Below are 57,671 nucleotides of genomic sequence, written 5' to 3'. Positions count from 1 at the left end.
CAGGCGCGCGAGCGGCAGATCGTCGGGCCGGTAGTGAACCTGCAGCGAGCGAATGCCCGGCGTGAGGTCGATGACGCCGGCAAGTGCCTGCGCTTCAAGCGCCTGCATCAGCGCATGACCGCGAAAGCGGGAGACGAGATCGAGTTCCGCCGGACCGATTTCGAGCAGCAGATGCGTGTCGCCGGAAACGCGCGCAACGAGCCTTTCATGGCCCGAGCCCGTGTCCAGAACGATAGGCGAGGTCAGCGGCGCGCTCCGCTCAGGCAGTGCGTTCGGCTCGACGGTCAGCGTGTCGATCTCGCGGCGGCGCTGGCGCGCGGCCTCGCGTGCTGCGTCGATATCGACCGGCACGAAGCGCACCTTGTCGCCCGCCTTCAACTGACCGATGTGCCACAGGTCCGCTTCGATGATCGTCACCGGACACACAAAACCGCCGAGGCTCGGGCCATCGGGGCCGAGAATCACCGGCATGTCGCCGGTGAAGTCGATCGCGCCGACCGCATACGGGTTGTCGTGAATGTTCGATGGATGCAGCCCCGCTTCGCCGCCGTCCTCGCGCGCCCATTCCGGTTTCGGCCCGATCAGGCGCACGCCGGTCCGGCTGGAGTTGAAATGAATCTCCCACTCGGTGTCGAAGAACCGCTCGATATACGGCGCGGTGAAGTACTCGGGCGCGCCGTGCGGTCCGTAGATCACGCGAATGGTGCGCACGCTGTCGAGCGCCGGCACGTTGGGAAGCACCGCGCCCGCGTGCTTATCCGCGAGCGGATAAAGATGCAGCACGTCGCCTGCGCGCAGCGCGCGGCCGCCGTGTCCGCCGAACTGGCCGAGCGTGAACGTGCTGCGGCTGCCGAGATACGACGCGACATCGAGCCCGCCGCGCACGCACAGGTAAGCGCGCGCGCCCGCGCCGCGTATCGTGCCGAGCGCGAGCGTGGCGCCTGCGGGGACGTGGATGCTCGTGTTCAGCGGCTGTTCGACATCGTTCAGATGCACGGGAATCTGCGCGCCCGTGATGGCGACGACCGCGTCCGTATTGAAGCGCAGCGTCGGGCCGCTCATCGTGATTTCGAGCGCGGCGGCATCCGCCGCATTGCCGATGAGGCGATTGCCGAGCCGCATCGCGCGGTCGTCCATCGGTCCCGACGGCGGAATGCCGACCGCCCAATAGCCGAGCCGTCCCGGATGATCCTGCACGGTCGTCTGCGTGCCGCCGCTCACGACTTCAACGGTCGTCGCGCGATAAGCGAGCGCCTCCAGGCAGCGCGTCCACGGTTCGCCCGATGCGAAAGGCGTGTCCTGCACGATCTGGCGCAGATAGTCGCGGTTCGTTTCGACGCCGTAGATGCGCGTCTCGTCGAGCGCCGCATCCAAAGCGTGGCGGGCTTCGTCGCGCGTTGGCGACCACGCGATGATTTTCGCAAGCATTGGGTCGAAGTAGGGCGGCACCTCGCATCCCGCTTCGATCCACGTATCGATGCGCAGCGCGCGGCCATCGGCGGGCGGGAGCGCCACATCGGTGAGCAGGCCCGGACTCGGCTTGAAATCGCGCCCCGGGTCTTCCGCGTAGAGCCGCGCCTGTATCGCGTGGCCGCGCGGCGTGAGACCGGCCACGAGTTCTTTCAAAGGCGCGAGCGTTCCGGCCGCAAGCTCGATCATCCAGCGCACGAGATCGACGCCCCAGACCTGCTCGGTCACGCCATGTTCCACCTGAAGGCGCGTATTCACTTCGAGAAAATAGAACTGGCGGGCCGCGCTGTCGTACACGAATTCGACCGTGCCTGCGGAGCGGTAACCGACGGCCTTCGCGAGCTTCACGGCGGCGTCGCACAGTGCGTCGGATATGCCTTCGGGCAGACACGGCGCGGGCGTTTCTTCGAGCACCTTCTGATTGCGACGCTGCACCGAACAGTCGCGCACGCCGAGCGCGATGGCGTCGCCGTGGCCGTCGCCGAACACCTGCACTTCGAGATGCCGCGCCCGCTCGATGTACTTCTCCAGAAACACGCCCGCATCGCTGAAGTTGTTTTCGCCGAGACGCTTGACCGCATCGAAATGCGTGGCGAGTTCGTCGGCGTTCCAGCACACGCGCATGCCGATGCCGCCGCCGCCCGCCGTGCTCTTCAGCATCACCGGATAGCCGATGGCCTGCGCCGCTTCCAGCGCCGCCGCCACGCCTTCGAGCAGTCCCGTGCCTTCGAGCATCGGCACGCCCTGACTCGCGGCGATTTCGCGCGCCGTGTGCTTGAGGCCGAAGGCGCGCAACTGCGCGGGCGTCGGTCCGATAAACGCGATGCCAGCCGCTTCGCATGCTTCGCCGAACGCCGCGTTCTCCGACAGAAAGCCATAGCCCGGATGAATCGCCTGCACGCCTTCGCGACGCGCGACCTCCAGAATCTTCGCCGTGTCGAGATACGTCACGGCGGCGGGGCCGTCGCCGAGCGCATGAGCAATGGGCGCTTCGCTGACGTGACGGCTCGCGCGGTCGGCTTCGGCATAAACGGCGACGCCGGTGACATTCAGTTCGCGCAACGTTCGAAGAATGCGGCACGCAATGGCGCCACGGTTGGCAATGAGTATCTTCTCGAACATGGAGGCAGTCTTGATTCGAAGGCGGGCCGTCCCGCCGTGAGAATGGCGAGCCGTGGTCGTCCACGGCCGACACGACACGCGTTCAGCGATGCGCTTGTGCTAATTCCTCGGGCGTGCGCGCGAAGCATCGTCCCGAGCGAACGAGCATGATGTGATAGATCAAGCTACGGATGCGCTTCAGTTCCATATCAAGAGCTCCGCAGGCGTCGGGTTATAGGCGTTGCACGGGTTGTTCAGTTGGGGGCAGTTAGAGATCAGCACGATCACGTCCATTTCCGCGCGCAATTCCACGTACTTGCCCGGTGCTGAAATGCCGTCTTCAAACGTCAGGCCGCCTTGCGCAGTCACCGGCACGTTCATGAAGAAGTTGACGTTCGCGCCGATGTCGCGCTTCGAAAGCCGCCCGTCGTGCGCGCAGGCACGCAGGAAGTTGTCGCGGCAGCTATGCATGTAGCGCTTTTCGAGCGCGTAGCGCACCGTATTGCTTTCCTGCGCGCACGCGCCGCCGAGCGTGTCGTGACGGCCGCACGTATCGGCGACGATGGTGAGCATCGGATTGCCGAGGTTCGAATAGAGCACGGAGCCGGACGTCAGATAAAGGCTCTGTTGGCGGCGCAGCGTGCGTTGCGGATCGAACCGTTCGCGCGGATCGGCGAGACTGTAGAAGAGCGTATCGACGGCCTGATTGCCTTCCAGATCGACGATGCGCAGCGTCTGCCCGGCCTTCACCTCGTGCAGCCAGGGCTCGCCCGCGGCGAGCGTTTCGCGATACACCGCGCTTTCGGGATGTTTGTCGCTGACGGTAAGCGTGCTGGTCATGAGTAGGTCCGTGCTCACAGGAAGAAGCGTTCGGTGTTGATGAAGCCGCGTACGTTCTCGTCGCACGCGGTGCGGCAGAGTTCCGCGACATCCGCTTGCGCCGTGCTCAGTTCGAGCTTGACGGGCTTCGGCGAGTACTCGGGGTTCGGGTCGAGCGGATGCTGAATGGCCGTGAGCACGACGAGCGTGTTCATCGGCGCGTAAAGCTCCACGTAGTCGCCCGCCTTCGAGTTGCCGGGCACGAAGCGCAGCGCGCCTTCGTCGGTGACATCGACACGGCTGAACAGATTGAGCGTCATCATCAGATCGGAGATGCCGAGGCCCCACTTGCCCATCTCCACGAGCAGGTTGTCCGTGCCGTTGCGATAGAAGGCGTTACGCAATTCCTGATAGCGGCCCACGCCGTATCGCTCGGTCACTTCCTCTGCGTTCGATACGCCGCCGATGCTGTCGTGCCAGCCGCACGTATCCGCGACGATCGCGGCCAGCACGCGTCCCATGTCGGAGTAGAGGCAATGGCCCGCCGTGAGCTTCGCGGTGTGCTGGCACTTCAGCGAATCGGGCAGGTTGAGCCGTTCGCTCTTCTCAGTCGCGTTCACCATCATCACGCTGACGTTCGCGCCGCCGCGCAGGTCCGTCACGCGCAACGACTGTCCGCGTTTCACGATGAGCGACGTATGCCCGCCACCGGGGACGGTTTCTTCGAGCAGCAATGTCATGAACGGATTCCCTCAAGTGAAACAAGTTCGGTGTCCGAAGCACCCTGCACTGCCGCCTGCGCGATATGAACGGCCGAGGCGGAGTCGCGGGTGCGATCGAGCGGAATGTTGTAGGTGATGCGCGCGCCGTACGCGCCGGGCGCTTGCGGGTCCACGCGAACCTTGTCGAACACGAGCACGCGGCTGCCGAGCGTGAAGCCTTCTTTCAGGTCGTGCGTGACCATGAAGATGGTGAGCTTCGATTCGCGCCATAGCTCGGACAAGAGCGCGTGCATGTCCTTGCGTATGCCCGGATCGAGCGCGCCGAACGGCTCGTCGAGCAACAGCACGCGCGGCTTCATCATCAGCGCCTGCGCGATGGCGAGCCGTTGCTGCATGCCGCCCGAAAGCTGCTGCGGATATTTGGTGAGCGCAGCGCCCAGACCCACGCGTTCGAGCATCGCGGCTGCTTCGTCGCGCGCGGCGCGTCGCTGCGTGCCGAACAGCCGGCCCGTGAACTTCGCGCGCGGCAGTTCGAGACCGAGCATCACGTTATGCAGCGCGTCGAGGTGATCGAACACGGAATAGCGTTGAAACACGACGCCGCGATGCGCGTCCGGTTCACCCGGCAGCGGCGCGCCATCCAGCAGAATCTCGCCGCGCGTCGGGCGTTCCTGGCCGAGCAAGAGCCGCAGAAACGTCGACTTGCCGCAGCCCGAGGCGCCGACCATCGAGCAGAATTCGCCTTCCTTGATGGTGAGGTTCAGGCGTTCCAGCACGACCTGATCGCCGTATTCCTTCCATACGTTGCGGACTTCGATCATCGCGCGCTCCCGCCGTACCACGGAAAGCACCATTGCGTGATGCGTCGGAGCAGCTCGTCAGTGAGCCATGCGAGCAGCGTGATCCACGCGACGTACGGCAGAATCAGATCCATCGACAGATAGCGGCGCACGAGAAAGATGCGGTAGCCGAGGCCGTCGGTGGACGCGATCGCTTCCGCCGCGATCAGAAAGAGCCACGCGGCGCCGAGCGACAGACGCAGCGCCACCAGCAAGCGCGGCAGGAGTTGAGGCAGCACGAGCCGCAGAATCAGCGTCCAGCTGCTTGCGCCGAGCGTCTGCGCCTTGACCCACAACTCGGCGGGAATGTCGCCCGCGCGCGCATGCAGGTCGCGAATGATCATCGGCGTGATGCCGACGACGATCAGCACGACCTTCGACAACTCGTCGAGCCCGAACACGATGAAGAGAATCGGCAGCACGGCAAGCGGCGGCACCATCGAAATGACGGTGATGAACGGGGAGAGCGTCGCGCTGACGAGCGGCAACGAGCCTGTCGCAATGGCGACCACCAGCGCGATCGCCGCGCTCACCACGAGGCCGATGCAAAGCCGCCGCAAGCTCGACAGCGTGTCGGCCCACAACAGATACTCGCCCGTGCGCTTGTCCTCGGTGAAGGCGACCGACTTCACGGCATCGCTCATTTGCGCCGCGCTCGGCAGCAGCTTGTCGTCGGGATTGACCGAAAGCCGCATCGACGATCCGGTGAAATAGACCGCAAACAGCACGACGAACGGCAACAGCAGCAGCATCAGGCCGCCGGTCCTGCTCGGATGTCGATTGATGAGTCGCATGGTGACCGCCTCGTTGAAGACTCGACGATGATCAGAGCTTGCCCGCTGCCGCCATCTCGACATAGGTCGGATCGAAGCGCAGCTTGACGTTGCTCTTGTTGCCGATCACGACGCCCTTGTCGAACGCCATGCCCACTGCGTCCGCGCTCTTCGCGTCCTGACCGAGCAGGCCGTGATCGAACGAGAACTTCGCGACGCGCGTCATGATCTTCGGCATGTCCGGGCTCGTGACGAAATCGAGCGCCGCTTTCGGCGTGTAGAAGAGGGCAGTGGTGGACAACTGGCCTTTGAAGTTGGCGAGATCGGTGCCGGAAGACTTCGCCATCGCGGTGAGCGCGTTCGTGGTCTCGGCGGAGTTGCCGTGCATGAGCGCCACCATCTCGAACCATGCGCCGGTCAGCGCCTTGCCGAGGGCGGGATTCTCCTGCAGCGTCTTCGTGTTGACGACCATCATGTCCATGATCTCGCCGGGAATCTTGCTCGAATCGAAGACTTCGGTGACGTTCGGCTGGGCCTTGAGATCCGCGAGCATCGGGTTCCATGTCACCGCGTTGTGAACGGCCGGCGTCGCGAATGCGCCTGCGATATCGGCATCGGATGTATTGACGACCTTGAGATCGCGCTCGCTCATGTGGGCGCTGTCGAGCGCGCGTGCGAGCAGATAGTGCGACACGGAGAACTGCACGAGGTTGACTTGCTGGCCCTTCAGATCGGCGATCTGCTTGCCCTTGCCCTTCATGAGCACGCCGTCGTTGCCGTTGGAGTAGTCGCTCACGATGAGCGCGGTCGAATCGACGCCGCCCGCAGCCGGGATGGTGAGCGCATCCATGTTGGTCATGGCGCAGCCATCGAACTTGCCGGCCGTGTACTGATTGATGGACTCGACATAGTCGTTCAGCTGCACGACATCGACGTTGATGCCGTACTTCTTCGCCCACTTCGACACGATGCCCTGAGTCTTCGCCTGACCCCAGGGCATCCAGCCCGCATAGATGGTCCAGCACACCTTGAAGTCGTTGCGGGGCGCGGCGAACGCGGCGCTCGAAGCGAGCGTGACGAGGGAAACGGCGGCGATGCCGAGACAGCGGGCGAGCTTGCGCATGAGGTTGACCTCGGAGGAGACGGTTGGCGACGGCAGGGAGCAGCGCAAACATCGCGTTCTCTCCCGGGCTTTTGTCCCGCCGTGTAACCTCGTTCGAGGTCGACAGCTCTCGGACCAGCGTCTGCGAGCAGACCGGAACCCTAGCCGTCCATTTCAGATTGTCTGTGAACCGGATGACGCGCCGGCTCCTTGCACACCGTTTAAAGCGGGAAGCGTGCCAAGCGCGGAGAATCGAGCCTGTGGGGCATATATCGAGCGAAGGATGCTCGGTCCGGGTGACGGCCTGCACTGCAACGCGTCACGATGCACGAAATTCGGGCGAAGTGCGTTCCTTCGCGCTACAAGAAGGGGCAAGGTGAATCGTCGGTACTGCGCTAATGCCGATGGCGATGATGGACGTCCGGGAAGTGGGCATGAGAATGCGTGATCGGCAAGTGGACGTGCGGATGGGAATGCGGCTCGGTCCCATCGTAGGGGAAATCATGCTCGTGTTGATGATGCTCGTCGTGGCGATGGCGGTGTGCATGTTCCATTCGCTCATGCGTATGCTCGTGCTCATGTCGTTCGCGGACGTGCAGCCAGATGCCTGAAGCCATGAGTGCCGCTGCTACCCAGAAAAGGGTGCTCGGAACTTGAGGCCATATGACGAGAGAAAGAGCCACCCCGAAAAGCGGGGCAACCGAAAAGTAGGCTCCTGTCCGAGCAGTGCCGAGATTACGAAGGGCGACGACGAACAACACGAGACTGATGCCGTAGCCTGCGAATCCCGTCGCCATCGCTGCACCGGCCATCAGGAAGCCAGGTAGCGATGAACCTGTCGCGTATGCGATCGCGAGGTTGACCGGCCCGGCTATCAATCCTTTAAGGCAAGCGATGACCATCGCGTCGTTGGCTGACACCTTGCGCGTGAGGTTGTTGTCGATCGCCCATGACAGGCATGCCCCCGCAATCATGACAGCGCCGAGCGAGACGCCGCCTTCGCCTGATTGCCATGACAGCAAAACGCCGCCAGCGACGATTGCCACCATGCCGAGGAACACTTGAAGGTCGACGTTCTCGCGAAACACGACCCAGGCGATCACTGCGGTAAGGACGCCCTCCAGGTTCAGCAGCAAGGAACTGGTCGCGGCGGGTGTGGTCGACAGGCCGATCATCAGTAGAGCGGGGCCTGCAACGCCGCCGGCGGCGATGGCGCCGAGCAGCCATGGCAACTCGGCCCTCGTCATGCCTTGATGCAACTTCGGGCCGGTCCCCCTGATGCTTCGGGCGAGAATGGCTATTCCAAGCCCGAGCCCGCTGCCGAGATAGAACAGTCCCGCCACGACGAACGGGGAGTTCGAGCCCAGCAAAGCCTTTGCGACCGGTGTGGCCGCGCCGAATAGCACAGCAGCCGCTAAGGCCGTGGCAATCGGGCCGAAACGAGAGTTGGAAGAGAACATTTGGCTTGCCTGGAACGCAACACTGGACACTCCAAGTCTACAGACGCCACGTTCGAATTCGCCGGACGGTCGCGCTAATCGGCTACATGCACCGCGACCTCATGGTGCGGCGGGACTGGATTAACGACGCGGCTAAAGCCAACAAGGCCGTGTTTGGATGTCGCCTGTCGGCCAAGACTCTTGTCAGAGTACTTGGCGCGGAGACGCGGCGCAGGCAAGCCGGTATCGGTTCAGATGTTCGGCCCGTTCGAAGCAACAGACCGGCGCGGTGACCACCACGAAAGCGGACACCGCGCTTAAGAGACGGAACGTTAGTGTTCTACCCGCTCTGCGTTGAGCATGTTTTTGGGAATCGCCAGAATCAGAACGCAACTGACCAGTAAGCACGCCCCGAGTGCATACGTTCCGTTATTGATATTCCCGGTCAAATCCTTGGCGACACTCGTAATCATCGAGCCGGTAAAGCCCGAGAGGTTGCCGACGGAGTTGATGAGCGCGATGCCTGCTGCCGCAGCCGTTCCAGACAGGATCTGTCCGGGAAAGGTCCAGTAGATCGGCATCAGGCCGAGAATCGCGCAAGTCGCAACCGTCAACAGAAAGATGGACAGCGGCACATTGCTCGCGAAATGCGCGCTGAGAATCAGGCCGATTCCACCGATGCACGCCGGAATGGCGGCGTGCAAACGCCGTTCACCAGTCTTGCGTGAATGGGCGCCGTTCCAGATCATTGCGACGACAGCGCACATATAAGGAATGGCCGTCAGTAGTCCGATGTTGAGTGTGCTCTTCACGCCTGAGGCTTTGATGATCGACGGCAGCCAGAATGCCAAACCATAAAAGCCCGTGTTGAACGTCAAGAGAATGAATGTCAGCAGCCAGACGCGCGGACTCTTCAACGCCGCAGCGACGCTATGCGTCTTCTTGGCGCTTTCCTTTTCGAGGTTTTGTTGCAGTACAGTTTTTTCCGCGGCCGTGAGCCATTTAGCGGACTGAATGCCATCGCCCATGCGGAACAGCACGACGAAAGCAACCAGTATCGACGGGATGCCTTCCAGCAACAGCATCCATTGCCAGCCGCCCATGCCGAAGAGGCCATGCGTGTTCTGCATCAGCCAGCCCGACACGACTCCGCCGAGCGTGAGGCTTACCGGAATGGCAATCAGAAATCCCGACATGGCGACGCTTTGACGCCGAGCCGGAAACCAGTAGTTCATGTACAGGATGATGCCCGGGAAGAATCCCGCTTCGCAGACGCCCAGCAGGAAACGGAGGATGTAGAACATCGTCCCTGTCCCGACATGAAAGAAACTGGCCAGCGGCGAAATGAATGCCAGCGACGAAGACACGATTCCCCACGTCACCATGATGCGGGCAATCCAGAAGCGCGCTCCGTACTTGTGAAGCAGAAGGTTGCTCGGCATCTCGAAGAGGAAATAGCCCCAGAAGAAGATGCTCGCGCCCACTGCGTAGACGCTGTCGCTGAGTCCGAGTGCATCCAGCATCTGCAACTTCGCGAAGCCGACGTTGACCCGGTCCAGATAGGCGACCACGTAGCAAAGCAGCAGCAAGGGCAAGATTCGCTTCAGGACTTTCCGGTACAACTGGTCTTCGGCCTCGTCCCCGACGACCGCCGTGTTTGCGGCAGCCTGAGTGATGGTTGGCATCGTGTTTGTCTCCGTACTGTGTGTAGTCAGCTTGAGTCGTGGCTTGCGCCCGGGCGACGGTGTGGACGACAGCAGTCTCTGTCCGCCGTGCTCCGGTGCATGCACTTTCCCATCGTCGAACCCGAGCGCCGTTCGTTACCGGTAACATTGAAGGCAATGCAGGGTCGGATCGATAGGATGTTATCGGTAACAAAGGTAACACGATCGCGTCTCGCGCCGCAAGCTGCGGGAAGCCCGGTGTTCACGCAAACGTGTTGCGTATCAGGACGATAAAGGTGGCAACGAAGGTACGCGGCCTGTACGCAAGCGTGCCGATCGTCGGCTATGTCTTCCGCAGCACCGAGTCCGATCGCAAGCTGTCTTCGATGAATTGAATCAGTGCGCGCAAGGCGCGGCCGTTGTCGGCGGCCTCGCCATAAACGGCTATTTCGCACGCGGGCAGCGGCGGCAAGTGCTGGCTCAGGTCTCGCAAACCGGGGTTACGGGCGAGCGAAGACTGGCCGAGTATGGCCAGGCCCGACCCTGCGGCGATGGCCGCCTCGACTCCGAGAAGGCTGGTGCACGCGTACACCACGTCGCCGGGACGTCCGACGGACGCGAGAGCATCGATGGCCATGCGCCGATATGCGCACTGATCGGGCAGTGCCACCAGCGGCACGGGCCCGCTGTCGCCCAACTCGAAGTCATTGGCTGCGACCCACCTCAGTGGCTCGGTCCATACCACGCGCCCCCCGCGTTCGTCTCCTTCGCGGTTGGCGACGACAACCTCCAAGCCGCCCGATCGCATCTGCTCGATCAGATCGGCCGATAGTCCCACCTGCACCTGGAGTCGCACCTTGGCATGCGCCTGCCTGAAACGCGTGAGCACTCGCGGCAGATGATCGGGCACGAACAGTTCACCGATGCCGAGCCGTATCGTCCCCGTCGCCTCCGCGCTGCGCAGGTGCGCGATCGCAGCGTCGCTGTCACGTACGAGACGCCGGGCGTAGCCCAGCAGCAATTCCCCGGCGGGCGTCAGTGTCGTGCGGTGTGCGTTGCGCACGAGTAGCTGCTTGTCCAGCGTTTCCTCGAGCTTCCGAATCTTCAGGCTGATCGCCGATTGCGTCCGTCCGACACTCGCTGCTGCTGCCGTGAAACTCCCGCCGTCTGCAATAGCCAGGAAGGTGCGAAGACTGTCGAGTTCGAGCCGAGGCGTCGTCATGGCGCTGCACCAAGAAATAAGAGCGCGGATCTTAGCATTAGCGGCGCTCATGCACGCGATTTGAATTTGTCGTTTTGCAAATGGTGGGGCGGGCGCTATCGTTCTGCCTCCAATCGGAAGGTCCATCTATGAAAGCATTTGTATTGAACGAATTCGGCGTCGAAGGGCAATTGCTCGATACGCTCGCGATTCCCGAACCCAAGGCGGGCGAACTGCTCGTTGCCGTGCACGCCTCCGGTGTCAACCCAGCGGATCTCAAGATCAAGGCGGGGGAACTCGGCCCGGCCGCGCCCGCGCTTCCCGCCGTTCTGGGCATGGACTTCGCCGGCATCGTCAGCAAGGTCGGTGCAGGCGTCGAAGGTTTCGACGTGGGTGACGCCGTTTACGGCTGTGCGGGCGGCGTCAAAGGCAGAGCCGGATCGCTTGCCGAATACATGGTGGTCGACGCTCGCCTCGTCGCTCCGAAACCGGCCCGCCTTTCGATGCGAGAAGCCGCCGCACTCCCGCTCGTTGCGATCACCGCCTGGGAAGGTCTGGTGGACAGAGCGAAGGTGAGCCTCGATGAGAAGGTCCTGGTCCATGCGGCGGCGGGCGGTGTCGGCCATATCGCCATTCAGCTTGCGAAGGTCTTCGGCGCCAAAGTGTTCGCGACGGCATCGACGCCTGAGAAACTCGCGCTCGCAGAACGCCTCGGCGCCGTAGCGATCCCCTATCGCGACATGTCAACCGAGGACTATGTCGCTCGATACACGGATGGCATCGGCTTCGACATCGTTTATGACACAGTGGGCGGTGCGCTTCTCGAACAGTCCGCCATGGCGACTCGCTTGTACGGGAGGCTCGTTACTTGCGCAGCGTGGGAGCAGCACGACCTCGCCCCGGTGCTCGGGCGGAGTCTGAGCCTTATCGGCATCTTCATGCTGTTGCCGATGCTGACCGGGCAGGGGCTCGAGCGCCACGGCGTCATCTTGCGCAAGATTGCGGCGCTGGTGGATGAAGGTAAGCTCTCGCCGGTCGTCGATCCGGTCCGCTTCCAGCTTGCGGACACCGCAGCGGCTCACGGGCGCTTGGCCGGCGGGGACGCGGTAGGCAAAGTCGTTATCGATATCGTCAATTGAAGAGGAGTCGTCTCATGTCCGAAGAAGTCACCGTCGTTGCAACGGTTCAGGCCCGAGCCGGGATGGAAGCAGAAGTAGAAAGCGTCATCAGAACCTGTGTTTCCGCCACGCGCAAGGAGTCCGGCTGTCGACTGTACACCGCGCATTCCGATCCGCAGCATGCTGGTCGCTTCGTGTTCATCGAAAGATGGGAGACGCGCGAAGCGCTCGCTAGGCACGAGCAGGAACCGCATTTTCTTGCTATGGCCGAGGCGTTCAAGACGCGCCTGGAAGGGCCGATTGAAGTTCAACTGCTCCGCGAGTTGGCATGATCGACTGTGCAGCGATGTAGCGCGTTGTCACAACGCTGCCATGCGCTTCGGGAGCCCGCCGACGGGTTCCCGAAGCGCGAGCAGACATTTGCGCATTGCGCCAGTCCGCTTCAGTCGCGGTGACTGCGCTCGCTACTTTCTAATGATTCTTCGTTGCGCACGCGGCCTGCGGCTTGCAAAGCAGGCTCGCGCGCAATCGAACGACCTATCGGCACGACGCCGTATCCCGCGCCATTTGCGCGGCGGGCCGCCTATTTAGACCAGCACGTGCCCGCCATCTACGACGACTACCTGGCCCGTGCTAAAGCCCTGCTGCATCAGGTAAAGATAGGTACGCGCGACATCGCTCGCTTCACCGACGCGCCGTACCGGCATCTTCTCGGCGATGTAGTCGTAGAGGCCTTGGCGATCCGCGTCGCTCATGCTGTTCCACATCTCAGTGCGCAGCACGCCAGGCGCCACCGCGTTGACGCGCAGTGGTGCGAGTTCGACGGCCAGCGTGCGGGTCAGCGACTCGATCGCCCCGAGGATGCTCGACGGGATCGTCCATGCGGGCAGGGGACGCGACGACGCGACGCCGCTCGTCAACGTGATCGAGCCATTCTCGCGAATCAAAGGCGCGCCATACTTGACGGCTTTCAACACGCCCCAGTAGCGCACTTCGAAAGCGCGCTGCGCGGCAGCAATCGACAGGTCCGCGAGGTTCTCCAGCAGGAGCGCCTCGCCAGCGGTGTAGACAAAATGATCGAACGCTCCGATGCGCGCGAAGAAGGCGCTGACCTGCGCCTCGTCGGTGACGTCGAGCGGCTCGCCGCGCACGCCTTGCGGCAGCCGCTTCAATGCAGCTTCGACACGCTGCTGATTGCTCGATGCAATGATGACTTCCGCACCCGCCTGCGCCGCGGCTTGTGCGACGGCGAAGCCGATGCCCGAAGTGCCGCCCGCGATGACGACATTGATGTTTTGAAGCGTAATGTTTGCCATGCGTGAGGGACTGATAGAAGAAAGAGAAATTTATGCTGACGCCGAGCGTCGCGCGATAGAGGCCGTCTTAAGTGGCCGCCGCAGAGTGTACGTGGTTTCAGCCAGGCAGGCGCAAGCGGTCCACGCGAGCTCTGCCAAACGGTAAGACAGGTGTATTGCGTGAGGCAATAACGCTATTGAAGCCATTGCATTGCCAGCATGGCGGTGTAGCCCGTATCTTCGTCTCCATATCAAGGAGACGCCAATGAAGATCGCTTTTCTTGGGGCTGGCGCACTCGGTTGTGCCATCGGCTCCGCGCTCACCGAAGGAGGCCACGAGACCTGGCTCGTCGATCGCTCCGAGCAACACGTGAAAGCCATGTCGAGCGACGGCCTGCAAGTCGACGACGAGCGGGGCACTCGCCGCGTCAAGGTTCGCGCGACGATGGACCCGGCCGAAGTCGGCACGGTCGATGTCGTCATCGTGCTGGTGAAATCCTTCCATACCGATTCGGCGATGCGCGGCGCGCTCGATCTCGTCGGACTTGAAACGGTCGTGCTATCGCTGCAAAACGGTCTGGGCCACGAAGACGTGCTGAGCGAGATCGTCGGACGCGAACGCGTTCTCGCCGGCAAGACGTATGTCGGCGGCGTGCTGCGTGCGCCCGGCCATATCCAGTCCGGCGTCACCGGGAAGCGGACGATCATCGGGGAACTCGACGGCCGGATGACGAGCCGCGTGACGGCGATTGCAGACGCTTTCAATAGCGCCGGTCTGACGACCACCGTCAGCGACAACATTATCGGCACCATGTGGGACAAGCTGCTGATCAACGTCGCGACCGGCGCGATCACCGGCATCACGGGACTCACCTACGGACAACTCTACGACGAGCCCGTTCTCAAGGCGACATCGCTCGCGGCCATCGAAGAAGCAATGGCTACGGCCAGGGCCGCAGGCGTCGCGCTCTCCATTCCGACTGCCGAGGACGCCTGGAAGATGGCGGCGGATGGGCTGTCGCCCGCATTCAAGACCTCCATGCTGCAAAGCATCGAGAAGTCATCGGTCACGGAGATCGACTTCATCAATGGAGCAGTGGTGCGCTGGGGCCAACGCCTCGGCGTGCCGACGCCCGTCAATTCGACGCTGGTCGCCTGCATCAAAGGGATCGAGCGCGCGATGACGGACCGCCAGAAGCAAGGAGCCGCAGCATGAGCGTGCCGAAAGCGTACCTCGAACATGTGGCGATCTGGGTCAAGGACATTCACTGGCATATCCGGTTCTTCGAGCAGGTGCTCGGCATGACGATGCGCGAAGTGGACGGGAGCGTCGATGAGCCGCGTCAATACTGGACGCTCGGCGGCCTGCAGTTCATCAGCGAGCCTCGCTATGAAGGCCCGGAGGGCCGGCTCGCGCATCTCGGCGTGATGTGCGAAGACCTCGATGCCGCACTGCAAGCGGCGCAAGGGTTCGGTGTCAGCGAAATGGCGCAGGGACGCAACTGGCTGCGTCTTCCGGACGGACTCGCTGTCGAACTCATTCAGGCCAGGCCGGCAGCGTGCGTCGCGCAGGCGTTGTCGATCGATCCACGCGCGGAGGCGTGAGCATGAGCATGAGCACCACTATCACCGAAAAGTACTGGGACGACGCGCGCGAAGGCGACGAATGCGTGAGCCCGACGTACACCGTCACGAAAGAGCGCATTCTCGCTTACGCGGATCTCACGGGCGATTACACGCCGGTGCATGTCGATGAGGAATATGCGAACGCGAGCCACTTCGGGTCGATCGTGGCGCACGGGCTCTTCGGCTTGTCGATAGCGGATGGCCTGAAGACGCAGAGTGACTATCGATTCCTGCCGGGCATGTCGCTCGGCTGGACGTGGGACTTTCTGCTGCCGATCAAGGTCAATGACGTCCTGCATGTGAAATTCCGCGTCGGCTCGATGCGTGCGAGCAAGAGCAAGCCGCAATGGGGCATCGTCGTACTGCCTTCGGAGTTGATCAATCAGGATGGGCAGGTCGTTCAGCGCGGGGAACATCGCCTGATGATTCCACGCCGTCCGGGAGCAAACTGATGCAAGCGCGTCCGCTGGAAGGTATCCGCGTGGTCGATTACAGCCACTTCCTCGCTGGTCCGTATGTCGGCCGATGCCTCGCCGCGCTGGGCGCCGAGGTGATCAAGGTCGAGCGCCCCGGTAGCGGCGACGCAGGACGTCAGCACGCCACGATTCTGGACGATCAGCAAAGTGCCTATTTCCTGCAGCTCAACATGGGCAAGCGCGGCGTGAGCGTCAATATGAAGGACCCACGCGGCAAGGCGTTCATGGAGCGTCTTTGCGATTCGGCCGACGTGTTCATCGAAAACTATCGGCCGGGTGCGCTCGACAAACTCGGTCTCGGCTATCCCGCGCTGTCAGCGCGCAATCCAGGGCTCGTCTATTGCTCGATCTCCGCATACGGACACACTGGGCCGGACGCGCATCGTGCGGGCTTTGGTCTCATCGCGGAAGCCAAGAGCGGCATCATGCAGATGATCGGCAATCCGGGCGAGCCGCCGCCGCTCATGCGCATCTCGCTCGGCGACATGTACACAGGCATCCACGCGGTTGCTGCCATCAACGCGGCGCTGCTCGGTCGAGTCAAGAGCGGACGTGGTCAGCATATCGACATGGCGTTGTACGACACGCTCTTTTCGATGCACGAGTACGCAGTGCAGTGTTACACCATGCAGGGCGTGGTTCCCGAGCAGACCGGCCACGATATGCCGACCTCGACGTTGTACGGCGTGTTCCGCGCAGCCGATGGCGACCTCGTGATTGCCGCCCAGGTCGATGATTCGTGGAAGCGGTTCGCCGCGCTCGTCGAACGTCATGGCGGGCCCGAGGGATTCGGCACGGATACGCGCTTTCATAGCCTCAACGGGCGCAACGCGAATCGCGAAGCGATTCTTGCAGTGGTGAAGCCTTGGGTCGCATCCCGGCCGGTTGCAGATGTGCTGGGATTACTCGACAGCGTCGACGTTCCGTGCGCGAAGGTTCAGCGCATCGATGAAGTGGTGGCCGATCCGCAGATCGTTGCGCGCGGCATGGTGGTGGAACAGGAGCACCCGCGTCTTGGCAAATTGCGTCTGCCGAATCTGCCGTTCCGTTTCTCCGACTGCGACACGTCGATTGCCGAAGTGGGACCGGACCTCGGGCAACACAACGAGGAAGTGGCGCAGTCGCTCGGTTTCAGCGCGGCCGAGATCGACGCGATGCAAACCGACGGCGTGTTGTTCTCGAAACGGAGCGCGCGATGAGCGATCAGTACGCGGTAATCGGCAACCCGATCGGGCACACCAAGTCTCCGCTTATTCATGGTCTGTTCGCACAAGAGACCGGGCAGGACATGACGTATGTCGCTATCGAAGGTCCTCTCGAACCCGAGAACGCCTTTGTCGATACGGTCAGAGAGTTCATCGCTGCGGGCGGCAAGGGCATGAACGTGACCGCACCTTTCAAGCTACAGGCGTTCGCCATGGCAGACGAACGCAGCCAGCGCGCAACGCTTGCGGGCGCAGTCAACGCGATGAAGTTCGAGAACGGGCGCATCATCGCGGAGAACTTCGATGGCGTGGGATTGGTGAGGGATATCGAAGAGAACCTGCATCAGCCGATGGCGGGCAAGCGGGTACTGATTCTCGGTGCCGGCGGCGCGGTGCGGGGCGCATTGCTGCCGTTCATTGCCGCACAGCCGAGCGAACTCGTCGTTGCGAACAGGGACGTGGAAAAGGCAAAGCGTCTTGTCGACCAGGTGACAGCGGGCGACTTCCTGAGCGCGTGCGGGTATCCCGAGCTGGCATCGATGGGCCGGTTCGATCTCGTCGTCAATGCGACGTCGGCGAGTCTCACCGCACAACTGCCGCCGGTCCCGTCGAGTGTCTTCAGTCCGACGGGAAGCGCCTATGAGCTGGCCTACGGTAAGGGACTCACGCCCTTCTTGCGCCTCGCCCGCGATGCCGGCATTCGCAGCCTCGCCGATGGCGTCGGCATGCTGGTCGAGCAAGCGGCCGAAGCCTTCGCGTGGTGGCGCGGCGTTCGCCCGCAAACGCGCGCTGTCATCGATCGTTTGACTGTCCCGCTGGCTTGACGCGGCTGAGGCGCGTTGACGTGTCCGACGCCGCACTGCTGGCGTTCACCCCGCTTGTCTGGCCGACGCGTTCCCGACACAATTCCGCTATCGAGGCTCGGCATCCTGCGCAATCTGATCTCGAAGAGCGCGATCCCCGCCGGCCCCGAAAGCTACGGAGAGTGACATGGAGAAGACACGCATCGCTGTTGCCGGCGCCGGTTACATCGGCCTCGAACATATTCGCGTCATTCGGGAAAGCACTCACTGCGTGCTGTCGGCGGTCGTCGATCCGTCGGACGCCGCAGGCGATGTCGCCGCGGCCGCGGGCGTTTCCCACTACCGGTCCCTCGAAGAACTGATCTCGAAGGACCGCCCCGATGGCGTCGTACTAGCCACGCCGAATCAGTTGCACCTCCCGCACGCGCTCGTATGCATGCAAGCAGGCTTGCCGATGCTGCTGGAGAAGCCCATCGCTGCGACCGTCGACGAGGCCGAAACACTCGTTGCCGCCGCGGATCGATACAACGCGTCAGTGCTCATCGGGCATCACCGCGCGCATAGCCCGATCATGATGCGGGCGAAGCAAATCATCGAAGATGGAACGCTTGGTCCGCTCGTCGCCGTGATGGGCAGCGCGTTATTCTTCAAGCCCGATCACTATTTCACGGCCGCGCCTTGGCGCAAGGAACCAGGAGGCGGCCCGATACTGCTTAACCTGATTCACGAGATCCACAATCTGCGCATGCTATGCGGCGACATCGTTGCCGTGCAGGCGTTTTCATCGAACGCGACGCGCGGGTTCCCGGTGGAAGATACCGCTGCGATCATTCTGCGTTTCGCGAGCGGCGCACTGGGCACCTTTCTGTTATCCGATACCGCAGCGAGCGCGCGAAGCTGGGAACAGACCTCGCAGGAAAACAAAGCGTATTCGTCATACTCGGATGAAGACTGCTATGCCATTGCCGGCACCTTCGGATCGTTGTCGATTCCGACCATGCGGCTCAAGACCTACGGGAAAGCCGAGGATCGTTCGTGGTGGAAGCCCTTCGATGTGAGTGTCGCCGAGTTGACGCGCGACGATCCTCTGCGGCATCAAATGGAGCACTTTCGGCGCGTCATACGCGGCGAAGCAAGTCCTCTCGTCACAGCGCGCGATGGTTTGGAGAACCTCCGAATCACCAACGCAATCGTGACCGCCGCGAAGACGGGAGCCGTTGTCGAGACGAACGTCGCGCCTGCGGCCCAGCGCGAAGTCGAACACTAGGATCAGACGATGAAAACGTTTCTCATGCTGCACGGTATCAATCACAACATGTTCGGCAAGCGCGATCCTGTTCAATACGGAACGGCCACGCTCGCCGACATCGATGCGCAGCTTCACGCGCTGGCCAAAGAATTAGGCGTCACGGTCGAGTCTTATCAGACGAACAGCGAAGGCGACATGTGCGAGCGCATCCACAAGGCGTTCGCCGATCGGGTCGACGGCGTGATGATCAATGCCGGTGCCTGGACGCACAACAGCTACGGCATACGAGACGCGCTCGCGATACTGACTGTGCCTGTCGTCGAGATTCATATGTCGAATATCCATGCGCGGGAAGCGTTTCGCCATCACTCGGTGTTCGCGGAAATCGTGAAAGGGCAGATCTGCGGTTTCGGCATCGACAGTTATTCGCTCGGGCTCCGCGCGGTGGTGTCGGCGGCTGGGTGATCTTCGCGGGCCTGACGCGCCGCATTCACGGCGATGTGTCCGCAAGGCGCAATGCAATGGCTACAATGCGACCATTGCGCTGGACAATACGCCGTGAACCCATCCGAACTTCCCGATCTCAAACTGCTTCAGCTTTTCGACCTTCTGTACGACGTGCGCAGCGTCACGCGGGCGGCGGAGCAACTCGGCCAAAGTCAGCCGACAATCAGTATCTGGCTAGGGCGTCTGCGTGAACATTTGCAGGACCCGCTGTTCGTTCGTACGCCGGGCGGCATGACGCCGACGCCGCAAGCAGACGCGCTGATCGGCCCGTGCAGAGAAATCCTGGAATCACTTCGGCGGTTTGCCGCATGGGAGATCTCGTTCGACCCGAGTACGGCCAAGCGCCGCTTTCGCATCTGCATGACAGACGCGAGCCACATCACGCTTTTGCCGCGGATGCTGGCCCATGTGCGCGCCGAGGCGCCGGGTATTCGGCTCGAAGCCGCGCGGATCGACGGGAACACCGAACGGGCGCTGGAGTCAGGTGAAGCGGATCTTGCGATCGGACACGTTCCTTGGCTGGGCGGCGGGATGTATCAGCAGCAGCTGTACATGCAAGACTGGGTGTGCCTGGCGAATCGAAACCATCCGCGCGTGCGTAGCAGGCTTAGTTTGAAACAGTACTGTCGCGAGGGCCATGTAATCATCGCTGGCGGCACGGGAGCCCAGTTGCTCGAACAAGCGTTATTGCGCGAGAACGTCGAGCGCGACGTAGTGCTGGAGCTGCCGGGTATGCTCGGGCTCGGATCGATCATCGCATCCACGGACCTGATCGCCACGTTGCCGAGAAACATTGGCGAGACGTTGGCCCGAGTCAATGGCATCGCGGTTCATTCCTGCCCTCTCGCGGTAGACACATTTGCAGTACGACAGCACTGGCATGCGAAGTATCACCACGAGGCAGGGAACCGGTGGCTTCGCTCCGTTGTGGCTGATCTCTTTCTGGACAGAAGCTAGCCGCTGGGCGGGATCAACGGCCCGGCTTGCTTCCGTCTTGCAGCATCGAGCCGGTCTTCGCGAAGCATTCATGCAGCGCGAAAGCCTTTTCCAGGCAATGCGGAGTGTGCCCGCCGCGTGCTTCCGCGTCGCGGTAATAGTCGCGCAGGAAATCTCGATACAGCGGGTGCGAGCACTTGTCGATCACGGTCAGCGCCCGTTCACGAGGCGCAAGGCCGGACAGATTGGCGAGTCCGCGTTCCGTCACGATCACGTCCACGTCGTGCTCGTTGTGATCGCAATGCGGGACCATCGGAACGATGCTTGAAATGCAGCCGTCCTTCGCGATGGACTTCGTCGCGAAGACCGCATACGATGCATTGCGCGCGAAGTCGCCCGACCCGCCGATGCCGTTCATCATGTGAGTGCCGCCCACATGCGTTGAATTCACGTTGCCGTAGATGTCGGCCTCGAGCGCGGTGTTGATTGCGATGAGTCCGAGGCGGCGAATGACCTCGGGATGATTGCTCACTTCCTGCGGGCGCAGCACGAGCCGGTCGCGATAGCGGTCAAGATCGCTCAGGACCTGTTCCTGGCGTTTGGCCGATAGCGTCATGGACGCGCCGGACGCGAACGCGAGCTTGCCTGCATCGAAGAGATCGAAAGCCGAGTCTTGCAACACCTCGGAATAGAGCGTGAGCGCTTCGAAGGGCGAGGCGGCGAAGCCTGACAGCACCGCGTTCGCAATGGTGCCGATGCCGGCCTGCAAAGGCGGCAATGCCTTCGGCAGACGGCCGCGCGACACTTCATGCTGGAAGAATTCGATGAGATGGCCCGCGATCATCGCTGTATCGTCATCGGCGGGCAGCACGGTCGAGGGGCTGTCAGGCTGGTTCGTCATGACGATGGCCGCAATCTTTTCGAGCGGAATGTCGATAGACGGCGTGCCCACGCGATCGCTCGGATTAACGACTGGCAGCGGCGTGCGCGACGGGCGCGGCGCGGGCGACCAGATATCGTGCAAGCCTTCCAGCGCGGACGGCTGCGCAAGATTGATCTCCACGATCACCTTCTGCGCAAGCATCGCGAAGGTCGCCGAATTGCCTACCGATGTGCTCGGCACAATGCCGCCGGTTTCGGTGATTGCGACCGCTTCGATGATCGCGATATCGAGCGCGCCGAGGCGCTGATCGCGCAATAGTTCGACGGTCTCCGAGAGATGCTGATCGACGAACATGACTTCGCCGCGATTGATGGCGCGACGCAACGTGGTATCGACCTGAAACGGCAGGCGGCGCTCCAGTGCGCCCGCTTCCGTGAGAATGCGGTCGATGTCGTTGCCAAGAGATGCGCCCGTCATGAGCGTGATACGAAGCGGATCGCTTTCCACGCGCGCCCGGCGCGCTATTTCGAGCGGTACCGCTTTCGCATCGCCGGCGCGGGTAAAGCCGCTTGCACCCACGCGCATGCCATTGCGCACGAGCTGCGCTGCGTCGGCTGCGGAAGTAATCTTTCCGCGTAACGCGGCACAACGAATGCGGTCTTCAAACATCGGTATCTCCACCAACACTGCATGAATCACGCGCTCGCATCCGTCTTGCGCCTGACTGATAAGCCGTGCAGAGAGCGTTGCGAGCGACGCCGGGATTATAAGTATTGCCTGACGCTTTGATTGCCGTGCGTCGCCGCACGGAAAATTCAGGATGCGCTAGACCGGCAGCTTCACCGCCGCCGCGCAGTCGATGAACTCGACGACCGGCGCCATGTCGCGCGCCGTATCGGAACTCGAAGCGCACTTGCGCACGCGCTTGATGAACCGCTCGACACGGCGCCTTGCGTTGACATCGGCAGGCGAGCGGTATCTGAAGCGTGTCGTGCAGATTCTCGCGGACGTGGACGGGGCGGAGGAAGAAGCGAGCTGCGCGCACGAGCACCCGTCGGGCACGCTGCGCATGTTCAGCTTCGCAAGCGTAGGGCAGCACTATATTCTTCCCGCCATCGCGCAATACCGTGCGCTGTATCCGGACGTGAAGGTCGAATTGACGCTGTCGCAGCGCATGCCCGATCTCTTCGAAGGCAGCAGCGATGTCGCGGTCGTCTCGGCAGCCGCGCTGTCCGATTCGGAAGTGATTTCGCACCGGCTCGGCAGCACGTTCAGCATACTGTGCGCGTCGCCCGACTACATTCGCGCACGCGGCGCACCGATGCAGCCCGCCGATCTTGCGGATCACGATTGCCTCACCTTGCAGACGCCGGCATTTCCCGCGCGCGAATGGACGCTCGAAGGTCCGCAAGGCCGCGAGACCTTGCAGATCAGCGGGCCGGTGCAGGTGAATATCGCGGAGTCGCTCGTGGTGGCTATTCGCGAAGGCATGGGCATCGGCATGCTGCCGCTCTATGCCGCAATCGACGGCTTGCGCAACGGTTCGCTCGTGCGCGTACTGCCGCAGCATACGCTTCAGTCCACGAATCTCTATGCGCTCTATGCGTCGCGCAAATTCATCGATGCAAAGACGCGGACCTGGGTCGACTTCCTGCGTGCGCATCTTCCCGGCGTGATTGCCCGCGATGAAGCCGCGCTTGCCGAGATCATGCACCGCGATGCGTCAGGCGGCGTCGCGCTGCCGATGGCTCAAGAACACGCCGCGCAGGTGAGACACTAGGCGCTTCGCCGCTTTCTCTCGCCGGATGACTTGCGCTCGCGTTCGAGCGAAGGCGACCGCTCGGTCAGCAACGCGGCATCGTCGCTAAGAGCAGGCGCCGCCGCCGCGAACTGCCGCCGATATTCGGCCGGTGTCGCGTGCCTCGCAGCCTTGAATTGCCGGTTGAAATTAGCCACGTTCGCGAAGCCCGAGCGGGCGGCGATGACGGCCACGGGCAGCGACGTATCGGCGAGCATCCGGCACGCGTGCCCGATCCGGACACGCGTGATATACCGTCCGACGCTCTCGCCAATATGCTGCACGAAGTACCGCGTGAGCGTGCGCTCCGACAAACTGGCCGCCGCGCAGAGTTCGGACAGCCGCAGCGGTTCGGCAAAACGCGCATCGATCATCGACAGCACGCGGTTGATCCGCTCCGGTTCATGGCCGGACGGACCGGTCGTCGCCTGATCGAAGGCGCTCGGTGAAGCGAGCGGCTGGCCGGGCGCGTCGGCGAGCGTGCAGAGAATGTCGAGCGCCGCGCTCAGCCGTTCGCGCGCCACGTTCGAAAGCAACGCGTCCACACGGCCGCGCATCCATTCGCCGGCAGGCGGCTCGAATGTCAGTCCGCACGCCGCTCTGCGCAAGAGCCTGCGCAGCGGTTCATATTCGCGGCAGCAATCCGCCATGCGCCGCGCCCAGTCGCCGTCGAACCAGATAACGATGGCCACCTGCGGCGAAGACGGCTCGATAGAGCGGTTGGACGCCCACGTATGCGGCAAATCGGGCGGCACGAGGACGAGATCTTCCGCGCCGTAGTCGTTGACCGAGTCGCCGATGTAGCGCTTGCCATGACTGTTCATCGTCAGGGTCAGCTCGTATTCGGGGTGGTGATGCCACTCGAACGGAATACGCGGAAGCCGCCGATGGTAAACCCGGACCGAAGAGTCCTCGCCGAATTCGACATGCTCGTATGCAGGTTTCATGGCCGAAAGCGCAAATGAATCGACTGGATAGTATCACCCGGTTGCGAGTACGCGTCATATGCTATCGCCACGATGCTTCACAAGGAGACAAGCATGGCGCTCATAATCGACGACGTGCCGGCCGCAATCCGGCAGGCAAAAAAAGAGCTTCGCGCGGCGTTGCCGAACTACCGGGAGGTCTTCGCCGAAGTCGAAGAATCGATCGGCGCACAGGCCAAGCGAATCGCAGCGCAGCGCGATCGCGGAGAAAACGTCATTCCGGAGATTCAATTCTCCGACATCACTGAACAGCGCGTGACGGCCGAACAGATCGCGCTCGTCAAATCGCGTGGCGCATGTGTGATTCGTAACGTCTTCCCGCGCGCACAGGTGCAGCAATGGGATGACGATATCGCGCAATACGTCGAACGCAATGATCTCGACAAGCGCCTCGAAAACCGCGCCGAGGACAAATACTTCGGACAACTTGCTTCCAGCAAGCCGCAGATCTACGGCGTGTACTGGTCGAAGCCGCAAGTGCTGGCGCGTCAGTCGGAATCGCTGACCGCGGCGCGCGTCTTCCTCAACAAACTCTGGCGCAACGAAAGCGACGGACGCGTTCACTTCGATCCGGAACATGTGCCCGTCTACGCCGACCGTCTGCGCCGGCGGCCGCCGGGTTCGGCATCGCTCGGCTTGTCGGCGCATTGCGACGGCGGCTCGGTCGAACGCTGGATCGAGAGCAATTTTCGCAAGGTGTACCGCCACGTGTTCTCCGGCAACTGGCGCGAGTACGATGCGTTCGACGCGGCTTTTCGCACGGATGTGCAGGAGATCGCCTCGCCCGCCGTCTGCTCGATGTTCCGCACGTTCCAAGGGTGGACGGCGCTGACGGCGCAAGGCCCGGGCGACGGCACGCTGCAACTCGTGCCCATTGCCAATTCGATGGTGTACATCCTCTTGCGCGCGCTTCAGGACGATGTCGCCGACGATGATCTCTGCGGCGCGATGCCCGGTCGCGCGCTCTCGATCAAGCCGGAGTTCCATGCGCCGCTGTTCGAGGCCTTGTCGTCCATTCCGAAGATGCAAGCGGGCGATACCGTGTTCTGGCACAGCGACGTCATTCATGCCGTCGAAGACGCGCATAACGGCGCGGGCTATAGCAATGTGATGTATATCGCCTCGGCGCCGGCGTGCGCCAAAAACGACGCGTATCTGAAGCGCCAGTTGCCGAGCTTCCTGAAAGGCGAAAGTCCGCCTGACTTCCCGACCGACCATTTCGAAGTCGACTTCATCGGCCGCGCAACGGCTGACGACTTGACTCCACTCGGCAAGGCGCAACTCGGTTTCAATCTGTAGCGGTAATACGGCACGCATGCGCGATCGCATTGATCGCGTTGATCGCGCATGCGTCGCTCGATCCATAACGATAAATTCGGAGACTGCAATGAAACAACAACTGACGTCGGTTGCGACGGCTGTCGCGCTGCTTGTCTCGGGCGCCCATGCTGCTCTCGCTGCGGAACAGGTTTCGGTGCTTCACTGGTGGACCTCGGGCGGTGAATCAAAAGCCATTCGCGTGCTCAAGGAGGACATGAGCAAACAGGGCTACGAGTGGAAAGACTTTGCGATTGCAGGAGGGGCGGGCGCGGCGGCCATGACGGCGCTGAAGACGCAGGTGATCTCGGGCAATGCGCCTTCGGCCGCGCAGATCAAGGGGCCGCTGATTCAGGACTGGGCCGAGCAAGGGATGCTCGTCACGGTGGATGCGCCTGCGGCGGACTGGAAAGCGCACACGCCCGCGCTCATCGATAGCGACATAAAGGCGGGCGGTCACTATGTGGCCGCGCCGTTCTCCGTCCACAGAATCAACTGGCTGTGGATCAACAAGGCGGACCTCGACAAGGTCGGCGGCACGCCGCCGACGACATGGCCGGAGTTCTTCGCGCTCGCCGACAAGTTCCGCGCGGCGGGCATCACACCGGTCGCGCATGGCGGACAGCCGTGGCAAGACATGACGATCTGGGAGACGGTCGTGCTGTCGCAGGGCGCGGACTTCTATCGCAAAGCCCTTGTCGATCTCGATCAGAAGACGCTGACATCGCCGCAAATGATTCAGGTCTTCGAGACCGTTCAGAAGATCCGCTCTTACTTCGACAAGGGCTATCAGGGCCGCGACTGGAACCTCGCCACCGCGATGGTCATTTCCGGCTCGGGCGGCATGCAGTTCATGGGCGACTGGGCGAAGGGCGAATTCGCCAATGCGAACAAGAAGGCGGATGTCGATTATGTCTGCGCGGCGGCGCCCGGAACGTCGAACGCCTACACGTACACGGCGGATGCCTTTGTGTTCTTTCAGCAGAACGGCAAGAACGACGCGACGCCGGGACAGATCGCGCTCGCGAAAACGATCATGTCCGTCGATTTCCAGCAGCAGTTCAGCCTCTACAAGGGCTCCATTCCTGTCAGGCTGGACGTGCCGATGGACAAGTTCGACAGCTGCGCCAAGAAGTCTCGCGCAGACGAGCAGGCGACGATCAAGACGGGCGGGTTTCTGCCATCGCTCGCTTTCGGTGAACTTCAGTCGCCGGTCACGGCTGGCGCAATCACGGATGTGGTGACGAACTTCATGAACTCGAACGAGGATGCGAAAGAGGGCGTGCGCAAGCTCGCGGCTGCTGCAAAGGTCAAGTAAGCGACGCGCAATCTCACTCACAACAAGGAGACAGACTTGGATCCAGTCGCCAAACGAAAATGGCCGCGTTCAGGGCTCGAAACAACGGTGATGGGCTTCGGCGCCGCGCCGATAGGCAACATCTTCAGGCCGATCAGCGAAGAGGATTCGGCGGCTTTGATCAAGGCAGCATGGGACGCGGGCGTACGCTACTTCGACACTGCGCCGATGTACGGACACGGCCTGAGCGAAGCGCGCTGCGGGCAGGGGCTGCGCTGGTACCCGCGCGATCAGTTCGTGCTGTCGACGAAGGTCGGGCGGCTGCTCAAGCCGGGCAAGCGCGCCGACATCGACTTCGCACCGTGGGTCGACGGGCTGCCGTTCGAGCTCGCCTTCGACTACAGCTACGACGGCACGATGCGTTCTATCGAAGACAGTCTGCAACGCCTGGCGCTGGAGCACATCGATATTGCGTTGATCCACGACATCGATGTATTCACGCACGGCGAGCGCCAGCCGGAGATGTTCGGGGCGGCGATGGCGGGCGCATCGAAAGCATTGCTGAAGCTGCGCGACGAAGGCGTCGTGAAGGCGGTCGGGCTGGGCGTCAACGAGTGGCAGGTGGCTCACGAAGCGATCCGCAGGCAGGACTTCGACTGCCTGCTGCTGGCCGGCCGCTACACACTGCTCGAGCAGGACGCGCTGGACGGCTTTCTGCCGCTGTGTGAAGCAAGACAGGTGTCGGTCGTTCTCGGCGGCGGCTTCAACAGCGGCATCCTCGCCACGGGCGCGATTCCCGGCGCGAAATACAACTACGCGCCCGCGCCCGAAGCCATTCTGGAGCGCGTACGTCAGATGGAGCAGGTATGCCGGGACTTCTCGGTGCCGCTCAAGGCCGCTGCACTGCAATTCGTCCTCGGCCATCCTGCGATCCCGACCAGCATCCCGGGAGTGCGCACGGTCGCGCAACTCGAAGACAACCTGCGCACCTTCCGCACCGAGATACCGGCAGAATTCTGGGCCGAGCTGAAACGTCGTGAGTTGATCCGGCAGGATGCGCCGACGCCGCGATAGCAGTCGAGGTTCGTGCGCAATCGGAGAGGCGCGTCAGTCGTGATCGGGCGCTTGCCTGAGGCTGTGCTCGCGATTCCGCTTGTGCACGATGCGGTATCGAGAGAAGCCTTCCACAATCGAAGGATGACGGAATTCCGTCATGACAGGTTCGGCTCATCCGGCCATGATGAAGTGTCGCAATCATGGAGACGCCATCATGTCGTTGACTCCGTTTCGCGTCCACGTTCCGGACGAAGACCTCTCCCGCATCCGGGAACGCATACGGTCTTATCGTTGGCACCGATTTCCCGAGCCGCGCGACGCCGCCGATTGGCGGTATGGACCACCTGCTGCATGGATGCGCGCATTGTGCGAGTACTGGCTAACCGAGTACCAATGGCGGGAGGCCGAGCGAAACATCAACGCCGCCGAACATTTTCTAACGAATATCGACGGTCAGGAACTCCACTTCGTTCACGAGCGAGGTTCTGGAGCGCGACCGCGCCCGCTCTTGATCATCCACGGCTGGCCCTACACGTTCGCAAGCTATCTTCACTTGCTAGAGCCGCTTGCCCACCCCGAGCGCTTCGGCGGTCGCGAAGAAGACGCTTTCAGCGTTGTCATTCCCTCTCTGCCCGGCTATGACTTTTCGCCGCCACCGGCAACGCCCATCGGCCCGCGACGCATTGCGTCGCTTTTCAACGAGCTAATGACGCAAGCGCTCGGCTATGACGAGTACCTGGTCCACGGCGGCGATTGGGGCAGTGCCATCGCGGAGATGCTCGGGTTCCATCATCGCGCGCATATCCGCGGGCTCCATCTGACGATGCAGAGCGTCCGTCATCACGGCGCCGCGCCTCGCACGGGTGCTGTGAGTGAGAATGCCGATGCGAACGAACGCTCGTTCGCCGCGCGCGAAGCCGAGTTGTGGAAGAACGAGAGCGCCTATGCGCGGATTCAGGCAACGAAGCCGCTCAAGCTGGCGTATTCGATGTTCGACAGCCCGGTCGGAGTCGCCGCATGGATTGCAGAAGCCTTTCACGCATGGTCGGATCTGTCGCAACGATCATTCGGCGACGCGATATCAATGGACCGGCTCCTGACCGAGATCATGCTTTACCTGGTCACGGACAGCTTCGGACCTTCGACATGGATCTACGTCGCGGAAGGTCTGGAAGGGTATCAAACGCTTCCGCGAGGACGGTCCATCGAGGTGCCCGTCGCACTCGCGGCGTATCGCGATCCCGTATTCCCCATGCCGCCACGCGAGGTCGCTGCTCTGTCGCACTCGGTCGTGCGCTACACGACCATGCCGACGGGCGGACACTTTCCGTTCTACGAGGACCCCGATGCACTCATTGACGACTTGCGTGGCTTCGCTCGGGAGTTGAGGTAGGGGAGGCATCGTGCATCGCGCGAAGCATTTGCAGGCGGCTCGAAACGCCGAGTTTGCCGTACACCGATCGCAGGTGGTTTTCAACCGTGAGCACCGAGATGCCGAGGGCTCTCGCGACGGCCGCATTACTTGCGCCCTCGGCGACTACGCGAGCCACTTCTCGCTCGCGCGCTGTGAGTCCTGCGGCGTCGAAGAATGAATCGAAGCCCCTGCTTGTGATTGAGCGGGGGGCCGTGTCGGTGTGGACGAGCCACCATCGCTCGCCTCCTTCGCCTGCGATTTCCCGGGCGGCAAGCGTTGCGGCAGCGTCTTCTTCCACGCCTAAATGAACGCGCAGGCTGATCGAACGCGTATGGCTGTCCCTGGCGCAGCGACATGCTTCGAGCTGCGCTCGTATGCGCTCGACGATCGTTGAACGCGCGCCTGACCGGCATAGCGCGTCTCCTCTCATGTCACGCACGCGCAAGTGCGAGTCGAACAGTATCCAGTTGTGCGAACCGCTGCGCGAGAAAGCATCCGTAACCCGGTCGCGCAGTGCGAGTTGCTCGCGAAGCGCGAGGTTCTCTGCGTTCACGCGCAGCGCGGTCGCGGCGCGCCGCAGCGTCTTCGCTTCGGACGCAGTGAACCACGGTTCCGTCGCACGTCTATGCATGCCGAAGCAAACGACCTTGCGCGCGCCAGCAAGCGACATCGGTATCCCGAGGCCGATGACGTCGTAGATTCGTGCGCGGTGGAGAAAGCGCGTCTCGTAGCTCGTCTTCGCAAGTTGCGGCAGTTCGCGCAGTGCGACGACAAGCGGTTCGGGAACCGTTGTCCCTTCTCCTTGCAGCCACGAGCGGAAGGGCCGCGTCAACGGATCGTCTTCATAGAACCGTTCGCCATATTCCGACAGCACGACCTCTTCGGGCGGACGATACCGGACCGAGATCGTCAGGTCTTTGGCTGGCGTTGCACCGAGTTCGAAATACAGATAGCTTCGCGCGCCCAGTCTCGCGGCCAATGGTTGCACGATCGAGCGGGCGCTGCTTTGAAGCTCCTGCTGCGCCGATATGCGTTTCATGGCTACCTCCAGCGGCTTTCAGCATCGCCGGGAAGCAACACGCGTGCCGCTTGGGCATGCGCGACCGCGGCATGCGCCTGCAGGCGAGACCTTCAACGCCCCTTCCACGGCACGAGCCGCCGTTCCAGCGCGCGCATGCCGTAGTCGAAGATCCACGCAATCGCTCCGATCAGCATGATTCCCATGACGACCACGTCCGTGCGCAGAAAGCTCGACGCATTGAGCACCATCTGACCGAGGCCGGCCGTGGCGGCGACCATCTCGGCCGCAACGAGCGTCGTCCAGCCAAAGCCCACGGCGATGCGCAAGCCCGTCAATATTTCAGGCAGCGCCGCGGGCAATACGACGTGCCACACCACCTGCCGGAAGTTCGCGCCGAGCGACCACGCCGCGTTGACCTGCTCGGCGCTCGCGCTGCGCACGCCGGCACGCGCGGCCATCGCGATGGGCGCGAAGCACGCGAGCCAGATGACGACAATCTTCGCGGTCTCGTCGATGCCGAACCAGATGACGACGAGCGGCAGATACGCGAGCGGCGGCAGCGGCCGATAGAACTCCAGCGGCGGGTCCAGCACCCCGCGCGCAATGCGGCTCACGCCCATCGCGATGCCGACGGGCACGGCCGTGACGACCGCCAGCGCGAACGCGCCGAACACGCGGATCGCGCTCCAGAGCAGATGGTCGGAGAGCGGCAGGCCGCCCTGAAGACGGCCATGCCAGGCGTCGACGAATGCGCGCCATTGCGGCGGCTCCGCGCGCTCGAAGGTTAGAAGAAACCAAGCGGCTTTTCGCTATAGCTCACGAGCAGGTTCTTCGTCTGCTGGTAGTGATCGAGCATCATCTTGTGGTTCTCGCGCCCGATGCCCGATTGCTTGTAGCCGCCGAACGCCGCGTGCGCCGGATACGCGTGATAGCAGTTGGTCCATACGCGGCCCGCCTGGATTGCGCGCCCGAAGCGATACGCCCGCGTGCCGTCGCGCGTCCAGACGCCTGCTCCGAGGCCATAGAGCGTGTCGTTCGCAATGGCGAGCGCCTCTTCTTCGTTTTTGAATGTCGTCACCGACAGCACCGGTCCGAAGATCTCTTCCTGAAAGATGCGCATCTTGTTGTGGCCGCGAAATACTGTCGGCTTCACGTAGAAGCCTTTGGCAAGCTCGCCTTCGAGCGCATTGCGTTCGCCGCCGATGAGACAGTCCGCGCCTTCCTGCTTGCCGAGGTCGATGTAAGCCAGAATCTTTTCGAGCTGCTCCTGCGAGGCCTGCGCGCCGATCATCGTCTTCGTGTCCAGCGGATGCCCTTGCGTGATTGCCGCGACACGCTTGAGCGCGCGCTCCATGAAGCGCTCGTAGATGGACTCTTCGATCAGCGCACGCGATGGGCACGTACACACTTCGCCCTGGTTGAGCGCGAACATCGCGAAGCCTTCGAGCGCCTTGTCGAAGAAGCTGTCGTCTGCATTGAGCACGTCGGCAAAGAAGATATTCGGGCTCTTGCCGCCGAGTTCCAGTGTCACGGGTATCAGATTCTGGCTGGCGTACTGCATGATGAGGCGCCCTGTCGTCGTTTCGCCGGTGAACGCGATCTTCGCGATGCGCTTGTTCGATGCGAGTGGCTTGCCGGCTTCGAGCCCGAAGCCGTTGACCACGTTCACCACGCCCGGCGGCAACAAGTCTTGAATGGCCTCGAGCAGCACGAGCAGCGACGCGGGCGTCTGTTCCGCGGGCTTCAGCACCACACAGTTCCCGGCCGCAAGCGCGGGCGCGAGCTTCCATACGGCCATCAAGATGGGGAAGTTCCACGGGATGATCTGACCGACGACGCCGAGCGGTTCATGGAAGTGATACGCGACGGTGTCCTCGTCGATCTGCGAAATGGAGCCTTCCTGCGCGCGGGCGGCGCTCGCGAAATAGCGGAAATGATCGATGGCGAGCGGAATATCGGCCGCCATCGTCTCGCGCAGCGGCTTGCCGTTGTCGATCGATTCGGCTACCGCGAGCCGCGCGAGGTTCGCTTCCATGCGATCCGCTATCTTCATCAGCACATTGGCCCGGTCCGTTGTGGACGTCTTGCCCCACGATGCCTTCGCGGCATGAGCCGCATCGAGGGCGGCTTCGATGTCCGCTTCGCGCGAACGTGGAATGGAGGTGAACGGCTCGCCTGTGATAGGCGAGATGTCGTCGAAGTATTCGCCGCCGACGGGCGGCACCCACTTGCCGCCGATGAAATTTCCATACTGCTTCTTGTACGGATAGTCGGTGCTCAGGAACTGCATCTCCGCATGGTTCATCTGTGTGCTCCTCGCATGTCGATAGAAGCGGTCCAGCGCTGGCGATGCGCGCCGCCGCTGCCAGTACATTGCGAGTTCCATGCCATTGACCGCGCGCGCGGCATCGTCATGCGCAGCGTGGGTTTGGGCGAGACCGTGCGTTGCGGGCGCAGGCGGCGGCTGTTCATATTCGCGACAGGTGTATCGTGCTGTAGCACTCGTGAATCGGGGTCTTGGCGTGAACGCTTAGAGCGGGCGCGTAGCGCCGATACGATGGAAGGGTGGGGATACCCACGTTGAGCCAAGCTCTTGCCTGCCGCCTGGTGTTGGTACGCGGTGACGATGCGTGACGCGAAAGTCACACGCCTTGCCGCATTCGCGGCGCCGATCGCGGAGTCGATGGAACAGAGCGCAGGCGGTGTGGGAACAGTATGAGGGCAGCTCACGGACCGTAGCCGCGTGGCTGCAAGCGCTGTCGATTCACCGCGCCCCTTCGAGATCGAAGGCGCGCGGTGCACGTCCGCCGAGGCCGAATCAATGACCAGGCCCCGCGTTCAGCGGCAGCTTCGAGGCACGTGCAATGTCGGCGGTCATCTTGGTCGGGCCTGGCTTGTATCCGTTCGACATGAGCAGGAACGCCATGATGTCCGCATAGTCCTGATCCTTCATCTTGCCCGGGCGATCGGCGGGCATGTTGGTCGCCATGTAGGTGAATATTCCGCCGACCGTCAGATGCGAATTCGCCGGCGGTGCAAACGACGGCCCCTGCAATGCGGGCGCCGTCACCCCCTGAAGTTGCGCGCCGTGGCACTTCGCGCACGAGCTTCCATATAGCGTCTTTCCGTGCGAGGTCTGAGCCTGTTCGAATGATGGCGGCTCTGCGCCGACTTCGTTCGAAACCTTGATGTTGCGGCCCATGCGCGAGGCGTTCGCGTTCGCGAGCATGATGCCCCCGACTGAAGGCGATGCCGTCGACGGCTTGTCGAGATAACCGGTCGATGTCGTTTGCACGGGCAAGGTCCACTGCTTCGTCAGCGCCTGAAGCGCGCCATCCTTGCGCATGGCCGAGAGCGTTTCGTCGATCAGCGGGCGCGATGCAGCGGCCCTGGCGCCGAACGCGAAAGAGAGCTGCCATTGCGCATACGGCGAGTCGGCGAGCGCGATATCGAAGCTGCGCTGCGGATGCATCAGGCGATAAGCGACGACGGCCGGATACCACACGATGGCCTTTCGCGCGCGTCCGGTCGCCACTGCGTCGACCGTCGATGCGCAGCTATTCTCGAGATCGAGCGTCACGTCCTTCTGCTGCACGGCGATAAGTTGCGCTGGACTCGCATACGTGGCCGCGACGGTGCGCTTCGCTGCGCCCTGTAACACGGTGCCGGGCGCCTCGACGCTCACATATCCCGCACGCAGATAACCGCTGGAAAAGCGCATTTTGCCGCCGGAAGCATCGGCGACCGTCGAACGCGGGAAGCCTGCGATCACGTCGCAATCGCGAGTGAGCAGCTTGTCGAGTTCCCTGAGCGAAACGCCGTCGTCATCGCCTTCGCCGATACCATGGACGAACTCGATCGGAATGTTGGCGCGCGCGAAGACCGCTTGTGCGACGGCGCGATCCAGAGACGCAGACGGACTACCGGGAAACGTGCAGATTTTTACCGTGGGATGGGACACGGAAGGAGCGAGCGCGATGAATGCCGCGAGCATCCCCGCCGCGCGAAAGGTGTGGAGTGAATGAGTCATGGCCAGACGTCCGGTGGTATGAGAGCGCCGCAGAGCGCGCGAAAGACGTGGCGCCCTGCGGTCCGATCAGCGGTTCAGGTGCGCTTCACGTACGATTGAGCGCGAACACATAGAGCGTGCCGCCGCGCGGCACCTTGTCGGCGACCTTGGCCATCGGACCGCCCCAGATCGGATTGGCGCCGCCGTAGCCCGCGAGAATGGCGACATATTCCTTGCCGTCGATCTCATACACCGAAGGCTGCGCGATGATGCCGCTCGCGAGCTTCGGGCTCTTCCACAGAACCTTGCCCGTCTTTTCGTCGAACGCAAGCAAGTGGCCGTCGAGCGAGCCGCTGAACGCAAGGCCGCCCGCCGTGGTCGCCACGCCGCCGTTCCATGGCAGCTTGGTCCAATAGCTCCACACCTTCTTGCCGGTATCGACGTCGATCGCCTGCAGTTCGCCATAGCCCTTGCTGCCAGGCTCAGGCTTGATCTCGAAGCCTTCTCCGAGATAGGGCAGGCCTTCCATGTAGTTCACCGACTTGCCGGACAAGGACATGCACGCATGCAGCGCGGGCACGATGGCAAGGTGTGTCTCGGGATCGTACGACACGGACCACCAGTTCTTGCCGCCAAGGAAGCTGGGACACGTCTCGATGGTCGTGCCTGTTTTCGGGTATTTCGCGGCATCCTGCACCGGTTTGCCATCAGCGGTATAGCCCGTGACCGATGTGGCCTTCACGAACGGCCGCGCGTAGATCAGCTTGCCGTTGCTGCGATCAATGGCATGGAAGAAGCCGTTGCGGTCCGCATGAATGATCGCGTCGTAGTCCTTGCCCTGATACTTGACGTTGGCGAGCACCGGCGTGTTCACGCCGTCGTAGTCCCACGTATCATGCGTCGTGTACTGATAATGCCACTTGAGATCGCCCGTCTTCGGATCGAGCGCGAGCAGTGAATCCGAATACAGGTTATCGCCGGGCCGCAGGTCGGCAAGCCACGGCCCGGGATTGCCCACGCCCCAGTAGAGCGTCTTGCTTGCCGCGTCGTAGGTGCCGGTGAGCCATGCGGGCGCGCCGCCATGTTCCTGCATGCCATCGGGCCACGTGTCGCCGCCCGGCTCCTTCGCGCCGGGCACCGTGAAGCGCTTCCACAGCAACTTGCCATCGTTGGGATCGAGCGCTGCGATGAAACCGCGCGCGCCGTACTCGCCGCCCGAACTGCCGACGACGAGTGCGCCGTCGAGGGCGAGCGGCGCAAGCGAGAATGCGTAGCCCATGCCCGGATCGAACATGGCCTTCTTCCATACGAGTGCGCCGGTTTGTGCATCGAGCGCGGCCACTTCGCCGTTCAGCATCGCGACGTAGACGTTCTTTCCGTAGAGCGCGACCCCGCGATTCACCACGTCGCAACAGGCGGTCTTGAACGACTTGGCGTCGAGTTGCGGCTCGTACTTCCAAAGCTGCTTGCCCGTCGCGGCATCGAATGCGTAGACGTTGTCCTTGGGCGTCGTCACGAACATAAAGCGCCCGTTGACGATGGGCGTCGCTTCGAAACCCTGCTGCAGCTCAGCGGGAAACTTGTAGCTCCATGCCTGCTTCAGGTCCTTGACGTTGCGTGTGTCGATCTGCTTGAGCGGAGAGTGAGCATGACCGTTGTAGGTGCGGTAGTACGTGAGCCAGCCCGGGTCGTCCTGCGCGCTTGTCAGGCGTTCATAAGTGACATCGGAGTATTGCGCCGGCGTGCCATCCGCCGCGATGGCCTGATGCTGTGCAAAAGCGAATGTCACCGCGGCCCCTGCTGCAAGGGCCGCCAAGCGCATCGCCGGGACTGGTCGAGTCTTCATCGTCGTCTCCTGGATATGAATGCAACGTCTTCTCTCTTGCGTGTCCGATAACGATAGACACGCGAAACGGTTGCCGCATCGTCAAGGCAACTCACGTGCCATTGATCGAGGAAGCGCCTGACAGGCTTGCCCCATGCGGACGCGGCGGTCGATGCAACTCGAGCTCATGCCGCAGCGCATGGATGCACGGGTGTTGCAATGTGGAGTAGTGGGACGTCGAGTGTTGCCGGATGGGGCAGTGGCACGATCAGTCGTTACAAGGCGCGTCGCGTCTCAGGGTCGCTGAAGACTTCGGACCCCTACATAATGTGGAGGGAATAGTGGAGGAGGAGCATATGTCCGGACCGATCCCGCTCCGAGCCGGACATATGCTTATTGAGGCTTCAGCGCGTGGCGATATACATCGTGATTTCGAAGCCGAAGCGCAGATCGGTGAAGGCGGGTTTAGTCCATTGCATGGCGTCTCCTTGAATGATGCGTGAGCGGTCGCGAACCGTTTCGCAACCGGCGCTCAAAGGTGCAAGGTCCATGCCTTCGACAAAGAGATCGCGCGCAACACGCTCCGGCACCGGAGTGCTCCAAAGTGCAACACCCGGGCAACAGTTCACTGCTCCATGGATGAACAGCCGGGCATCTTGCGATAGATCGTATTCCGTGAGATCCCGAGCGCGCGCGCCGCGGCCGACACATTGCCATGATGACGCGCGAGCGCCGCGGCAATGACGGCCACGGTGACCTCTTCGAGCCGTTCACCATCCAATGCCGATGAAACGCTTGCTTCACTGACGGCTGGCGTAGGGACGCGCGGGTCATCGAAGAAGTCTTCGGGAAGATGCTCGCGGCGGATGCAGCCATCGTCGTCGACCATCGCGGCGGCGGTGCGCAACACGTTGCACAACTGCCTGAAGTTTCCCGGCCACGCGTAGCGTTCGAACAGTGCCAAGACGTCGTCATCGATGGACAGACGCGTGTTGCATGCTTCTTCGGCGCTCAACGTCCGCATCATGTTCGTGATGACGACGGCGAGGTCGGTGCGTTCGCGCAAGGGCGGCAGCTTGACCACGAGCCCGTTGATCCGATAGTACAGGTCTTCGCGGAACGTGTTCTGAGCGATCATCTCGCGCAGATTGCGGTGCGTCGCGCAAATGATCGCCACGTCCACCGGTATGGACTTGCTTGAGCCGAGCGGATCGATCACGCGCTCCTGGAGCACGCGAAGCAGCCGCACCTGCAAGTGGTAGGGCATGTCGCCGATTTCATCCAGGAAAAGCGTGCCGCCGTTCGCCTGAAGCACCTTGCCCGCCGCGCCTTTGCGCCGCGCGCCCGTGAATGCGCCTTCCTCGTACCCGAACAGCTCGGATTCGATCAGGTTTTCCGGGATCGATGCGCAGTTCACCGCGATAAACGGCCCCCCGCGACGCGGCGAATCGCTGTGAATGGCTTGCGCGAGGAGTTCCTTGCCCGTGCCCGTTTCGCCGGTGATGAGGATGGGGATACCCTTGCCGATGACCTTGCGCACCTTGCCGATCACGGCCGAGATTCTGGCATCGCCCGTCTCGAGCGATGCGAGCCTGGACGACGGCTCGCAAGGAGCCAACGCGCGCGGGGCAGGCCGTGCGGCGGGCGTCGTCGCGTCGGCGAAGGGCGCGCGGTCGAGGCGCACGCGCGCGCAGACGACGGTGCCGTTGTTCAGGTTGAGCGAAATGTGCGGCGCGCGGCTCGCTTGCGAACGATCGATCAGTTGCGCGCTCGTCAGGCCGAAGAGCGACGAAAGCGTATGCGCGCGCAACGCCGACAGCGGCAGGCCGAACTGGAATTGTGCGCTGCGATTGGCCGACAGGAAGCGGCCATCGAAGCTGAACGCCATGATTCCTTCCATGAGCGTGCCGAGAAATTCCGGCCGGCCGTGGAAGGAAATCTGCAGCATGCCCTGAAAAGTGCTGGAAAACAGGTGGTTTTCGATCATCTGCACCGACATGCGCGCGAGCGCCATCGTGTGTCGATGGTAGCTGCGATGATCGCCCGTTACGTCGAGCACGCCGATCAGATCACCGTATGGATCGAGGATCGGCACGCTCGAACAGGTGAGGAAACGGTTGGCCGCGAGATAGTGCTGGTCGCCATGCACGACCGTGGCCGAGCGTTCGGCGATCGCGGTGCCGATTGCATTCGTGCCTTGTCGTTCCTCCGCCCAGTTTGCTCCCGCTCTGAGCGCGACCTTCTCGGCGCGCGCGAGGAAGTCGTCGTCACCGGTGGAGTGGAGGATCAGGCCTTGCGCGTCCGTGAGAACGATCATGCTTTGCGTATTGACGATCTGCTCCCGCAGGCTTTCCATGACCGGCGTCGCGTGCGCGCATAGCACGCGGTTCTGCTCGAGCTTGAGCAGCAGGTCGGCGCGGGTGAGGACGTCGTAGTCGGGGCGCGTGGAAGCGTGGAGGCCGAAGGTCTCCGATCGCTGATGGGCGTTGCGGATCGCCGGGATGAGCCAACCGTTTTCCCTTTCATCGGGGATGCCCGCGATCTCGCGGATCTCGTCTTGCATCGTCTCCTCCTTGTGCAAGTGCCGGTCGATTCGCCGGATAGTGTGGCGCCGAAACAAGCAAGCACCGGGCCAATGTGCGCCACGCGTCGACTTCTACAGCAAAAGAAAGTATAGGGACGGCGAGGGGCGGCGCAGTGAAGTGTCTCGCGCCGGTGGCAGGTGTTCTCGGACCCATGCTACAGCGGTCTGCCGGGGCAGGCGCTTGATCGAACACAAATATTTCGGCGTGGATTCGCGCTTTCCACTACGCCGCAAAACGTGAGAGCGCGCGGGAGATTGCTCATTGAGTTCTCCATAGGCAAACCGGTGGCGGCAAATATCGAAAGAGGATCGAACGCCGGCCTGTAGATTTGGTCTTATCCAGCCGTAAACCTTCTGTGCGGCTTCGCTGGACCGCATCGTGCGCCCGCAAGTTATCGAACATGAAACGGACCGAACTCGACATCCCATCATGCCCGCCGAGCAGTCCGCCTACGCTAGCCACGCGCTTTTCGACGCTGACGTTCCCGCGCGAGCGTCAATTGCTCGCATGGCGCGACCGCGTGGGGCACGTCGTCGACGTATTGCCCGACAAGGATCAGATCGCGCGCGGCTTCGCGGGCAGTATCGACCTTCATGCGGCGGGCGGGCTGGTGTTCACGCAAGCGCGCACCGAAGCGCTGGTGCTCGAGCGGTCGATCGCGCGCGTGTCGACGGATACACGCCACGATTTTGTGTTTCACGTTTATGCGGAAGGCGAGTCCGGCCATGTCAGCGGCGTGCGCAAGAAGCGCAGCGCGCCGGATTCGGTGCGTGGAATCGCGGCGTTCGATCTGAACCAGCGCTTTCGCATCGAGCGTCCCGCGTGCCGCGTGCTGACCATGTTCCTGCCGCGTTCGGTCGTGGCAGCGCATATCGGCGACTGTGATGCGCTGCACGGCCGCGTCTTGCCCGAAGACGCGCCACTCGCGCGCGAGGTCTTCCGGCATTTCGAAGCGGTCGCACACGCACTGCCGACGCTGAACCGGTCCGAAGCCATCGACGCGCTCGGTGCCGGCGCGCAACTCATGCTCGCCGCATTTGCCGACAACGCGGATGCCTTGCACGACATGCACGACTTGGGCGACACGCTGCGATTCGCGGCGAAACGACAGGTGAAGCACTATGTCGAGACGCACCTGCATCGGGCGGATCTCACGCCGGCAAAGATCGTCGATGCACTCGGTCTCGACCGCGAGGCTCTTTATCGAGGGTTCGAGCAGGAAGGCGGCCTTCGCGCGTACATCGGCAGTCGCCGTTTGCGCGAAGCTGCCGATAAACTCGCGCGCTTTCCGGATCGGCCGATTGCCGACATCGCGATGAGTCTCGGTTTCAAGAGCACGTCGGATTTCACGCGCGCGTTTTATCGCGCCTTCGATGTGACTCCGCTCGACATGCGGCTGCGCGCACAGGACCTGTTGCGCGCGGCGGCGAGCGATCCCGTCATGCGCATGCACGCCGCGCATTCAAGGGGCGTTCGGGGAAGCGGCTGAGTGCGAGCAGCGCCAGGCCGTTTGCGGCGACCAGATACCACGCGGGCGTCATCGCGTTGCCGGTCGCGTCGATGAGCCATGCGACGGCGAGCGGCGAGAATCCGCCGAAGACCACAGCCCCGAACGTATAGACGACCGACAGGCTTGCTGCGCGCCGATGCTTCGGGAACGCTTCGAGCATCAGCACGGAACCTGCGCCCGCGTTGTTCAACGCAATAGCGACATAGAGCAATACGATCACGAGTGCGAGCGTGTCGGGCGCTCCTCGTGTCAGCGCGTGGAAGGCCGGGAAAGCCGTGACAAGCGCGCCGACGAGCGATGCATACTGCAGCGTCTTGCGGCTCATCAGCCGATCTGCGGCGAGCGCGACGAGCGGTGTCACGACAAGAATCACGAGGCCCGAGAGCGACGCGATCAGAAAGCTGATCGCGGGCGGCCGATGCAACGTATGCGTCAGGTAGTTCGGCATGTACAGCACGGCAATGTAAATGCTCGACGAAGGCGCGGCCATCATCAACATGCCGCATGCGAGAGGCCGTGCGTGCTCGCGAAGCACCATCCGAAGCGGCGTGCGCGCGGGACGCGGCTTCGATGGCGACGCATCGCCCGGTACGCGACGAAGCCACCAGCCGAGCGGCGCGATCAATCCGCCGATGACGAAGGGCACGCGCCATCCCCATTGCACGAGCTGGTCGTGCGACAGCAGCGCGGACGTGCACGCGCCGACGAGCGCAGCCACGCATGCTGCGGCACCCTGGCTCGCGCCCCGCCAACTGACCATGAAGCAGCGCCGTTCATAAGGCACCGACTCCATCAGCAGCGCGGATGCCGGGCCGATCTCGCCGCCCGCCGCCAGTCCTTGCATGAGCCGCGCCAACACGATCATGACGGTCGCGCTCGCGCCGATCATCGCGGGCGTCGGCAGACACGCGATGAGCCACGTGCCTGCCGCCATCAGGGCGATGGACAGGCGCATGCCCGCATCGCGGCCGCGACGGTCCGCGTATCGTCCGATCAGCATGGCGCCGAGCGGACGCATCACGAAGCCGGCGCCGAACGTCGCGAGCGAAAGCAGCAGAGACGAAGCGGCGTCGTGCGCGGGAAAGAACAGCCGACCGATCATCGCTGCGGAGAAACCGTACACGGTGAAGTCATACGCAACGAAGCCGTTGCTGATCACCGTCGCGACGATGAGGCGTTTCAGATCGGCGGGCGACTTTCGATGCTCAGTGTGGTCCATGAATATGCGCGGAGTGATGCATTGTTATCGGCCGTTTCTAGCCTTGGCTTTTGCGGATTTTCCAGTTCGCCGCTTAGTCGTTTATGCGTTCATGCGTTCATGCGTTCATGCGTTCATGCGAAAGGGTAATGGTTTTCCCCGCATTCAAGAGGTCGCGGCTGCTGCCGTTAGCAGGTAGAACGCCGCGCATCGCGGCCACCGCAACCACGCCCTGGAACCTAGCATGAAGATTTCTACTCGGCTCGCGCTGCTTGCCATTACCGCGCTTATCGCGTTGCTTGCCGTCGGCGGATATAGCGTCTACAGCGTGCGACGCGCGATGCTCGACGACAAGCGGGCGCAGATCGTGAACATGTTGAAGATGGCCGAGCACCTGGCCGAGTACTACCACCAGCAGGAAGTTGCCGGTGCGATGACGACCGAGCAGGCGCAAACCGCCACGAAGACGGCACTGAACCGGATGAATTATTCCGACCAGAGCTACTACTGGGCCCGCCTGCCGGACGGAACCTCACTCGTGCATCGGAAACAGGAAAACATCGGCAAGGTCTTGCTCGGCAAGGCGCCAGACGGACGCCCAGACACCGAGCTTTATCGCGAGATGCTCGATAAGGAGCATATTCCGGTGCTGATGGTGGTCACCACGCACCCGTCGACGGGCGTCATGACGGGCAAGATGAACGGCATCGTCGAGTTCAAACCGTGGGGCTGGTGGATCGGCACGGGATTCTTCACCGACGATATCAGTGCAACGTTCGTGCACACGATGCTGCAGATCGGCGGATTGATTGCGCTGGCGCTCGCGGCCATTGCCGCATTGGCGTGGAAAACCATACGGAACGTGACGGGCGCACTAGGCGGCGAGCCTCAGTTCGCAGCGCGCGTCGTTCGAGAGATCGCAGCCGGCGACCTTAGTTCTCCTACGCCGCTCAAGGATGGGGACGACCGCAGCCTTCTCGCCACAGTGGAGCACATGCGTCGCGGTCTGCAAGCGACGGTGACCACCATTCGCACGAGTTCGGAAGCCGTTTCGTCGGGTGCTGTCCAGATTGCGGCGGGCAATACCGATCTGTCGAGCCGCACCGAGCAGCAGGCCGCGTCGCTTCAGGAAACCGCGGCGAGCATGGAGGAGCTGACAGCAACGGTCAAGCAGAACTCCGAGAACGCCCAGCAAGCGAGCGGGCTGGCCGAGAACGCGAATGCCGTTGCCAACGAGGGCAGCGCGATCATCGGTCAGGTCATCCAAACCATGGATTCGATCGAACAGAGTTCGGGCAAGATCACCGAAATCATTGGGATGATCGAAGGGATCGCATTCCAGACCAACATCCTGGCGCTGAACGCAGCAGTGGAGGCGGCACGCGCAGGCGAGCAGGGCAGGGGCTTCGCGGTCGTTGCCAGCGAGGTTCGCAACCTCGCGCAGCGTTCCTCGACGGCCGCAAGGGAGATCAAGGACCTCATCGAGACGTCCGGCAGCCGAGTGCATGAAGGAACCGTCCTTGTCGCACAGGCCAGTGAGACGATGAAGCGCGTGGGCACCGCCATCCAGCGCGTCAACGACATCATGGGCGAGATCGCGTCCGCTTCCAACGAGCAGAGCCGCGGCATCGAGCAAGTCAATCAGGCCATTTCGCAGATGGACGAGGTCACTCAGCAGAACGCGGCGCTCGTGGAAGAAGCCGCGGCAGCGGCGGGTTCCATGGAGGACCAGGCGAAGCAACTGACCGCAGCCGTCGCTGTGTTCCGCACGGCCCAATCATCCGCCGCGCCGACGACGATCAGTCGCGCGCCGCAGACGACGCGCCCGTCGCCTGTCAAGAGAACACCGCCGGCCACCCGCGTGGTCAAGGCAACGGCCCCTGCGCCGGTAGCGGCCGGCGCGGCGGCTGATGGTGAGTGGTCGACGTTCTAAGCCCGGAGGCTGCCTCTCGTCGCCGACGACTCCGCTCGGGCGCGGAGGCGCCTTCCCCTCGTGACTCCGTCAGCGGCGCTGTCACCACAAGCTCCACGATACCTTCGCGCGCGAGCGACCAGCTGACGCCACGTCAGGCCGCGCTCGCGCAGTCATAAAGCTCAACCGTTCCGACCGGACCCCGGCCAAGCGTGATCGCAACGGGAGATGATCGGCGGCCGTCAAGTTTCCCCGGCGCCGCCCCTCGCCGTTAGCTCATTCCGACCGCGCCGCTCATGCGCGCACCGGCACGCCTCGCCGTTTCCCCCGAGTTACTTAAGCGTCGCCGCATCGAGACGCTCGAAAGAACCGCCTCTAATCTCTTCAGGCTGGCCGAACGCATCGGCCTACGCCACCGTCGGTAATGAATTTATTTCAGCACGCCCTTAATTCCGATGCCGTAATTGCCGATATTCCTTTCGAAAGCTGACAGTCAGAAGCGCAACCGAGCAACCACTCACCGTAAATGGCGCAGGACGAGTCAGCAGGACTCCACGCGGAGAAACAATGGACAACATGGAGCGATTCGCAAAATGCGCATCAAGAATCTAAAGATCGGCGTTCGGCTGGGCTGTGCGTTCGGCGCGGTTGTCGCGCTGATGATCGGCACGGCGGCGCTGGGAACCAAGCATCTGGAAGCCAGCAACGAGAAAATGGACAACGTCGTCAGCGAACATTATTCGCTGATCGCGTTGAGCAATACCATCAAGACCAATGGCTACAAGGCCAATGGCATCTTGAGCAAACTCCTGCTCGCTTCGTCGGAAGACCAGACCAAGCAGTACATGGACGAATACGTGGCGATTCGTGGCGCGAATGCGCAAGCGTATTCGAAACTCGAGAAGCTGCTGACGAGCGACGACGGAAAGGCGCTTTTCAAAGAGCAGATCGGCGCGCGAACGGTTTACGGAGTGAGCGTACGCAAATTCTTCGAACTCGTTAAAGCTAATGAGCAACAGGCGGCACGAGAGCTGTATCTCGGTGATCTCGCCCGTCAACAGGACGACTACTACTTGCTCGTCGACAAAATGGTCGACTATCAGGCGGCGCTCATGCAGGCAGCCGTGACGAAGGCAGCCGAAGACGGCAACGACGCGCGCATACAGATGATTCTGCTGTCGCTCGGTGCGGTGCTCGCGGCAATCGGCACGGGCGTCGTCATCACGCGCAGCATCACCCGGCCCATTCATGAAGCCGTGAACCTTGCCGAAGCGGTGGCGGACGGCGATCTGACCCATCGTCTGGAAGTCGCGTCGAGCGATGAAATCGGCAGGCTGCAGGGCGCGCTCAAGCGAATGATCGAGAACCTGCACGGTATCGTGGGCAATGTGCGCACGGCGACGCAAACGATCACGCACGCGTCGCGGGAAGTCGCGAGCGGGAACATGGACCTGTCGAGCCGGACGGAACAGCAGGCGAGCGCCCTCGAAGAGACGGCCGCCGCGATGGAAGAACTGACCTCCACGGTCAAGCAGAACGCCGACAACGCGCTCGAAGCCAACCGCGTTGCATCCGATGCATCGGTCATCGCGGGCAAAGGCGGGGAAGCCGTGAACCGCGTCGTGGATACGATGGAAGCCATCAACGCCTCGTCGCGCGAGATCGTGAACATCATCGCCGTGATCGAAGGTATCGCGTTCCAGACCAACATCCTCGCGCTCAACGCCGCCGTGGAAGCGGCGCGGGCCGGCGAGCACGGGCGTGGCTTCGCAGTCGTGGCGAGCGAAGTGCGTAGCCTCGCGCAGCGCAGCGCGACGGCTGCCAAGGAGATCAAGACGCTTATCGACGATTCCGTCGACCTGGCCGACACCGGTAGCCAGATCGTCGGGGAGGCGGGGCAAACCATTCGTGAAGTGCTGAGCAGCATCTCGCGCGTCTCGACCATCGTCGGTGAAATGAGCACGTCGAGCCGCGAGCAAAGCGACGGCATCGAGCAGATCAATCAGGCTGTTACGCAAATGGACCAGGTCACGCAGGAAAACGCCGCGCTGGTGGAAGAAAGCGCGGCCGCAGCCCAGTCGTTGCGCGATCAGGCCGCCGAACTGACGCAACTGGTCGCTTCCTTCAAGCTGGATGCGGCGACGTCCCCGGACGATGCACGTGCAGCGGCCCATGCCGAGCCCGCGCGTCGATCCAGTATGCCGATGCTCATGACTAGCTGACCGTCGGTGGTGCGCCGTCGTGCACGGCGCACTCGCTGACCGCGCCTCCAATCGGGGCGAGAGACAGCGAACACAAGAACTCATGATCTGAAACCGAGCTCATAGCATGTACCAAGACCCAATCGACGCCGCGCTCGTTCACGAGGCAGCCAGCGTCCGCGCAAGCGAGCCTGACGCCGCGCTATCGAAGGCGGCCTCACCAACGGCGGCACTGATCGACGCTTACCGCAAACACGGTCATCTCATAGCGACGCTTGACCCGCTGGGACTCTCGGCGCCGGGATACGCGCCTGACTTGTCGCCGCGCTATCACGGACTCGACGCGTCTGAAGCGATCGCCGCCGGCAACGCACCTGCACCGTTTGCATCGGCCGCGACGGTCGGGCAACTCGAGGACCAACTGAAGCGCGCTTATTGCGGCGCGCTGACGCTCGATTGCAGCGGCGTGCGCAACGAGTTGCGCCGTGCCTGGCTTTTCGAACGCATGGAGCGGGACCTCACGCTGCCCAAGCCGACGCAGCAACAGCGCAAGGCACTACTCGCGCGTCTTCTCGACGCGGAGATGTGGGAGCGGTTCGTCGCGGCACGCCATGACGATGCCAAGCGCTTCTCGCTCGAAGGCTGCGAGAGCTTCATTCCGCTTCTCGACACCTTGATAGAAAGCGCCGCAAGCGATGGCACGCGGCAGTTGTTTCTCGGCATGCCCCATCGGGGACGCCTGAACACGCTCGTCAACGTGATGGAGTTCCCCGCAGAACGAATGATGGATCGCCTCGATCCCGGATCGGATCTCGGGGCTATCCAGACGGACCTTCCGTATCACCTCGGCGGTGAAGTCACGAAGCGCACGTCGTGGGGAGACGTCGCGGTGCTGCTCGCACACAATCCTTCTCATCTGCAAAGCGTGTATCCGGTGATCAGCGGAATGGCGCGCGCATGGCTGGATGACCATCCCGGTCAAGACTGCGTACCCGTCGTCGTGCACGGAGACGCCGCTTTCGCCGGGCAGGGCGTCGTCATGGAAACGCTCAATATGACGCGCCAGGACGGCTATGGTTTGGGCGGCACGATCCACGTCATCCTGAACAATCAGATCGGCTTCACCACGCCGAACCGGATGAACCTGCGCGACCACGCTTACTGTACCGATGTCGCCCGCATGATCGATGCACCTGTCCTGCGCGTCAATGCCGATCATCCGGAAGATGTTCTTCGTGCCGCGCGGTTCGCGTATGACTATCGCAAGCAGCACCGCGCCGATATCGTCATCGACCTGATCGGTTATCGGCGGCTCGGGCATTCGGAGCATGACGTGCCTTCGGTCACGCAACCGCTATGGCAGACGGCCATCGACATGCATCCGACCGTGACCGAGCTGTATTACATCGCGACGGGTGGCGGTACGGCGCTTCGCGGCCTGCGGGACGAAGCGTTGCGCAGACTCGCGTCGAATGAGACTGTTGAACAAGCCATCGTTCAGAATCGTCGCGACATGGGCACGACCGAGCCGAACCTGACCACCGCGCAGCTGTCGCTAGGCCAGTTGCGGGAGCTGACCGCTGCGCTTACCCGCGTGCCGGAGGACGTGTCGGTCCATCCGCTCGTCGCGTCGATGCTCGCGAAGTGGCAGGACACCGTCGCGGACGAAGAACGCGCGGCCGACTGGCGCTTCGCCGAGAACATGGCGTATGCCTCGTTGCTCGCAGCAGGGCATGATATTCGGCTCTCGGGTCTCGACGTGGGGCGCGGCACGTTCATGCATCGCCATGCTGTATGGCATGCGCAGGATGCGCACGACGTGCCGGGCCACAGCCACGTACCGCTCAATGCTATCGCTGCGAACCAAGGAAGATTCGACATCGTCAACTCGCCGCTCACCGAGGAAGCCGTGCTCGGATTCGAGTACGGCTACAGCGTGCAAACCAGAGCAACGATGACCGTGTGGGAAGCGCAATATGGCGATTTCGTCAACGGCGCGCAGGTCTTCGTCGATCAGTACATTGCCGCCGGTGAATTCAAATGGGGTTATGAGTCGGCGCTTGCGGTCTTGCTGCCGCACGGTCACGAGGGCGTGGGCCCGGAGCATTCGAGCGGCTACCTCGGCCGTTTCCTTCAGCTATGTGCGGATGAGAACATGCGGATCGTCGTGCCTTCGACCTCCGCGCAATGGTTCCATCTGCTTCGGCAGCAGGCGACGGCGCAGCATCGGACCCCGCTCATCGTCATGTCTCCGAAGTCGAAGCTCTACGCCAACGTGGCGTCGCATGCGCCGCTGCGCGAGATGGCCGAGGGTTCATTTCAAAGCGTGCTGGACGACGAACGCATCGCCGATGCGACTGCCGTTAAACGCGTCGTGCTATGCAGCGGAAAGTTCTTCTACGAAATGCGCGACGCTCGCGATGAATCCCGGGACGACTCGACTGCGATCATCCGTGTCGAGCAGCTTTATCCGTTCCCTCACGACGAACTGAGGCGCGCGCTCGCCCGGTTCACCAACTTGCGCAGTATCGTGTGGGCGCAGGAGGAGGACCGAAACCAGGGGGCATGGCGATTCGTTCGGGAAGAACTGGAGAAGGTACTCCCCGCCGGTTGCGCCCTGCGCAATGCATGCCGCAAGGAAACGCCGGCCGGCGCTCATTCCACCGTGGCAGCGCATCGGCGGGAGCAGTTGCGAATCGTCGCCGCCGCACTGCACGCGGATTCGCTCTGAATCGGAATGGCGAGGGAATGCGGGACGGCTTCTCGCGACAGCCGATCCCTCGCCATCCGATGCTCAGCCGGACACTTGCGGCTGACTCTCGCCGCCCTGTTCAGAGCCGCCCGCGGCTCGATACCGGCCGGTTACGGCCCGATGCCGCGTCGCGGTCCACCGCCGAGCCGCCGTCTTCCTCGAACGGCGGTTGATGACGAAAGCCCGCGCCCCCGGAGACGATGGAGATGATCGCGCCGACGACCAGTGCGGCGAACGAGAACCAGCTTGCGCGGGCGACGCCCTTGGCCGCCGTTTCTGCTGCCTGTCGCGCATCCTGTTCGGCTTCGGGACTGGATGCCGCCGACGCCGCCGACGCAACCGCTGCTTGCAGCTGTTGCTTCGCGGAATCGATGATCTGACTGCCGCCGCCCGACTGGTTGGCGGCAGTCGCGCCGACTTGCGCGCTCGTCGCCGCGACGCTGCCGGCGGTGCTGACCGCGCCGGTAATCAGCGACGTCATCCCGTAGACGATCAATAGCGTCATCACGGCCCACGAAAGCAGGCCATGCAGCCATCCGAGCACCGGCGCGCAGCGGCCCGCGTAGTAGGAGCCGATGAAAACCGCAAGCACGGTCGTAATAATCACCCATACGCCCGAGCCGAAGCCGAAGCCTCGTAATGCGTCAGGCTTCGACATCGGCGCAAGCAGAGATGCGCCGATGGCGGTCCCGAGCACGCTCATGATCAGATACACGATCATCGAAAGGATCACGCCGGCGATGATCGCCCCCCATGACAGCCGCGGCAGGCCGTCCCGAGTCGTCAAGAGTTTCATCGATGTCTCCGATAGTGAGCAACCGTTTGTGGTGCCAACAGTCCCGCAAACGTCGTGCCGCGCGGGGGAGGGATAAACACCGACGAACGCCTTGGTAGCCGCGTTTGCCCGGCGGCCGCCGTCTATTCGACGGCGTCAGCAGTTCAGTGGAATTCGAGGTGGCGAACGCAAGAAGCACAGCTCGCGCGCATGTTTGCGGCGATCTTCAGAAAGAACACACCGGTCGCAGAAGGGCCGTATTTCGCTTGCCAGGGCTGGCGTACTGTTATTACGTACACCGAAGCAAATCGTTCGTCGTTAGATGGCGAAGGCCAGATCGGCGGCGTTCGAGAAGACGCGCCGTTCCCCTCGACGCCACCGCATCACGCCTCTTGCAAGCGCCATTTCTTGTTCGGCGAACCATCGATCGACTTCTCGAAACCGCTTTCGAACACCCAGGTCCAGGCCGGCCGCGAAGGGCGCTCGTCCGGTGCAGCTTCGAGTTGCTCCGCGAAGGCCAACGCCTGCTCCGCGTTAGCGAAAAAACGAACGTCGCCGATGACGACGTTGTATAGCGGCATCGACGCGTCAACGAGGAACAGCGTTAGCTTCCTCGTCGCATCTATCCGCCATACCGCGCTGGTTCCAATGCTGTAGGGAAATCGTCGCGATGCGTTCGGATCGGGTGTCTGGTTCATGCCGCCGCTCCCGCCATGGCGTTGCGCATCACCTCCGCGAGTTCCGACGCGACGAACTTTGCGACGTAGGCGTTCGCGCCGACCTTTCGCACGTGCTGTTCGTTCGCCGAGCCCGACAGCGAAGAATGAATGACGACGGGGATGGATTGAAGGTCAGCGGCTGCCTTGATTTTTCGCGTGAGCGTGAATCCGTCCATTTCGGGCATTTCGAGGTCTGTGAGCACGAGCGCGATGTCGTCGGTGACCTTGCGGCCCGCTTGGGCGGCCTTCTCTCCGGCGCGTTCGAGCACTTCCCAGGCCTCTTTTCCGGTTTTCGCCATGATGTACGGCACGCCCATCGCATTCAGGCTCTCTTCGATCAGCGCGCGCGCGACGCCGGAGTCGTCCGCAGCCAGCACCTTCGCGCCGCGCGGAAGAACGAGGCGTCCCGTGTTGTCCACGGTGATCTCCGGCTCGCTCGAAGGCAACACGTCGCGCAGAATCTGTTCGACGTCGAGCACTTGAGCGAGCCGTCCGCCCGCATGCGGATCGAGCCGCGCAATGCTCGTTACGGCCCGGCCGGTGGAATGTCCTTCTGCCGAGAGCACGCGGCTCCAGTCCAGGCGCACGATGTCATCGACTTCCTCGACGGCGAAGCCTTGCGTCGTACGCGCGAACTCGGTCACGAGCAGGATTCTGCTTTTGCCGCGAGAGACGCAACCGGTGACTGCGGCCAGATCGATGACCGGGATGATTTCGCCGCGCACATCGACCACACCGAGGACCTTGTCCGATGAGCCGGCGAGTTCCGTCAACGTCGGCATCTCGACAATTTCCCGCACTTTGAACACGTTGATGCCGTAAAGCTCGCGTTCCCCGGTTCGCGGTGCGCTTCCCAGGCGAAAGAGCAGCAGCTCGAACATGTTGTTGCCGGCGAGCCTGACTCGCTGCTCGATATCGTGGTCGTTATTGGTCATTCCCTGCGCCTCTGTCATCGGAAAATGTCGTCTAAGTACTCGTCTATCGGCAAATGCCAGGACTTCTTGAAGGGCGGGTAAACGCTGGACACACGAGGTCTGCCGCGAAATGTCATCACGACGATGGCTGCCGGCGCGTTTCGCGTTCGCCGGGATGGTCCGGCGGCAGTCCTATCTTTCGCGGCTACGAGCGTTTACGGACCAGTCTCGAGCGGGTGTCGGCCGGGACAAGGCCTGCCTTCCGGGCGAAAGAGCGAGCGACACGCCTAGTCCTGCGCCAATGGCGAGGCACAGCGCGATACAGTACATCGCGACGACAAAGGCGTGCGCAATGGCTGTCGGATCGTGGCGTTGGCCGAGAACCGAGTAGAAGATTCCGCCGATGATGGCGACGCTCAGCGACGTGCTGATTTGCAGTGTCGAACTGGCGATCCCGGCGATCATTCCGGAAACGGCTGGTGCGACGCGGCCCGTCACCATTCGCATCAGTGTTGGCAGCGCGACGCCTTGCCCGAATCCGATGATGAAGAGAGCGATAGCGAGCGGCACGAACGCGAGCGAGGTGCCCACCGGCGTCACGGCGACAAGCCCCGCGAGACTCACGATACCGACGATTTCCAGCCCCATGCCGAACGGATTAGCGTAGGAGCCGAGGATTCGCGAGAAGAAGGGTGTCGACAACGGTCCCAGAAGAAAGCCCACGCCGAAGGGCAGAAAGACCAGGCCCGCGCTTAAAGGATCGACGTGCAGGGCGCTCTGCAGATAGATGGAAAACAGGAGAAAGAAGGTACCGATCGAGTACAGCAGCAGCGCGATGAGCAGCGCGCGACCCAGCCCCGGTGCGCGCAGAACGGCGGGGTCGAGCAGGGGAGCGCCGCCCCTGATCGCTAGCCGGCTCTCATAGCGCAAGAAGAGCCACGCCAGCGCGGGCGCTGCAAGCAGCGACAGCCATGCCCACCAGGGCCACCCCGCGTCGCGCCCTTCGATGAGCGGCACGATCAGCGCAGCCAGCGTTATCACTGATAGCGCCGTGCCGACGAGGTCGAGCTTACGTGCTTCCTGCGCACGTGTTTCCTTGATCAATGGAACACCGAACATCACGACGAGGATGGCCAGCGGCAGATTGATCAGGAAGATCGCGCGCCAACCGAGATTCAGCAAATTAAGCGAAATCAGGACGCCGCCCAGCGCCTGCCCGGCCACGGCAGCCAGGCCGAAGACTGCGCCGTAGAGGCTGAGCGCGAGCGATTTCTCCGATTCAGGAAAGATCGCCTGGATCGAAGCGAGCGCCTGCGGTGCCATGACGGCAGCCGTCAGTCCTTGCAGCGCGCGTCCGGCGACCAGCGTCCAGGGCGAACTGGCGAAGCCGCATAGCGTCGACGCCGCTGCAAAGCCGAGCAAGCCGAGAAAGAATGCACGGCCGCGTCCGAACAAGTCGCCTAGCCGCCCGCCGGTAATCAAGGTGACCGCGTAGAAACCGGCGTAAGCCGAAATGACGGCCTGCTCGGCTGACGATGATGCGCCGAAGTCCTCCCTGATCGAAGGCAGCGCGACATTGACGATAAAGAAGTCCAGCGGCGGCAGAAATGCACCGACAAGAAGGACCGAGAACATGGCCCAGCGACGCGGGTCGGCTGACGTATCGTTTCGAGGCATGGAAAGAGGCTCCTGTTTGGAACCATTCGGTTCCTAATTGGCCAAAAAAATTTAGTCGAGGATGCTCATTGCGATGTCGACGAGCGCGATCATGTCCGCCTTAGGGACGCCGGTTTTTCCCAGAACGCGCATGCCCTCGATCTGGCAAACCAGGAAGCGCGCCAATGCTTGCTCGTCGCCCTCGGCAATCTCGCCGCTGGCCTGTCCGCGCACGATCGCGGCGGCATAGATCTGCTGCAAGCGCCGAAACATCCGGCCAGTGCGTTCGACCACCTCTGCGTCGCGCCCGGCCAGTTCCGTGGTCATGGCGACCACGAGACACCCGCGCCGCCCGGCATCGCCCACGGACAACCGCACATAACGCATCAACGATTCCCTGATTGCGTCCTTCACCGCGCCGGACCGGGAAAGAATGTCAGCGGTGGCCTTGAGCCCTTCGGACATGTAGACGTCGAGCGCCGCCAGCAGCAGCCCTTTCTTGTCCCCGAAGGCTTTATAAAGGCTCCCGCGCGACAACCCGGTCCCTTCGATGAGATCCGAAAGGGACGCGCCTTCGTATCCTCGATCCCAGAAGACGTTCATGGCGTCCCGCGCCGCATCGGTCAGTTCGAATTCACGAGGGCGGCCAACAGCGGTGTTCGTCATGGGCGATGAATGCTTCCTTGAAGTGACTGCATTATAGGAACCAGTCAGTTCCAAAGTCAACGGCTGACGTAGGGGCGTGTGCGCGTTCGAAGTAGAAGCGCCCGGCGCACGCGCCGGGCTTCGTTCTCTCCGACGAATCGGCGTTATTGCTATCGCGGACCCATGATGCCTACTCCGCTCTGAGCCGCATGCGCACATGCGGCTGTTCCGCAGGCGGCATCTGCCTGCATTCCACGTGCATGCCTCTGGCGGGGGCATCCGCAATGAACCTGTCGATGATCTCGCGCACGTCACCATCGACATGGTCGGCGCGCGTGGCATCGAAGATCACGGTCGCGCCATTCGGGATCGTGGCCAGATGATGCTTGAGCGTCACCTTGCTCAGGAACGATACGTCCTTGCGGAACGACAGAAGATAGTGATCGTCGTGCTGCGCCATGGTGATGGGCCGCTTGAGATTTGCGCGCAGCGCCAGCAGCAGACTGCATGCTATGCCGAGCAGGATGCCCATCAGCAAGTCGGTCAGCAACACGCCTGCAATCGTGGCGATAAACGGCGCGAAGCGCTCGAAGCCTTGCCGGGCCATTGCGGCGAAGAGCGATGGCTTCGCCAGTTTGAGGCCCGTGAAGATCAGAATCGCCGCGAGGCAGGCGAGCGGAATCAGGTTGATCACGCTCGTCAGCGCGAACACGCTCACGAGCAGCAGCACGCCATGAATAAACGATGACCAGCGGCTTTGCGCGCCCGCATGCACGTTGGCCGAACTGCGCACGATGACCGATGTGATCGGCAACGCGCCTATCGCGCCCGCCATCATGTTGCCGATGCCTTGCGCCTTCAACTCGCGGTCAGGATGCGCGGGGCGCTTCTTCGGATCGAGTTGTTCGACGGCTTCGAGGCTGAGCAAGGTCTCCAGACTCGCGACGATGGCAAGCGTCACTGCAAGACGCCAGACATCCGGATTGACGAGTTGGGCGAAGTTCGGCAGTTCGAGCGCGGCCGTGAACGCGCCGAACGATTCGAGTGCGGGCAACGCAACACGATGCTGCGCGGGCGGCGCGAAGCCGGGCGCCACTACATCGAGCAACAACGTCATGCCGATGCCGAGCGCCACGACCGCGAGCGGCGCGGGGACCGCGCGCACGATAGCGAAGCGGCGCCACGCGCGGGTTTCCCAGGCAGCGAGCATGGCAAGCGAAACGATGGCGACGACACTCGCGGCAATCGATACGGGACCGAGCGGCGTGTTCAGCATTCCAGCGCCGCTTGCAGCCGGCGCGCCTGCATTGGCGAAACCCGCGGCGAGCGGTATCTGCTTGATGACGAGCAAGAGGCCGATAGCCGCCAGCATGCCCTTGATGACCGACGACGGCACATATGCCGCGAAGCGCCCCGCCTTGAGCAAGCCGAAGCCGAACTGAATGGCGCCCGATAGCAAGACCGCAAGCAGGAATGCAGAGAAGCTCCCGAGGCCCGCAATGCCATCCACCACGATGACGATGAGCCCTGCGGCCGGTCCGCTCACGCTGAGCTGCGAACCGCTCAGCAACGCAACGACGAGCCCGCCGATGATCCCCGACAGGAGCCCCGCGAATGGCTCGACGCCCGACGCATTGGCAATGCCCAGACATAGCGGCATCGCTACGAGAAAAACGACTGTGCCCGCGAACATATCGCGCGGAAGTTCGGCTAAACGATTGGCTGGTTCCATGTTCTTCATGATCTTTGATGGCGGGTTTCCGGCTTGCGGCGTCGTAAGTAACCACGCTGCAATCCGAACACACTGAATGAGCCGAGAAATCACCCGAGAAATGAGCGAGAGTCAGCGGGTGACGAGTTCCGCTGTCCTGAGCGCTTCGGAAGGCGCGGGTTCTGCGCGTCGGGCTGCATCATCGCCATAAGCGGATGCGAGTTCCTTGATGCGCCCATCGTGCAGGCCGAAGATCCAGCCGTGCACGAGCGGCGGCGTCTCGCGCATACGCACGACAGGCTCGGCGCGCAGCAGGCGCACTTGTTCGAGCACATTGAGTTCCGCGAGCCGGTTCGTGCGCGCGTCGAGGTCGGAGAAGCCTTCGAGCTCTTGCCGATGCGCATCGGCAAGCGCGCACAGCGGCGCAATACGTCGATTCACATGCGGAAGATCGCGCGAAAACGGCAGCAACGACGCGCGCACGCCGCCACAGCCGTAGTGCCCGCAGACGATGATGTGATCCACCTTGAGCACCTTGACCGCATATTCGATCACGCTCATGGTGTTGTCGTCGGAAGGACTGAATAAATTGGCGATGTTCCGATGAACGAAGAGATCGCCCGGATTGCATTGTGTGACGGTCTCGGCGGGCACGCGGCTGTCCGCGCAGCCTATCCACAGCACCCTGGGACTTTGCCCTTGCGCGAGTTGTGGAAAGAATTGCGGATCGGTTTCAGCCGTTTCACGGGCCCAGGCAATGTTTGCTACCAACATGTGTTTCAATCGATTCATGCGACTCTCTCAAGTTGAATTGCAGACCGATATTACGAAACGCTTTCACACGAAAAGTTTCGAACTGTATGAAAAATAGTTGGAGGCTGGGTGGTGGGATGTCGGGAAGTCTTTCCGCGTATCGGCTTCGGCGTAATGGAAGCCATAAGATGCAATTGAGCTGAAAGGAGAGCAGTCGAGCCTCACGCTCGACAGGTGTATTAGCGCCTGAATGACGTGACCTTCAAACGAACGATCGTTCGACGCCCGCTAGCTTCGGCTCGATCGAGCCAGACGCGCCGCGAACAGGCACAGCATCTCGTACATCATCGTCGCGGCGACAAGCGCGGTGTTGCCACTCGGGTCATAAGGCGGCGACACTTCCACCACATCACCGCCGACCCAGTTCAGCCCGTCGAGCCCGCGCAAAAGCGCGAGCGTTTCGCGCGTCGTCAGGCCACCGATCTCCGGCGTGCCGGTGCCGGGCGTGAAGACCGGATCGAGACCGTCGACATCGAGCGATAGATAGACGGGCGCATCGCCCACCACGCGTCGCGCTTCTTCGACGATCGCAGCCGGACCGCGTTCCTCGAACTCTTCGATGAACACCACGCGCATGCCGTGATCCAGTGAATAGCGCCAGCCTTCGTCGGTATTCTGCGCGCCGCGTATGCCGATCTGAATGGTACGCGTGGGGTCCAGCAGACCTGCTTCGACTGCGCGTCTGAACGGTGCGCCGTGCGTGAACTTCGAGCCTTTGAACGCGTCCCATGTGTCGGTGTGCGCTTCGATATGCACGAGCGCGAGCGGTTGCTTCGGCGCGATAGCCTGGAAGACCGGATACGTGATCGAGTGATCGCCGCCCGCAATCAGCGCCATCTTTCCTGCGCGAAACACGGGCTCGAAAAAGCGGCGGATATCGGCGTGCGCGGCTTCGAGATCGTACAGATGCTCGAATGGCACATCGCCGATATCCGCGACGCGGCACGCTTCGAACGGATTGAAGCGCGTGACGTGATGAATGGCGCGCATCATCGTGGACATATTGCGGATTTCGCGCGGGCCGAAGCGTGCGCCGGGACGCGCGGTGACGCCGCCATCGAAGGGCACGCCCGCCAGCGCGATATCCAGCGCGGCGAGATCGCGCTCGAACGGCACGCGCATGAAAGTAGGGATGCCCGCGAAGCGCGGCAACTGCATCTGCGAAAGATCGGTGCTGGCCATGATAGGGATTCAGTGATCAGAACGTGGGCGGCGTGTTGACCCACAGAATGCGCGTGACCGTATCGCCCGGATTGCGATAGCTGTGCGGCTCGGTGCTCGGAAAATAGAACGAATCGCCCGCCTTGAGCGAATAGCTCTGATCGCCGAGCGTGAGTTCCAGTTCGCCTTCGAGCACATAGCCCAGTTCTTCGCCGACGTGATGAATCTGCTCGTCGCTGCGCGCGAGCGGTTCGAGCACGTGAATATCGCCCTGAAGCAACTGGCCGGGACTCGGAACGACTAAGCGTTCGAGCATGATCGATCCGTCGGCACGCTTGCGTTTGCCTGCGGGCGGAGCGGCTCGCGCGCCCGGAAAGCGCACCGAGGGCCGCTCGCTCGCACGCTGCACCGGCGAAGCCGTGAGAGTCGGCGCGGAGAGCAGCGCCGCGATGTTGGTGTCGAGCGCAATGGCGAGCTTATGCAGCATGGCGAGCGATGGCGTCGCGTGGCCGCCTTCCACCTTTGAAAGAAGACTCTCCGAGCAGCCCGCCGATCCCGCGAGGGCCCTGAGCGTCATGTGCCGCACCATGCGCGCATGACGCAGACGCGTGCCGAGACCATCGGCGGCGGATGCCGGTGCGGTCTCGGCTCTACTCGAAGTGCGCGCTGCAGGTGAAGAAGGTCGTTTGCTGGCCACGAATGAACACCATCGAAAGGATGAGGCGCGCGCTTATGCGAGCACCGTGAACTCGACTTCGAGCGGGTTGAGCGCGTTGATCGGAATGATATCCTGCGGGCACGCCGACATCACGACGACGCAGTCCATCGCGGCCTTGATGTCGACGTAATCGCCGGACTTGGAGACAGGGGCCAGCCAGTCGATCGAATAGTCCGGCTTGACCGGAATGTTCATCCACAGATTCAGCGGCTGGGGCACTTCCTTCGTGCGCAGACCGATGGCCTTCAGCGCAAGCCGCAAGTTGTCCGCGCAGTTGTCGTGATAGTGCTCGACACCGAGATTGCGATAGCGATACAGATCGCATGCGGCAATCAGCGTATCGTGCACACCCGGCGACGTATCCGCGACGAGTTCTGCGATCGGGCGTCGCTGGTTGGTCACGAGCGGATCGCCCGGCTGCGGAATGATCTTGTCGATGAACGCGCGCGT

The 57,671-nt window shown here is 62.6% G+C and carries 48 protein-coding genes, 1 pseudogene and 1 riboswitch (2 of these 50 cut by a window edge); of the genes and pseudogenes, 19 read left to right on the top strand and 30 right to left on the bottom strand.

The window, feature by feature from the left end:
• The 9 genes from uca to LDZ26_RS23320 all read right to left on the bottom strand — a co-directional run.
• Positions 1-2,592: the 5' portion of an urea carboxylase gene (gene uca, locus LDZ26_RS23360; protein ID WP_244851675.1), read on the bottom strand. The gene continues 1,008 nt to the left of window position 1, outside the view; the window shows 2,592 of its 3,600 coding nt (coding positions 1-2,592); it begins with the start codon at positions 2,590-2,592; its stop codon lies off the left edge, out of view.
• A 177-nt stretch (positions 2,593-2,769) separates the two neighbouring features.
• The gene (locus tag LDZ26_RS23355; protein WP_244851674.1) at positions 2,770-3,411 is read right to left on the bottom strand and encodes an urea amidolyase associated protein UAAP2; all 642 of its coding nucleotides are present in this window, start codon (positions 3,409-3,411) and stop codon (positions 2,770-2,772) included.
• Positions 3,412-3,425: 14 nt separating this feature from the next.
• Positions 3,426-4,130: an urea amidolyase associated protein UAAP1 gene (locus LDZ26_RS23350; protein ID WP_244851673.1), complete on the bottom strand. Its 705-nt coding sequence runs from the start codon at positions 4,128-4,130 to the stop codon at positions 3,426-3,428.
• The gene (locus tag LDZ26_RS23345; RefSeq protein WP_244851672.1) at positions 4,127-4,933 is read right to left on the bottom strand and encodes an ABC transporter ATP-binding protein; all 807 of its coding nucleotides are present in this window, start codon (positions 4,931-4,933) and stop codon (positions 4,127-4,129) included. The genes LDZ26_RS23350 and LDZ26_RS23345 overlap by 4 nt, the downstream gene beginning before the upstream one ends.
• Positions 4,930-5,745, bottom strand: coding sequence for an ABC transporter permease (locus LDZ26_RS23340; RefSeq protein WP_244851671.1), 816 nt, complete (start codon positions 5,743-5,745; stop codon positions 4,930-4,932). The genes LDZ26_RS23345 and LDZ26_RS23340 overlap by 4 nt, the downstream gene beginning before the upstream one ends.
• Before the next feature lie 31 nt (positions 5,746-5,776).
• A complete protein-coding gene (locus LDZ26_RS23335) occupies positions 5,777-6,847 on the bottom strand; it encodes a putative urea ABC transporter substrate-binding protein (RefSeq protein ID WP_244851670.1) in 1,071 nt (356 codons plus the stop codon).
• 58 nt (positions 6,848-6,905) lie between these two features.
• Positions 6,906-7,002, bottom strand: a riboswitch (guanidine-I (ykkC/yxkD leader).
• A 219-nt stretch (positions 7,003-7,221) separates the two neighbouring features.
• On the bottom strand, positions 7,222-8,286 hold the full coding sequence (locus tag LDZ26_RS23330) for a DMT family transporter (protein ID WP_244851669.1): 1,065 nt from the start codon (positions 8,284-8,286) through the stop codon (positions 7,222-7,224).
• Between the two features lie 311 nt (positions 8,287-8,597).
• Positions 8,598-9,950 carry an MFS transporter gene (locus tag LDZ26_RS23325; RefSeq protein ID WP_244851805.1) on the bottom strand — a complete coding sequence of 451 codons (1,353 nt, stop codon included), beginning with the start codon at positions 9,948-9,950 and terminating at the stop codon, positions 8,598-8,600.
• Between the two features lie 322 nt (positions 9,951-10,272).
• A complete protein-coding gene (locus tag LDZ26_RS23320; RefSeq protein ID WP_244851668.1) occupies positions 10,273-11,151 on the bottom strand; it encodes a LysR substrate-binding domain-containing protein in 879 nt (292 codons plus the stop codon).
• Positions 11,152-11,279: 128 nt separating this feature from the next.
• Between LDZ26_RS23320 and LDZ26_RS23315 the strand changes: the two genes are divergently transcribed.
• On the top strand, positions 11,280-12,269 hold the full coding sequence (locus tag LDZ26_RS23315; protein ID WP_244851667.1) for a zinc-dependent alcohol dehydrogenase family protein: 990 nt from the start codon (positions 11,280-11,282) through the stop codon (positions 12,267-12,269).
• A gap of 14 nt (positions 12,270-12,283) precedes the next feature.
• On the top strand, positions 12,284-12,580 hold the full coding sequence (locus tag LDZ26_RS23310) for a putative quinol monooxygenase (protein ID WP_244851666.1): 297 nt from the start codon (positions 12,284-12,286) through the stop codon (positions 12,578-12,580).
• A 255-nt stretch (positions 12,581-12,835) separates the two neighbouring features.
• Here LDZ26_RS23310 and LDZ26_RS23305 read toward each other — a convergent pair whose 3' ends face one another.
• Complete coding sequence (locus LDZ26_RS23305) at positions 12,836-13,564, bottom strand: SDR family oxidoreductase (RefSeq protein ID WP_244851665.1); 729 nt, start codon at positions 13,562-13,564, stop codon at positions 12,836-12,838.
• A gap of 244 nt (positions 13,565-13,808) precedes the next feature.
• Between LDZ26_RS23305 and LDZ26_RS23300 the strand changes: the two genes are divergently transcribed.
• The 8 genes from LDZ26_RS23300 (at position 13,809) to LDZ26_RS23265 (ending at position 20,366) form a co-directional block, all read left to right on the top strand.
• Positions 13,809-14,759 (top strand): ketopantoate reductase family protein, encoded by a 951-nt coding sequence (locus LDZ26_RS23300; protein ID WP_244851664.1) that lies wholly within the window; start codon positions 13,809-13,811, stop codon positions 14,757-14,759.
• Positions 14,756-15,148, top strand: coding sequence for a VOC family protein (locus LDZ26_RS23295; RefSeq protein ID WP_244851663.1), 393 nt, complete (start codon positions 14,756-14,758; stop codon positions 15,146-15,148). The genes LDZ26_RS23300 and LDZ26_RS23295 overlap by 4 nt, the downstream gene beginning before the upstream one ends.
• Before the next feature lie 8 nt (positions 15,149-15,156).
• Complete coding sequence (locus LDZ26_RS23290; RefSeq protein ID WP_244851662.1) at positions 15,157-15,621, top strand: MaoC family dehydratase; 465 nt, start codon at positions 15,157-15,159, stop codon at positions 15,619-15,621.
• Positions 15,621-16,844, top strand: a complete 1,224-nt coding sequence (locus LDZ26_RS23285) for a CaiB/BaiF CoA-transferase family protein (protein ID WP_244851661.1) — start codon at positions 15,621-15,623, stop codon at positions 16,842-16,844. Before LDZ26_RS23290 ends, LDZ26_RS23285 begins: the two co-directional genes overlap by 1 nt.
• Positions 16,841-17,674, top strand: a complete 834-nt coding sequence (aroE, locus tag LDZ26_RS23280) for a shikimate dehydrogenase (protein ID WP_244851660.1) — start codon at positions 16,841-16,843, stop codon at positions 17,672-17,674. Before LDZ26_RS23285 ends, aroE begins: the two co-directional genes overlap by 4 nt.
• Positions 17,675-17,840: 166 nt before the next feature.
• Positions 17,841-18,920, top strand: a complete 1,080-nt coding sequence (locus tag LDZ26_RS23275) for a Gfo/Idh/MocA family protein (protein ID WP_244851659.1) — start codon at positions 17,841-17,843, stop codon at positions 18,918-18,920.
• Positions 18,921-18,929: 9 nt separating this feature from the next.
• Positions 18,930-19,367, top strand: coding sequence for a type II 3-dehydroquinate dehydratase (gene aroQ / locus LDZ26_RS23270; RefSeq protein WP_244851658.1), 438 nt, complete (start codon positions 18,930-18,932; stop codon positions 19,365-19,367).
• Between the two features lie 93 nt (positions 19,368-19,460).
• On the top strand, positions 19,461-20,366 hold the full coding sequence (locus LDZ26_RS23265) for a LysR family transcriptional regulator (RefSeq protein WP_244851657.1): 906 nt from the start codon (positions 19,461-19,463) through the stop codon (positions 20,364-20,366).
• Between the two features lie 13 nt (positions 20,367-20,379).
• On the opposite strand, the gene LDZ26_RS23260 is transcribed toward LDZ26_RS23265, so the two are convergent.
• The gene (locus LDZ26_RS23260) at positions 20,380-21,897 is read right to left on the bottom strand and encodes an acetyl-CoA hydrolase/transferase family protein (RefSeq protein WP_244851656.1); all 1,518 of its coding nucleotides are present in this window, start codon (positions 21,895-21,897) and stop codon (positions 20,380-20,382) included.
• 190 nt (positions 21,898-22,087) lie between these two features.
• Between LDZ26_RS23260 and LDZ26_RS23255 the strand changes: the two genes are divergently transcribed.
• Positions 22,088-23,008: a LysR family transcriptional regulator gene (locus LDZ26_RS23255; protein ID WP_244851655.1), complete on the top strand. Its 921-nt coding sequence runs from the start codon at positions 22,088-22,090 to the stop codon at positions 23,006-23,008.
• Here LDZ26_RS23255 and LDZ26_RS23250 read toward each other — a convergent pair.
• Complete coding sequence (locus tag LDZ26_RS23250) at positions 23,005-23,973, bottom strand: helix-turn-helix domain-containing protein (RefSeq protein ID WP_244851653.1); 969 nt, start codon at positions 23,971-23,973, stop codon at positions 23,005-23,007. The genes LDZ26_RS23255 and LDZ26_RS23250 overlap by 4 nt on opposite strands.
• 93 nt (positions 23,974-24,066) lie before the next feature.
• Between LDZ26_RS23250 and LDZ26_RS23245 the strand changes: the two genes are divergently transcribed.
• The 4 genes from LDZ26_RS23245 to LDZ26_RS23230 all read left to right on the top strand — a co-directional run bounded on the left by LDZ26_RS23245 (position 24,067) and on the right by LDZ26_RS23230 (position 29,075).
• Positions 24,067-25,311 (top strand): DUF1479 domain-containing protein, encoded by a 1,245-nt coding sequence (locus tag LDZ26_RS23245; protein WP_244851652.1) that lies wholly within the window; start codon positions 24,067-24,069, stop codon positions 25,309-25,311.
• 88 nt (positions 25,312-25,399) lie between these two features.
• On the top strand, positions 25,400-26,647 hold the full coding sequence (locus tag LDZ26_RS23240; RefSeq protein WP_244851651.1) for an ABC transporter substrate-binding protein: 1,248 nt from the start codon (positions 25,400-25,402) through the stop codon (positions 26,645-26,647).
• Positions 26,648-26,683: 36 nt separating this feature from the next.
• Positions 26,684-27,700: an aldo/keto reductase gene (locus tag LDZ26_RS23235; protein ID WP_244851650.1), complete on the top strand. Its 1,017-nt coding sequence runs from the start codon at positions 26,684-26,686 to the stop codon at positions 27,698-27,700.
• A 139-nt stretch (positions 27,701-27,839) separates the two neighbouring features.
• On the top strand, positions 27,840-29,075 hold the full coding sequence (locus LDZ26_RS23230) for an epoxide hydrolase family protein (RefSeq protein ID WP_370650775.1): 1,236 nt from the start codon (positions 27,840-27,842) through the stop codon (positions 29,073-29,075).
• On the opposite strand, the gene LDZ26_RS23225 is transcribed toward LDZ26_RS23230, so the two are convergent.
• From LDZ26_RS23225 to LDZ26_RS23195, 7 genes and pseudogenes are all read right to left on the bottom strand, one after another.
• Positions 29,035-30,135: a helix-turn-helix transcriptional regulator gene (locus LDZ26_RS23225; protein ID WP_244851649.1), complete on the bottom strand. Its 1,101-nt coding sequence runs from the start codon at positions 30,133-30,135 to the stop codon at positions 29,035-29,037. The genes LDZ26_RS23230 and LDZ26_RS23225 overlap by 41 nt on opposite strands.
• A gap of 92 nt (positions 30,136-30,227) precedes the next feature.
• Positions 30,228-30,875: pseudogene (locus LDZ26_RS23220) on the bottom strand (ABC transporter permease subunit); the annotation flags it as partial.
• 26 nt (positions 30,876-30,901) lie between these two features.
• On the bottom strand, positions 30,902-32,422 hold the full coding sequence (adh, locus tag LDZ26_RS23215) for an aldehyde dehydrogenase (protein ID WP_244851648.1): 1,521 nt from the start codon (positions 32,420-32,422) through the stop codon (positions 30,902-30,904).
• A 513-nt stretch (positions 32,423-32,935) separates the two neighbouring features.
• Positions 32,936-34,147, bottom strand: coding sequence for a c-type cytochrome (locus LDZ26_RS23210; RefSeq protein ID WP_244851647.1), 1,212 nt, complete (start codon positions 34,145-34,147; stop codon positions 32,936-32,938).
• An 85-nt stretch (positions 34,148-34,232) separates the two neighbouring features.
• Positions 34,233-35,972, bottom strand: a complete 1,740-nt coding sequence (locus LDZ26_RS23205; protein WP_244851646.1) for a methanol/ethanol family PQQ-dependent dehydrogenase — start codon at positions 35,970-35,972, stop codon at positions 34,233-34,235.
• 383 nt (positions 35,973-36,355) lie between these two features.
• Positions 36,356-36,430: a pyrroloquinoline quinone precursor peptide PqqA gene (gene pqqA, locus LDZ26_RS23200; protein WP_157695699.1), complete on the bottom strand. Its 75-nt coding sequence runs from the start codon at positions 36,428-36,430 to the stop codon at positions 36,356-36,358.
• Positions 36,431-36,576: 146 nt separating this feature from the next.
• On the bottom strand, positions 36,577-38,514 hold the full coding sequence (locus tag LDZ26_RS23195) for a sigma-54-dependent Fis family transcriptional regulator (protein WP_244851645.1): 1,938 nt from the start codon (positions 38,512-38,514) through the stop codon (positions 36,577-36,579).
• 422 nt (positions 38,515-38,936) lie between these two features.
• Here LDZ26_RS23195 and LDZ26_RS23190 point away from each other — a divergent pair, with 422 nt between their 5' ends.
• Positions 38,937-40,025, top strand: coding sequence for a helix-turn-helix domain-containing protein (locus LDZ26_RS23190; RefSeq protein WP_244851644.1), 1,089 nt, complete (start codon positions 38,937-38,939; stop codon positions 40,023-40,025).
• Here the strand turns inward: LDZ26_RS23190 and LDZ26_RS23185 are convergent.
• The gene (locus LDZ26_RS23185; protein WP_244851643.1) at positions 39,976-41,265 is read right to left on the bottom strand and encodes an MFS transporter; all 1,290 of its coding nucleotides are present in this window, start codon (positions 41,263-41,265) and stop codon (positions 39,976-39,978) included. The genes LDZ26_RS23190 and LDZ26_RS23185 overlap by 50 nt on opposite strands.
• A gap of 223 nt (positions 41,266-41,488) precedes the next feature.
• Between LDZ26_RS23185 and LDZ26_RS23180 the strand changes: the two genes are divergently transcribed.
• From LDZ26_RS23180 to LDZ26_RS23170, 3 genes are all read left to right on the top strand, one after another.
• Entirely contained in the window at positions 41,489-43,177 is a 1,689-nt protein-coding gene (locus LDZ26_RS23180; RefSeq protein ID WP_244851642.1) for a methyl-accepting chemotaxis protein, read from the top strand.
• Between the two features lie 572 nt (positions 43,178-43,749).
• Positions 43,750-45,378, top strand: coding sequence for a methyl-accepting chemotaxis protein (locus tag LDZ26_RS23175; RefSeq protein WP_244851641.1), 1,629 nt, complete (start codon positions 43,750-43,752; stop codon positions 45,376-45,378).
• A gap of 106 nt (positions 45,379-45,484) precedes the next feature.
• Positions 45,485-48,088 (top strand): 2-oxoglutarate dehydrogenase E1 component, encoded by a 2,604-nt coding sequence (locus LDZ26_RS23170; protein ID WP_244851640.1) that lies wholly within the window; start codon positions 45,485-45,487, stop codon positions 48,086-48,088.
• A gap of 100 nt (positions 48,089-48,188) precedes the next feature.
• On the opposite strand, the gene LDZ26_RS23165 is transcribed toward LDZ26_RS23170, so the two are convergent.
• The 10 genes from LDZ26_RS23165 to LDZ26_RS23120 form a co-directional block, all read right to left on the bottom strand.
• Positions 48,189-48,905: a YrzE family protein gene (locus tag LDZ26_RS23165; RefSeq protein ID WP_244851639.1), complete on the bottom strand. Its 717-nt coding sequence runs from the start codon at positions 48,903-48,905 to the stop codon at positions 48,189-48,191.
• A gap of 362 nt (positions 48,906-49,267) precedes the next feature.
• The gene (locus LDZ26_RS23160; RefSeq protein ID WP_244851638.1) at positions 49,268-49,582 is read right to left on the bottom strand and encodes a hypothetical protein; all 315 of its coding nucleotides are present in this window, start codon (positions 49,580-49,582) and stop codon (positions 49,268-49,270) included.
• Positions 49,579-50,538 (bottom strand): chemotaxis protein, encoded by a 960-nt coding sequence (locus LDZ26_RS23155; RefSeq protein WP_244851637.1) that lies wholly within the window; start codon positions 50,536-50,538, stop codon positions 49,579-49,581. Before LDZ26_RS23155 ends, LDZ26_RS23160 begins: the two co-directional genes overlap by 4 nt.
• 171 nt (positions 50,539-50,709) lie before the next feature.
• Positions 50,710-52,194, bottom strand: coding sequence for an MFS transporter (locus LDZ26_RS23150; protein ID WP_244851636.1), 1,485 nt, complete (start codon positions 52,192-52,194; stop codon positions 50,710-50,712).
• Positions 52,195-52,245: 51 nt separating this feature from the next.
• Positions 52,246-52,839, bottom strand: a complete 594-nt coding sequence (locus LDZ26_RS23145; protein ID WP_244851635.1) for a TetR/AcrR family transcriptional regulator — start codon at positions 52,837-52,839, stop codon at positions 52,246-52,248.
• Positions 52,840-53,008: 169 nt separating this feature from the next.
• Entirely contained in the window at positions 53,009-54,550 is a 1,542-nt protein-coding gene (locus tag LDZ26_RS23140) for a SulP family inorganic anion transporter (RefSeq protein WP_244851634.1), read from the bottom strand.
• A gap of 111 nt (positions 54,551-54,661) precedes the next feature.
• Positions 54,662-55,321, bottom strand: coding sequence for a carbonic anhydrase (locus LDZ26_RS23135; RefSeq protein WP_244851633.1), 660 nt, complete (start codon positions 55,319-55,321; stop codon positions 54,662-54,664).
• A gap of 249 nt (positions 55,322-55,570) precedes the next feature.
• Positions 55,571-56,524 (bottom strand): agmatinase, encoded by a 954-nt coding sequence (gene speB, locus LDZ26_RS23130; RefSeq protein WP_244851632.1) that lies wholly within the window; start codon positions 56,522-56,524, stop codon positions 55,571-55,573.
• 16 nt (positions 56,525-56,540) lie between these two features.
• Entirely contained in the window at positions 56,541-57,092 is a 552-nt protein-coding gene (locus LDZ26_RS23125; RefSeq protein ID WP_244851803.1) for a cupin domain-containing protein, read from the bottom strand.
• Positions 57,093-57,233: 141 nt separating this feature from the next.
• Positions 57,234-57,671: the 3' portion of a DUF1989 domain-containing protein gene (locus LDZ26_RS23120; RefSeq protein WP_244851631.1), read on the bottom strand. The gene runs 261 nt beyond the window's last position; the window shows 438 of its 699 coding nt (coding positions 262-699); the start codon falls outside the window, past its right edge; the stop codon is at positions 57,234-57,236.

It is taken from the genome of Caballeronia sp. SL2Y3 (assembly GCF_022879575.1).
Lineage (GTDB): Bacteria > Pseudomonadota > Gammaproteobacteria > Burkholderiales > Burkholderiaceae > Caballeronia.
This window is presented reverse-complemented; position numbering and strand designations above follow the sequence as displayed.

Excerpts from the sequence above, each read along its gene's own strand:
- LDZ26_RS23175 (WP_244851641.1), top strand. The coding sequence starts at position 43,750 with ATGCGCATCAAGAATCTAAAGATCGGCGTTCGGCTGGGCTGTGCGTTC.
- LDZ26_RS23250 (WP_244851653.1), bottom strand. The coding sequence starts at position 23,973 with ATGAAACCTGCATACGAGCATGTCGAATTCGGCGAGGACTCTTCGGTC.
- LDZ26_RS23185 (WP_244851643.1), bottom strand. The coding sequence starts at position 41,265 with ATGGACCACACTGAGCATCGAAAGTCGCCCGCCGATCTGAAACGCCTC.
- LDZ26_RS23205 (WP_244851646.1), bottom strand. The coding sequence starts at position 35,972 with ATGAAGACTCGACCAGTCCCGGCGATGCGCTTGGCGGCCCTTGCAGCA.
- speB (WP_244851632.1), bottom strand. The coding sequence starts at position 56,524 with ATGGCCAGCACCGATCTTTCGCAGATGCAGTTGCCGCGCTTCGCGGGC.
- LDZ26_RS23170 (WP_244851640.1), top strand. The coding sequence starts at position 45,485 with ATGTACCAAGACCCAATCGACGCCGCGCTCGTTCACGAGGCAGCCAGC.
- LDZ26_RS23295 (WP_244851663.1), top strand. The coding sequence starts at position 14,756 with ATGAGCGTGCCGAAAGCGTACCTCGAACATGTGGCGATCTGGGTCAAG.
- LDZ26_RS23350 (WP_244851673.1), bottom strand. The coding sequence starts at position 4,130 with ATGACATTGCTGCTCGAAGAAACCGTCCCCGGTGGCGGGCATACGTCG.
- LDZ26_RS23340 (WP_244851671.1), bottom strand. The coding sequence starts at position 5,745 with ATGCGACTCATCAATCGACATCCGAGCAGGACCGGCGGCCTGATGCTG.
- LDZ26_RS23355 (WP_244851674.1), bottom strand. The coding sequence starts at position 3,411 with ATGACCAGCACGCTTACCGTCAGCGACAAACATCCCGAAAGCGCGGTG.
- LDZ26_RS23195 (WP_244851645.1), bottom strand. The coding sequence starts at position 38,514 with ATGCAAGACGAGATCCGCGAGATCGCGGGCATCCCCGATGAAAGGGAA.
- LDZ26_RS23325 (WP_244851805.1), bottom strand. The coding sequence starts at position 9,950 with ATGCCAACCATCACTCAGGCTGCCGCAAACACGGCGGTCGTCGGGGAC.
- aroQ (WP_244851658.1), top strand. The coding sequence starts at position 18,930 with ATGAAAACGTTTCTCATGCTGCACGGTATCAATCACAACATGTTCGGC.
- LDZ26_RS23315 (WP_244851667.1), top strand. The coding sequence starts at position 11,280 with ATGAAAGCATTTGTATTGAACGAATTCGGCGTCGAAGGGCAATTGCTC.
- LDZ26_RS23290 (WP_244851662.1), top strand. The coding sequence starts at position 15,157 with ATGAGCACCACTATCACCGAAAAGTACTGGGACGACGCGCGCGAAGGC.
- adh (WP_244851648.1), bottom strand. The coding sequence starts at position 32,422 with ATGAACCATGCGGAGATGCAGTTCCTGAGCACCGACTATCCGTACAAG.
- LDZ26_RS23225 (WP_244851649.1), bottom strand. The coding sequence starts at position 30,135 with ATGAAACGCATATCGGCGCAGCAGGAGCTTCAAAGCAGCGCCCGCTCG.
- LDZ26_RS23310 (WP_244851666.1), top strand. The coding sequence starts at position 12,284 with ATGTCCGAAGAAGTCACCGTCGTTGCAACGGTTCAGGCCCGAGCCGGG.
- LDZ26_RS23285 (WP_244851661.1), top strand. The coding sequence starts at position 15,621 with ATGCAAGCGCGTCCGCTGGAAGGTATCCGCGTGGTCGATTACAGCCAC.
- LDZ26_RS23190 (WP_244851644.1), top strand. The coding sequence starts at position 38,937 with ATGAAACGGACCGAACTCGACATCCCATCATGCCCGCCGAGCAGTCCG.
- LDZ26_RS23245 (WP_244851652.1), top strand. The coding sequence starts at position 24,067 with ATGGCGCTCATAATCGACGACGTGCCGGCCGCAATCCGGCAGGCAAAA.
- LDZ26_RS23275 (WP_244851659.1), top strand. The coding sequence starts at position 17,841 with ATGGAGAAGACACGCATCGCTGTTGCCGGCGCCGGTTACATCGGCCTC.
- LDZ26_RS23150 (WP_244851636.1), bottom strand. The coding sequence starts at position 52,194 with ATGCCTCGAAACGATACGTCAGCCGACCCGCGTCGCTGGGCCATGTTC.
- LDZ26_RS23165 (WP_244851639.1), bottom strand. The coding sequence starts at position 48,905 with ATGAAACTCTTGACGACTCGGGACGGCCTGCCGCGGCTGTCATGGGGG.
- LDZ26_RS23210 (WP_244851647.1), bottom strand. The coding sequence starts at position 34,147 with ATGACTCATTCACTCCACACCTTTCGCGCGGCGGGGATGCTCGCGGCA.
- LDZ26_RS23155 (WP_244851637.1), bottom strand. The coding sequence starts at position 50,538 with ATGACCAATAACGACCACGATATCGAGCAGCGAGTCAGGCTCGCCGGC.
- LDZ26_RS23320 (WP_244851668.1), bottom strand. The coding sequence starts at position 11,151 with ATGACGACGCCTCGGCTCGAACTCGACAGTCTTCGCACCTTCCTGGCT.
- LDZ26_RS23160 (WP_244851638.1), bottom strand. The coding sequence starts at position 49,582 with ATGAACCAGACACCCGATCCGAACGCATCGCGACGATTTCCCTACAGC.
- LDZ26_RS23135 (WP_244851633.1), bottom strand. The coding sequence starts at position 55,321 with ATGAATCGATTGAAACACATGTTGGTAGCAAACATTGCCTGGGCCCGT.
- LDZ26_RS23230 (WP_370650775.1), top strand. The coding sequence starts at position 27,840 with ATGACAGGTTCGGCTCATCCGGCCATGATGAAGTGTCGCAATCATGGA.
- LDZ26_RS23240 (WP_244851651.1), top strand. The coding sequence starts at position 25,400 with ATGAAACAACAACTGACGTCGGTTGCGACGGCTGTCGCGCTGCTTGTC.
- LDZ26_RS23255 (WP_244851655.1), top strand. The coding sequence starts at position 22,088 with ATGAACTCGACGACCGGCGCCATGTCGCGCGCCGTATCGGAACTCGAA.
- LDZ26_RS23345 (WP_244851672.1), bottom strand. The coding sequence starts at position 4,933 with ATGATCGAAGTCCGCAACGTATGGAAGGAATACGGCGATCAGGTCGTG.
- LDZ26_RS23260 (WP_244851656.1), bottom strand. The coding sequence starts at position 21,897 with ATGTTTGAAGACCGCATTCGTTGTGCCGCGTTACGCGGAAAGATTACT.
- LDZ26_RS23180 (WP_244851642.1), top strand. The coding sequence starts at position 41,489 with ATGAAGATTTCTACTCGGCTCGCGCTGCTTGCCATTACCGCGCTTATC.
- LDZ26_RS23335 (WP_244851670.1), bottom strand. The coding sequence starts at position 6,847 with ATGCGCAAGCTCGCCCGCTGTCTCGGCATCGCCGCCGTTTCCCTCGTC.
- aroE (WP_244851660.1), top strand. The coding sequence starts at position 16,841 with ATGAGCGATCAGTACGCGGTAATCGGCAACCCGATCGGGCACACCAAG.
- LDZ26_RS23125 (WP_244851803.1), bottom strand. The coding sequence starts at position 57,092 with ATGGTGCGGCACATGACGCTCAGGGCCCTCGCGGGATCGGCGGGCTGC.
- LDZ26_RS23300 (WP_244851664.1), top strand. The coding sequence starts at position 13,809 with ATGAAGATCGCTTTTCTTGGGGCTGGCGCACTCGGTTGTGCCATCGGC.
- LDZ26_RS23305 (WP_244851665.1), bottom strand. The coding sequence starts at position 13,564 with ATGGCAAACATTACGCTTCAAAACATCAATGTCGTCATCGCGGGCGGC.
- LDZ26_RS23140 (WP_244851634.1), bottom strand. The coding sequence starts at position 54,550 with ATGGAACCAGCCAATCGTTTAGCCGAACTTCCGCGCGATATGTTCGCG.
- LDZ26_RS23145 (WP_244851635.1), bottom strand. The coding sequence starts at position 52,839 with ATGACGAACACCGCTGTTGGCCGCCCTCGTGAATTCGAACTGACCGAT.
- LDZ26_RS23330 (WP_244851669.1), bottom strand. The coding sequence starts at position 8,286 with ATGTTCTCTTCCAACTCTCGTTTCGGCCCGATTGCCACGGCCTTAGCG.